Annotated in this window: 62 protein-coding genes (1 of these 62 only partly in view); 25 read left to right on the top strand and 37 right to left on the bottom strand. The window is 38.1% G+C overall.

The window, feature by feature from the left end; genetic code table 11:
- Positions 1-5: 5 nt before the first annotated feature.
- From AC1M84_RS04715 to AC1M84_RS04705, 3 genes are all read right to left on the bottom strand, one after another.
- Entirely contained in the window at positions 6-1,373 is a 1,368-nt protein-coding gene (locus tag AC1M84_RS04715; protein ID WP_092766554.1) for an MATE family efflux transporter, read from the bottom strand.
- Positions 1,374-1,477: 104 nt separating this feature from the next.
- Complete coding sequence (locus AC1M84_RS04710) at positions 1,478-2,641, bottom strand: methionine aminotransferase (protein WP_481592794.1); 1,164 nt, start codon at positions 2,639-2,641, stop codon at positions 1,478-1,480.
- Positions 2,642-2,796: 155 nt separating this feature from the next.
- Positions 2,797-3,669 (bottom strand): LysR family transcriptional regulator, encoded by an 873-nt coding sequence (locus tag AC1M84_RS04705; RefSeq protein ID WP_035264791.1) that lies wholly within the window; start codon positions 3,667-3,669, stop codon positions 2,797-2,799.
- Between the two features lie 97 nt (positions 3,670-3,766).
- On the opposite strand from AC1M84_RS04705, the gene AC1M84_RS04700 reads away from it, so the two are divergent.
- From AC1M84_RS04700 to thrH, 3 genes are read left to right on the top strand one after another with little or no spacing between them, the layout of a single operon-like run.
- Entirely contained in the window at positions 3,767-4,537 is a 771-nt protein-coding gene (locus AC1M84_RS04700; RefSeq protein ID WP_481594522.1) for a 2OG-Fe dioxygenase family protein, read from the top strand.
- Positions 4,538-4,540: 3 nt separating this feature from the next.
- On the top strand, positions 4,541-5,149 hold the full coding sequence (locus tag AC1M84_RS04695) for a LysE family translocator (RefSeq protein WP_481594521.1): 609 nt from the start codon (positions 4,541-4,543) through the stop codon (positions 5,147-5,149).
- Between the two features lie 12 nt (positions 5,150-5,161).
- Complete coding sequence (thrH, locus tag AC1M84_RS04690) at positions 5,162-5,794, top strand: bifunctional phosphoserine phosphatase/homoserine phosphotransferase ThrH (protein ID WP_092766549.1); 633 nt, start codon at positions 5,162-5,164, stop codon at positions 5,792-5,794.
- A 187-nt stretch (positions 5,795-5,981) separates the two neighbouring features.
- Here the strand turns inward: thrH and AC1M84_RS04685 are convergent, their stop codons facing one another.
- Genes AC1M84_RS04685 through AC1M84_RS04675 form a run of 3 tightly spaced genes read right to left on the bottom strand, consistent with a single transcriptional unit; the run spans position 5,982 to position 8,456 of the window.
- On the bottom strand, positions 5,982-7,289 hold the full coding sequence (locus AC1M84_RS04685; protein WP_481591972.1) for a DUF445 domain-containing protein: 1,308 nt from the start codon (positions 7,287-7,289) through the stop codon (positions 5,982-5,984).
- Positions 7,290-7,326: 37 nt separating this feature from the next.
- Positions 7,327-7,881: a CC0125/CC1285 family lipoprotein gene (locus AC1M84_RS04680; RefSeq protein WP_481594520.1), complete on the bottom strand. Its 555-nt coding sequence runs from the start codon at positions 7,879-7,881 to the stop codon at positions 7,327-7,329.
- A gap of 35 nt (positions 7,882-7,916) precedes the next feature.
- Complete coding sequence (locus AC1M84_RS04675; RefSeq protein WP_035264779.1) at positions 7,917-8,456, bottom strand: DUF924 family protein; 540 nt, start codon at positions 8,454-8,456, stop codon at positions 7,917-7,919.
- 212 nt (positions 8,457-8,668) lie between these two features.
- On the opposite strand from AC1M84_RS04675, the gene gshA reads away from it, so the two are divergent.
- Together gshA and AC1M84_RS04665 are read left to right on the top strand one after the other, a co-directional pair.
- Positions 8,669-10,246: a glutamate--cysteine ligase gene (gene gshA, locus AC1M84_RS04670; protein WP_481594519.1), complete on the top strand. Its 1,578-nt coding sequence runs from the start codon at positions 8,669-8,671 to the stop codon at positions 10,244-10,246.
- 18 nt (positions 10,247-10,264) lie between these two features.
- The gene (locus AC1M84_RS04665; RefSeq protein WP_481592799.1) at positions 10,265-10,765 is read left to right on the top strand and encodes a disulfide bond formation protein B; all 501 of its coding nucleotides are present in this window, start codon (positions 10,265-10,267) and stop codon (positions 10,763-10,765) included.
- Positions 10,766-10,808: 43 nt separating this feature from the next.
- Here the strand turns inward: AC1M84_RS04665 and AC1M84_RS04660 are convergent, their stop codons facing one another.
- Positions 10,809-12,140: a PGAP1-like alpha/beta domain-containing protein gene (locus AC1M84_RS04660; protein WP_481594518.1), complete on the bottom strand. Its 1,332-nt coding sequence runs from the start codon at positions 12,138-12,140 to the stop codon at positions 10,809-10,811.
- Positions 12,141-12,388: 248 nt separating this feature from the next.
- Between AC1M84_RS04660 and AC1M84_RS04655 the strand changes: the two genes are divergently transcribed.
- Entirely contained in the window at positions 12,389-12,973 is a 585-nt protein-coding gene (locus AC1M84_RS04655) for a YqiA/YcfP family alpha/beta fold hydrolase (protein WP_481592801.1), read from the top strand.
- A gap of 14 nt (positions 12,974-12,987) precedes the next feature.
- On the top strand, positions 12,988-14,868 hold the full coding sequence (parE, locus tag AC1M84_RS04650) for a DNA topoisomerase IV subunit B (protein ID WP_481590164.1): 1,881 nt from the start codon (positions 12,988-12,990) through the stop codon (positions 14,866-14,868).
- A 44-nt stretch (positions 14,869-14,912) separates the two neighbouring features.
- On the opposite strand, the gene AC1M84_RS04645 is transcribed toward parE, so the two are convergent.
- The 9 genes from AC1M84_RS04645 to urtA form a co-directional block, all read right to left on the bottom strand.
- Positions 14,913-15,209: an FmdB family zinc ribbon protein gene (locus AC1M84_RS04645; protein ID WP_481594517.1), complete on the bottom strand. Its 297-nt coding sequence runs from the start codon at positions 15,207-15,209 to the stop codon at positions 14,913-14,915.
- 121 nt (positions 15,210-15,330) lie between these two features.
- Positions 15,331-16,509, bottom strand: coding sequence for a formamidase (fmdA, locus tag AC1M84_RS04640; protein ID WP_092766540.1), 1,179 nt, complete (start codon positions 16,507-16,509; stop codon positions 15,331-15,333).
- A 39-nt stretch (positions 16,510-16,548) separates the two neighbouring features.
- Entirely contained in the window at positions 16,549-17,664 is a 1,116-nt protein-coding gene (locus AC1M84_RS04635) for an AAA family ATPase (protein WP_051586508.1), read from the bottom strand.
- Between the two features lie 38 nt (positions 17,665-17,702).
- Positions 17,703-18,746, bottom strand: coding sequence for an aliphatic amidase (locus AC1M84_RS04630; protein ID WP_035264753.1), 1,044 nt, complete (start codon positions 18,744-18,746; stop codon positions 17,703-17,705).
- Positions 18,747-18,959: 213 nt separating this feature from the next.
- Positions 18,960-19,658 carry an urea ABC transporter ATP-binding subunit UrtE gene (gene urtE, locus AC1M84_RS04625; protein WP_035264750.1) on the bottom strand — a complete coding sequence of 233 codons (699 nt, stop codon included), beginning with the start codon at positions 19,656-19,658 and terminating at the stop codon, positions 18,960-18,962.
- Positions 19,659-19,667: 9 nt separating this feature from the next.
- Positions 19,668-20,426: an urea ABC transporter ATP-binding protein UrtD gene (urtD, locus tag AC1M84_RS04620; RefSeq protein ID WP_092766538.1), complete on the bottom strand. Its 759-nt coding sequence runs from the start codon at positions 20,424-20,426 to the stop codon at positions 19,668-19,670.
- A complete protein-coding gene (gene urtC, locus AC1M84_RS04615; RefSeq protein ID WP_481590162.1) occupies positions 20,423-21,589 on the bottom strand; it encodes an urea ABC transporter permease subunit UrtC in 1,167 nt (388 codons plus the stop codon). Before urtC ends, urtD begins: the two co-directional genes overlap by 4 nt.
- A 19-nt stretch (positions 21,590-21,608) precedes the next feature.
- Positions 21,609-22,529, bottom strand: a complete 921-nt coding sequence (gene urtB, locus AC1M84_RS04610) for an urea ABC transporter permease subunit UrtB (RefSeq protein WP_035264743.1) — start codon at positions 22,527-22,529, stop codon at positions 21,609-21,611.
- A 79-nt stretch (positions 22,530-22,608) separates the two neighbouring features.
- On the bottom strand, positions 22,609-23,847 hold the full coding sequence (gene urtA / locus AC1M84_RS04605; protein ID WP_179999684.1) for an urea ABC transporter substrate-binding protein: 1,239 nt from the start codon (positions 23,845-23,847) through the stop codon (positions 22,609-22,611).
- A 202-nt stretch (positions 23,848-24,049) separates the two neighbouring features.
- On the opposite strand from urtA, the gene AC1M84_RS04600 reads away from it, so the two are divergent.
- A complete protein-coding gene (locus AC1M84_RS04600) occupies positions 24,050-27,526 on the top strand; it encodes a hybrid sensor histidine kinase/response regulator (protein ID WP_481594553.1) in 3,477 nt (1,158 codons plus the stop codon).
- Positions 27,527-27,529: 3 nt separating this feature from the next.
- Positions 27,530-28,438: a response regulator transcription factor gene (locus AC1M84_RS04595; protein WP_092766534.1), complete on the top strand. Its 909-nt coding sequence runs from the start codon at positions 27,530-27,532 to the stop codon at positions 28,436-28,438.
- 88 nt (positions 28,439-28,526) lie between these two features.
- On the opposite strand, the gene AC1M84_RS04590 is transcribed toward AC1M84_RS04595, so the two are convergent.
- The 3 genes from AC1M84_RS04590 to alc form a co-directional block, all read right to left on the bottom strand.
- Positions 28,527-29,234, bottom strand: coding sequence for a phospholipase D family protein (locus AC1M84_RS04590; RefSeq protein ID WP_481594516.1), 708 nt, complete (start codon positions 29,232-29,234; stop codon positions 28,527-28,529).
- Between the two features lie 69 nt (positions 29,235-29,303).
- Positions 29,304-29,804 carry an ureidoglycolate lyase gene (locus AC1M84_RS04585; protein WP_481594515.1) on the bottom strand — a complete coding sequence of 167 codons (501 nt, stop codon included), beginning with the start codon at positions 29,802-29,804 and terminating at the stop codon, positions 29,304-29,306.
- A gap of 93 nt (positions 29,805-29,897) precedes the next feature.
- Positions 29,898-30,905, bottom strand: coding sequence for an allantoicase (alc, locus tag AC1M84_RS04580; protein WP_481588783.1), 1,008 nt, complete (start codon positions 30,903-30,905; stop codon positions 29,898-29,900).
- A 212-nt stretch (positions 30,906-31,117) separates the two neighbouring features.
- Here alc and hpxO point away from each other — a divergent pair, with 212 nt between their 5' ends.
- Complete coding sequence (gene hpxO, locus AC1M84_RS04575) at positions 31,118-32,275, top strand: FAD-dependent urate hydroxylase HpxO (RefSeq protein WP_035264930.1); 1,158 nt, start codon at positions 31,118-31,120, stop codon at positions 32,273-32,275.
- Positions 32,276-32,306: 31 nt separating this feature from the next.
- Here hpxO and AC1M84_RS04570 read toward each other — a convergent pair whose 3' ends face one another.
- The 6 genes from AC1M84_RS04570 to puuE form a co-directional block, all read right to left on the bottom strand.
- Complete coding sequence (locus AC1M84_RS04570) at positions 32,307-32,813, bottom strand: GNAT family N-acetyltransferase (protein WP_092766530.1); 507 nt, start codon at positions 32,811-32,813, stop codon at positions 32,307-32,309.
- Between the two features lie 95 nt (positions 32,814-32,908).
- Entirely contained in the window at positions 32,909-33,658 is a 750-nt protein-coding gene (locus AC1M84_RS04565; RefSeq protein ID WP_035264928.1) for an outer membrane protein OmpK, read from the bottom strand.
- Positions 33,659-33,780: 122 nt separating this feature from the next.
- Entirely contained in the window at positions 33,781-35,139 is a 1,359-nt protein-coding gene (locus AC1M84_RS04560) for a nucleobase:cation symporter-2 family protein (protein ID WP_481591961.1), read from the bottom strand.
- A gap of 34 nt (positions 35,140-35,173) precedes the next feature.
- Complete coding sequence (gene uraH / locus AC1M84_RS04555; protein ID WP_481588786.1) at positions 35,174-35,500, bottom strand: hydroxyisourate hydrolase; 327 nt, start codon at positions 35,498-35,500, stop codon at positions 35,174-35,176.
- Entirely contained in the window at positions 35,497-36,000 is a 504-nt protein-coding gene (gene uraD, locus AC1M84_RS04550; RefSeq protein WP_035264722.1) for a 2-oxo-4-hydroxy-4-carboxy-5-ureidoimidazoline decarboxylase, read from the bottom strand. The genes uraH and uraD overlap by 4 nt, the downstream gene beginning before the upstream one ends.
- Before the next feature lie 133 nt (positions 36,001-36,133).
- The gene (gene puuE / locus AC1M84_RS04545) at positions 36,134-37,096 is read right to left on the bottom strand and encodes an allantoinase PuuE (protein ID WP_481594514.1); all 963 of its coding nucleotides are present in this window, start codon (positions 37,094-37,096) and stop codon (positions 36,134-36,136) included.
- Between the two features lie 241 nt (positions 37,097-37,337).
- On the opposite strand from puuE, the gene AC1M84_RS04540 reads away from it, so the two are divergent.
- From AC1M84_RS04540 to AC1M84_RS04530, 3 genes are all read left to right on the top strand, one after another.
- The gene (locus AC1M84_RS04540) at positions 37,338-37,697 is read left to right on the top strand and encodes an HPF/RaiA family ribosome-associated protein (RefSeq protein WP_035264715.1); all 360 of its coding nucleotides are present in this window, start codon (positions 37,338-37,340) and stop codon (positions 37,695-37,697) included.
- A gap of 125 nt (positions 37,698-37,822) precedes the next feature.
- On the top strand, positions 37,823-38,365 hold the full coding sequence (locus AC1M84_RS04535) for an ankyrin repeat domain-containing protein (protein WP_035264700.1): 543 nt from the start codon (positions 37,823-37,825) through the stop codon (positions 38,363-38,365).
- Between the two features lie 12 nt (positions 38,366-38,377).
- Positions 38,378-39,145: a transporter gene (locus tag AC1M84_RS04530; protein ID WP_035264697.1), complete on the top strand. Its 768-nt coding sequence runs from the start codon at positions 38,378-38,380 to the stop codon at positions 39,143-39,145.
- Positions 39,146-39,206: 61 nt separating this feature from the next.
- Here the strand turns inward: AC1M84_RS04530 and AC1M84_RS04525 are convergent, their stop codons facing one another.
- A complete protein-coding gene (locus tag AC1M84_RS04525; protein WP_035264694.1) occupies positions 39,207-40,121 on the bottom strand; it encodes an alpha/beta hydrolase in 915 nt (304 codons plus the stop codon).
- A gap of 143 nt (positions 40,122-40,264) precedes the next feature.
- Between AC1M84_RS04525 and AC1M84_RS04520 the strand changes: the two genes are divergently transcribed.
- Positions 40,265-40,702, top strand: a complete 438-nt coding sequence (locus AC1M84_RS04520; protein WP_481594513.1) for a DUF2147 domain-containing protein — start codon at positions 40,265-40,267, stop codon at positions 40,700-40,702.
- A gap of 48 nt (positions 40,703-40,750) precedes the next feature.
- Here AC1M84_RS04520 and AC1M84_RS04515 read toward each other — a convergent pair whose 3' ends face one another.
- Together AC1M84_RS04515 and AC1M84_RS04510 are read right to left on the bottom strand one after the other, a co-directional pair.
- Positions 40,751-41,101 carry a Spx/MgsR family RNA polymerase-binding regulatory protein gene (locus AC1M84_RS04515; RefSeq protein WP_481586888.1) on the bottom strand — a complete coding sequence of 117 codons (351 nt, stop codon included), beginning with the start codon at positions 41,099-41,101 and terminating at the stop codon, positions 40,751-40,753.
- A gap of 431 nt (positions 41,102-41,532) precedes the next feature.
- A complete protein-coding gene (locus AC1M84_RS04510) occupies positions 41,533-42,351 on the bottom strand; it encodes an exodeoxyribonuclease III (protein ID WP_092766525.1) in 819 nt (272 codons plus the stop codon).
- Positions 42,352-42,389: 38 nt separating this feature from the next.
- Here AC1M84_RS04510 and pyrE point away from each other — a divergent pair, with 38 nt between their 5' ends.
- Complete coding sequence (pyrE, locus tag AC1M84_RS04505) at positions 42,390-43,040, top strand: orotate phosphoribosyltransferase (RefSeq protein WP_481594512.1); 651 nt, start codon at positions 42,390-42,392, stop codon at positions 43,038-43,040.
- Between the two features lie 183 nt (positions 43,041-43,223).
- Here pyrE and arsH read toward each other — a convergent pair whose 3' ends face one another.
- Genes arsH through AC1M84_RS04490 form a run of 3 tightly spaced genes read right to left on the bottom strand, consistent with a single transcriptional unit; the run spans position 43,224 to position 45,293 of the window.
- Entirely contained in the window at positions 43,224-43,928 is a 705-nt protein-coding gene (arsH, locus tag AC1M84_RS04500) for an arsenical resistance protein ArsH (protein ID WP_481586963.1), read from the bottom strand.
- Between the two features lie 5 nt (positions 43,929-43,933).
- A complete protein-coding gene (gene arsB / locus AC1M84_RS04495) occupies positions 43,934-44,974 on the bottom strand; it encodes an ACR3 family arsenite efflux transporter (protein WP_481590156.1) in 1,041 nt (346 codons plus the stop codon).
- Between the two features lie 4 nt (positions 44,975-44,978).
- Positions 44,979-45,293, bottom strand: coding sequence for an ArsR/SmtB family transcription factor (locus tag AC1M84_RS04490; protein WP_481586962.1), 315 nt, complete (start codon positions 45,291-45,293; stop codon positions 44,979-44,981).
- A gap of 82 nt (positions 45,294-45,375) precedes the next feature.
- Between AC1M84_RS04490 and arsC the strand changes: the two genes are divergently transcribed.
- Positions 45,376-45,804, top strand: a complete 429-nt coding sequence (arsC, locus tag AC1M84_RS04485) for an arsenate reductase (glutaredoxin) (RefSeq protein WP_035264681.1) — start codon at positions 45,376-45,378, stop codon at positions 45,802-45,804.
- A 118-nt stretch (positions 45,805-45,922) separates the two neighbouring features.
- Here the strand turns inward: arsC and AC1M84_RS04480 are convergent, their stop codons facing one another.
- Together AC1M84_RS04480 and AC1M84_RS04475 are read right to left on the bottom strand one after the other, a co-directional pair.
- Positions 45,923-46,405: a GrpB family protein gene (locus AC1M84_RS04480; protein ID WP_092766524.1), complete on the bottom strand. Its 483-nt coding sequence runs from the start codon at positions 46,403-46,405 to the stop codon at positions 45,923-45,925.
- A 384-nt stretch (positions 46,406-46,789) separates the two neighbouring features.
- Entirely contained in the window at positions 46,790-47,074 is a 285-nt protein-coding gene (locus tag AC1M84_RS04475; protein WP_035270248.1) for a hypothetical protein, read from the bottom strand.
- A gap of 82 nt (positions 47,075-47,156) precedes the next feature.
- Here AC1M84_RS04475 and AC1M84_RS04470 point away from each other — a divergent pair, with 82 nt between their 5' ends.
- From AC1M84_RS04470 to AC1M84_RS04445, 6 genes are all read left to right on the top strand, one after another.
- Positions 47,157-47,672, top strand: a complete 516-nt coding sequence (locus tag AC1M84_RS04470; RefSeq protein WP_143047397.1) for a hypothetical protein — start codon at positions 47,157-47,159, stop codon at positions 47,670-47,672.
- 251 nt (positions 47,673-47,923) lie between these two features.
- Positions 47,924-48,397: a hypothetical protein gene (locus AC1M84_RS04465; RefSeq protein WP_092766523.1), complete on the top strand. Its 474-nt coding sequence runs from the start codon at positions 47,924-47,926 to the stop codon at positions 48,395-48,397.
- A 15-nt stretch (positions 48,398-48,412) separates the two neighbouring features.
- The gene (locus AC1M84_RS04460) at positions 48,413-48,793 is read left to right on the top strand and encodes a hypothetical protein (RefSeq protein ID WP_035270939.1); all 381 of its coding nucleotides are present in this window, start codon (positions 48,413-48,415) and stop codon (positions 48,791-48,793) included.
- A gap of 550 nt (positions 48,794-49,343) precedes the next feature.
- Positions 49,344-49,571 (top strand): hypothetical protein, encoded by a 228-nt coding sequence (locus tag AC1M84_RS04455; RefSeq protein WP_035270938.1) that lies wholly within the window; start codon positions 49,344-49,346, stop codon positions 49,569-49,571.
- Between the two features lie 432 nt (positions 49,572-50,003).
- The gene (locus AC1M84_RS04450) at positions 50,004-50,273 is read left to right on the top strand and encodes a hypothetical protein (protein WP_155757006.1); all 270 of its coding nucleotides are present in this window, start codon (positions 50,004-50,006) and stop codon (positions 50,271-50,273) included.
- A 60-nt stretch (positions 50,274-50,333) separates the two neighbouring features.
- A complete protein-coding gene (locus tag AC1M84_RS04445) occupies positions 50,334-50,537 on the top strand; it encodes a hypothetical protein (protein ID WP_035270252.1) in 204 nt (67 codons plus the stop codon).
- A 350-nt stretch (positions 50,538-50,887) separates the two neighbouring features.
- Here AC1M84_RS04445 and AC1M84_RS04440 read toward each other — a convergent pair whose 3' ends face one another.
- The 4 genes from AC1M84_RS04440 to AC1M84_RS04425 all read right to left on the bottom strand — a co-directional run bounded on the left by AC1M84_RS04440 (position 50,888) and on the right by AC1M84_RS04425 (position 54,086).
- Positions 50,888-51,511 (bottom strand): LysE family translocator, encoded by a 624-nt coding sequence (locus AC1M84_RS04440; protein WP_092766522.1) that lies wholly within the window; start codon positions 51,509-51,511, stop codon positions 50,888-50,890.
- 147 nt (positions 51,512-51,658) lie between these two features.
- Entirely contained in the window at positions 51,659-52,270 is a 612-nt protein-coding gene (locus AC1M84_RS04435) for an NAD(P)-dependent oxidoreductase (RefSeq protein ID WP_092766521.1), read from the bottom strand.
- 250 nt (positions 52,271-52,520) lie between these two features.
- Entirely contained in the window at positions 52,521-53,387 is an 867-nt protein-coding gene (locus AC1M84_RS04430) for a hypothetical protein (protein WP_481594511.1), read from the bottom strand.
- A gap of 141 nt (positions 53,388-53,528) precedes the next feature.
- Entirely contained in the window at positions 53,529-54,086 is a 558-nt protein-coding gene (locus tag AC1M84_RS04425; RefSeq protein ID WP_481588798.1) for a hypothetical protein, read from the bottom strand.
- 218 nt (positions 54,087-54,304) lie between these two features.
- Between AC1M84_RS04425 and AC1M84_RS04420 the strand changes: the two genes are divergently transcribed.
- The 3 genes from AC1M84_RS04420 to gshB all read left to right on the top strand — a co-directional run.
- Positions 54,305-55,138, top strand: a complete 834-nt coding sequence (locus AC1M84_RS04420; RefSeq protein ID WP_481594510.1) for a 2OG-Fe dioxygenase family protein — start codon at positions 54,305-54,307, stop codon at positions 55,136-55,138.
- Positions 55,135-56,028, top strand: a complete 894-nt coding sequence (locus tag AC1M84_RS04415) for a LysO family transporter (RefSeq protein ID WP_035270265.1) — start codon at positions 55,135-55,137, stop codon at positions 56,026-56,028. Before AC1M84_RS04420 ends, AC1M84_RS04415 begins: the two co-directional genes overlap by 4 nt.
- A 132-nt stretch (positions 56,029-56,160) precedes the next feature.
- Positions 56,161-56,360, top strand: the 5' end (the start) of a protein-coding gene (gene gshB, locus AC1M84_RS04410; RefSeq protein WP_481592820.1) for a glutathione synthase. Its footprint extends 739 nt past the window's final position; 200 of the gene's 939 nt are visible here — the first part of the coding sequence; the start codon lies at positions 56,161-56,163; the stop codon falls past the right edge of the window.

The following is a 56,360-nucleotide window of genomic DNA, read 5'->3' as shown; positions in this document are numbered from 1 at the left end:
CTAATTTAAATCAGTACTTGAACAGTTTTCTTTTTCCAAACAAATTGATAATACAAACCTTGCATCACACATAAGCAAACGAAGGCCAAAGCATAAGCGTACCAGATTCCCGCCAGCCCCCACCATGCGCTAAATAGATAAGCTGCTGGGAGTTCTATACAGAGTATGGCTACAATATTGATGATCATTGGCATAGTCACAGTGCCACTTGCACGCATAATTGAGGCGAAAATAGCACTCGCGCCAAAAAATAAAATTGACCACAGCACAATAAACAATAATTGTTGCCCGAGTATCACGACTTTTTCATCTGTAATAAATAATGCCATGAGATATTTTGAGAACAAATAAGCCAAGATTACGAGCCCGCCTGTAAAGACAAAATTCATGCCCAGTGCTGTTTTAGTTACACGTGATAAAGAATCCGCTTTACCTGCACCAATCGCTTGAGCCCCAAAAATAGAAGCGGCAATTGCGATAGACAGAGCAGGGAATTGGATATAGTTCAAAACCTGATTGACTGCGCCATAAGCAGCTGTTGCTTCTGAACCATAGCGATTGACCAAGCCGACAATGACTAAACCTGCCACAGAAGTCGTGACCATTTGAATGCCAGTAGGAACGCCAAGCCTGAGAATAATTTTGCTTAGTTCAGGATTGTGGCGTACATGTTTACACATTGCTAAATCTGGACGTAATGGATGATTTTTTTTATTTAAATAAACGTACAGAAAAATAAGCACGGCCAGATAACCCACAATCGTGGCGATGGCAGGTGCAATGATACCCAATTGAGGAAATCCAAAATATCCAGCGATGAGAACAGGGGTAATAAAGAGCCCAATTAAACTGGTCATTCCCAAAGCGATGAGAGGTGTAATGCTATCACCGACACCACGTAAGATAGAGGTATAAATAATATAAATAAAAAGGAGTGGGCTACCTGCTAACATCCATTGAACATAAGGCAAAGATAAATGCATGACACTTGGGTCTGTGCCCAAGGCCTCAAGAATGTGGCGTGCAGATAGAACACCTAAAATGGCAATAATCGTCCCGCCGATCAATGTCATAAAAATAGTAGAGCCGACAACCGCTCTTACTTTTTCTAAATTTTGTGCTCCCCACGCTTGACCAACCAATACCGTCGAGCCAGCCGAAAGCCCAATTACGAAAGCCAAGAGACAGAACAAAATAGGGAAGAAGACGGAAACAGCAGCAATTGCTTGGACGCCCATCATTTGCCCGACGAAGATCGTATTAATTGTGCCTGATAAATTTTGCAGGATATTGGTTGCAATCAGCGGAACTAAAAAAACTAAAAAAACTTTCCAGAAACCAGGTTCATCAATCGGCCGTAAGGTTCTCGCCATATATAAGTCTTATCCATTATTGTTTTCTATATCAACGGATTGACCTTAACACCTTATCATTCAAATTGCTTTAGTAATAAAGTAATCCGTCTCGTCTCTTTTCGTTATTGTGATTGAACCTTCGTTAAAATTTCTCCTGCAAGATGCAAGGTTTCCTCTCGTTTTGCAAAACAGACCCGAACGAGCTTCAGATCTTGAGGTGGCTGTTGATAAAACACTGATATAGGAATCGCTACCAGTTTGTGTTGTTCTGCAAGATATTGGCACATTTCTATATCTGTGAGCTCAGGTCTTAGTGTACTGAAATCTAAGTTTTGAAAATAAGTTCCTGGTGACGGCAGATATTGAAATTTTGAATGTTGAATTCCATGGATGAATAAGTCACGTTTAGCTTGATAAAAATTGGGGAGATCTAAAATATGTTCAGGATGTTGTTCGATGAATTGATTAAGCGCGACTTGAATCGGATGGACACCACAGAAATTGGCAAATTGATAAATTTGACGAAATACTTTCATCAGTGCCTGAGGTGCAACGCAATATCCAGTTTTCCAACCAGTAACATGAAACGTTTTTCCGAATGAACCAATCACAAAACTACGATCTCGAAGTTCAGGAAAACTAAGCGCAGAATAATGTTGTTGACCATCAAACACTAAATGTTCATAGACCTCGTCAGAAAGTACACAAATGTTTTTATCCTGAATCAACTCGATCAGTTGTTGCCAATCTTGCTTGGACCAAATTGCACCTGAGGGATTATGTGGTGTATTTACAATGATTAATCGCGTTCGTTCATTTATTCGATCTTTCACCACATTCCAGTCAACATGGAAGTCTGGATGTACCAAGTTGATATGGATCGCTTGCGCCCCAGCGAGTTTCACTGCAGGTGCATAACTGTCATAAGCAGGATCGAAAATAATTACTTCATCTCCAGCATTTACAACAGCTTGAATCGCACACAAAATTGCAGTCGTTGCACCAGGTGTAATGGTAATTTCGCTGATCGGGTCTAAATGGACTTGGTCTCGTTGGCAGAATTGGGCTGCAATTTTTTGTCTTAAACTCAGCAGACCGTCACCAGGTGGATATTGGTTATAGCCTTGTTGTGTGGCTTGAGCTAAAGCTGCAATTAATTCAGGAGGAGGTGGAAAATCAGGAAAACCTTGAGAAAGATTTAACGCGTTCAACTTTTGGGCGAGTGCTGACATCACGCTAAAAATAGTGACACCTAAGTCTGGTAATTTAGATTCAATTTTAATCATGCTGGATAGTAATATTTAGCCCGTTTCTTCGTAGTTTAGCAGTTGAAATGCCTGCACTAAATACAAATATCTGCGACATATTCGTTTTAATTTTCATAAGATTCTAATGATCTTCAATTAAGTTTAAAACCTTAGATGATCTATGTGATCTCATGTTAAAAATGATTGATCTGACTTTGCTTCATTTCATTTTTTAACCAATTTAAAAAAATAATCTTCCGAGGATCTTCAATAAATCTAGTATGGGACAGTAGATAATAGGCAGAACCATCCTGAAGAATTGGTGTTATTTTTTTTACAGACTTGAGCTCTAATTCTTTTTCAATCATGTAGATAGAAATGATCGTCTTTCCTAAGCCAGCCAAGCAGCCTTCTAAGCATAAGTAAAAATGCTCTAATTCTATTTTGGAATGTTTCTTCAGAATATCTTTGAGTTCATCCAATTGGTGTAATTTTTTTGAAAAATAAGGGCGTGATTTAGAAATTAACAATTCTTTGGTTTTAGGGTGGTGAGATGCTTGGACTGCCACAATATATTCATCGCCAATTTTCTCACTAAACAGATGCGATCCCCATTCAAAATCATTTCTTCGTATTGCGATATCGATATTATCTTTTTCAAAGTCGACTACACCACCACCTGTGAGCAAAACCACTTCAAAATCATGTCCAAGTTTTTTAAATTCAACAAGTCGTGGAATTAACCACTTCATCGAAATGGTTGGTTCACAGGACAGTACCAATTGTTTGTTTTCAGTTTTATTTTGAGTTAGTCCAATTAAACAATCATCCAATTGATTGAAAATATTCTGAGCGCAATGAAAAAGAGTTTCTCCTTCTTTGGTGAGTATCAAGGTTTTATTTCGTCGTTCAAATAATGTGATATTTAATATTTCTTCGAGATTGTAAATTTGCTTACTGACGGCACTTTGCGTAACAAATAATTTCTTTGCTGCAATCGTGACACTGCTGTATTTAGCGACAAAATAAAAAAACTTCAGTGAATTCAAAGATATTTTTTCTATCATTCCAAAAACTCATATATTTTTAGTCGATTTTATTGATTTTATTTTTTTAACTTTTGTTCAAAATGAAGATTACCAAAAGCAAAATAAAGCTAATACAATGGAAAATATATTAAAATTCAGTCCATTTAACAAGCAGCATCTCCATGAATACACATATTCAAAAGAGATAATCAAAAAGGGTTATGCGTTTATTGATTTAAATACATTCCAAGAAATACAGAAAAATAATAATTTTCACGATGTTAATGAGCAAGATGTCAGTGATTTTATAGACAGTTGGAACGCTCTAGATTTAGATCAATTTATGTCGGATAAAGGTAAATATCGAACAAGAAAACATGCAACTTTTACTATTAATGATAAGCATAAAATTTTACTGAAAAATTCTTATATTCCTCATTTTCAGACGATTGAATACAACACTTTGAATGGTGGAATTGCGAGATATTTTTCAGAGATTGATAAAAATACAATTGAAAATCCAATTTTTAGAAATTTACTACAATTCGCATATCTCACCTTTTCAGAAATTGAAACTGAAAATTGGTTTATCGAAGCGCATCAATTTCGCATTGAAGCAAAATTTAACGATAGTGGTAAGCCAACCCCTGAGGGGATACATCGAGATGGGGTGGATTTCGTTTTAATGGCCATGATCAACCGTCAAAATGTTCAGGGTGGAATGACCCGAATTTATGACTTAAATAAGAATTTGAAAGCAGAATTTATGCTTGAAAATTTTTTAGATATCGCACTTGTGGATGATCATCAGGTCTATCACAGCGTAACGGAAATCAAAGTCAATGATTTTACGTTGGGTGATATTGGATTAAGAGATGTATTAGTGATCACGTTTAAAAAGGCATAATGAATGGGTGAGTTTATAGCAGTTATTCTCATCACCATACTCGCTGTTGTGAGTCCTGGTGCTGATTTCGCTATCGTGACAAAAAACAGTTACTTATATGGTAGAAGGATAGGTGTTCTCACTTCACTGGGAATTTCTATAGGTGTGTTGATTCATGTGACTTATACGCTCATTGCTGTCGCATTTGTCATGGCGTATACACCTCAAATTCTAAATATTGTGAAGTATATTGGAGCCATCTATCTCATCTATATCGGTTATAAAACTTTTGTACAAAGTCCGGTTGTCGAGACGTCATCAACTGCTGCAATTAATCCTTTTCAAGCAGTGAAATATGGCTTTTTCACCAATGCACTTAATCCTAAAACGACTTTATTTGTGATTAGTACATACACTCAGATCATCAGTGTGAGTACGCCGAAAGCGATTCTGGTCGGTTATGGGCTATTTATGTCTTTTGCTCATTTTTTATGGTTTGGATTGGTGGCTTTGCTTTTTTCATCGATTGTTTTAAGACAGAAAATGTTAGCTAAGCAAGTACAGATTAACAGAGTGATTGGAACTGTATTATGTCTGCTAGGGATAGCACTTCTGTTTGCTAAATTTCAATAATAGGGTAGCAATATGAAAAAGATGGCTTTTATCGATATGGAAGGTGTTCTTGTCCCTGAAATATGGAAACACTTTTCAAATGTATACAATATCCCAGAGTTGGCGATTACAACTCGAGAAGTCGCAGACTATAAGTCTCTGATGGAATTTAGAATTAATTTACTGAAAGAAAATAAAATTCCTTTAAAACAATTAATCGATGACATTAAAGAACTGGATGTCATTCCAGATGCTAAGGAGTTTTTAGAATATTTGCAAAAGGCTGAAAATTTTGAAGTTAACATTATTTCAGATTGCTTTTATGAGTTTTTATTTCCCTTTTTTGAAAAATTAAATCTTCCTGTTAAAAATACATATTGTCATCACTTAGAAATTGGACCAGATGGATTTATAGAAAATGTTCTGTATACACGAGATAAAGGGAAACATGAAATTATTGTAAAGTTCCAAAAAGAAAACGTTTCAATGACCAATAGTATTGCGATCGGTGATGCATTCAATGATTTTTCGATGTTGCATTTAGTTGATTATGGTTTTTTATTTCAACCCTCAGAAGACGTGAGAAAGAACTCCCCAGCTTATTTTTGTAAAGTAGACTCTTATCAAGATATTATTTCACATTTAAATCGTAAAAAAATTATGTAACCTTATAATATTATTATGGTTTATATAAGATGAAGTAGATAGGAATGACTCTAGTGATAGCTTAGTTCTTTAAATGGATTAAGAATAATAAATACAGCCCATTCATGCAGAAATGGGCTTTTTGATGACGTCAATTCACAATGAATTCAATTTTAGTCAGCGACCAAATTTAAATTTCATTTCTAAGTTAAATCAAAAATTCAACTGCTGCTCGGATGATCCCTAACACTAAACCGATAAATGCACCAACGACAACACCGTTGACGCGAATCATATGTAAGTCACCACCGACTTCATTTTCAATTTTATCGATCATTTCTCGTGAGTCCCATTCGTGAATGCGTTCACTGATAAATAAAATGACTTTTTCGCTGTATTGATCACTGAGATTGACTGCCATTGAACTCATTTTTTCATTTAATAATTGGCGTAATGCAGGATTGGAAATGATGTTTTGACCGACTTGTTGAATCGCAACACGTAAATTTTCAGCTATACCTGAATCTGCTTTCTCCAAATCTTCACGAATGGCATTGCACAGAATGACGACGGCACCAGTAATAAAATTTAAAACTTGAGGACTATCTAACAATGCATTTTTAGTTTCATTTAATTTAAGACTCGCCTGACTTTCAGGATTTGCGAGTTCAGTCATTAAATGCTGTGCAATACTCTCAATTTTTTGACGCCATGGATGCTCTGGATCTGCCAACATTGACTCGACACGCTCTATTAAAGAGTCAATCGTTCTTTGTTGAACATCGATACCGATCCAACTTGCGCCTTTGGCTAAACGCCACACTCCGAGTTCTTTAAATAGGGTGCGGGTTAGCTCCCGAGTTTGTTCAGGATGTGAAGTCACCCAACCGTGCGCAACATCGAGACCACGTTGTAAAACATCTTGGTGGAAGTCATTTTCTAATACGGCACGAATCATTTCACTGGCCAGGGTATTGATTTGAGTGTTCTTTACCCATTGCACACTGTTAGTTTGAATAAACCTACCGACTTGTTCTTGTCCAACAAACTCAAAAACTTTAGGCACTGTCTGTTGAATCACTTGAGTCACTTGACGATTGTTATCTGGATTGGCTAGCCATTGTCCTACTGCCAAACTCACATCTGTTTGACTCAAGCTTTTTGCCACAATCTGTGGCGATAGGAAGTTTTCTTGAACAAAACGTCCCATGGATTCTGCAATACGCGCTTTGTTACGTGGAATAATTTCGGTGTGATCTTTTAAAAACTTAGGAATAGGGATACGGCCGAATGGGTTCCGAAACAAAACCGTAATGGCATACCAATCTGCTAAACCACCAACCACACCTGCTTCAGCAGACAACATTAAAATATGAATAAGCCAAACATATTCTGGAAAAATTTTGGCAGCCACCATGAGCGATATCCAAGCCAATACAGCGACAACCAGTGCGATCATGGCAAACCGTTTGCTTCGATCCAGACTAGGGGTAGTCATTGTTGGTGATACACTCATGCATAACTCCTATGTAAGTTGTTGTATTAATATTATTTTATTGTGATTGAGAAGGCTGTGTTTGTACAGGCAGTATGTCGCCTGTAGCACTTAAACCATATTTAGACCCTAAGGCCTGTAAAATTAAACGTGCATCAAAAGCATCTTGAGGTGCTGTTTTTTGATCTTTAAAACAGGTGATGGTATAGGCTACTTGAACTGGCTCTAAACTGACCACCTGTGGCACATCATAAAAAGGATCAAAGAACATAGGATGTCTACGATATCCATAACCATACGGGTAAGGATTGGAATAAACCACAGCTTGACGAGGTGGTTGTTGTGTGCGATTGCTTGGATCATCTTGGACTTTAAAAAAATGAAAGCTCTGTTTGACTGTTGTTTGTGCAGCTTTAAGTAAGGTTATTTCTTCAGCTGTACCATAGCTCATGTTAGATGAGCCTTGAAAACTAATACGATACGTTGATTGGTTCAAGGGAATAGTTGCGAATTGCCCAAGCTGATCAAATGTACGCGGTTTACTTGGCGTCGTGACACAACCAGACAGCAGGAGCATGCCAGATAATCCCAAAATCATGCATAAGTTTTTCATTTCGCTCTCCTGAAGTCTGTTGTGTCAATATCAATTTAGAAGCTACTGTTTGGCTGTTTTAAGAATTCTATTTCCTCAGGCGTAGAGAGACGATTTAAAATTTCATTACGATGAGGATAGCGGCCGAAACGTTCAATGATGACTTGATGCTTTTTCTCAAAGTCTAAATTTACAGGGTTGCCTAATGCCTCAAACAAACGAAGCGCTTGAGTGTGAATGATTTTTGATTCGCTATGCATGAAAGGCATATATAAGAAGCTACGTTGTTCAGGTTCCAGTTCGAGATCTAAACCAAGACGAACCGCTTCTTGAGCTAGCCCAAGTGCTAATGGATCTTGGGCAAAAGATTCAGCTTTGCCACGATAAACATTACGAGAAAATTGATCCAAGACAATGATTTCTGCTAAGCGTCCTAAAGCAGTTTCCCGCCATGTCCATAGTTCGCCTGCGGCAGCTTGTTGGATGGTGTGACCAAATTGCGCTTGAATAAGTTGATCGAAAGCATCGCTTTTCGCAAACCAATGTGGTTGAGTTTCAGCACTGAACCAAAAATCTATAACGTTGTGATAATTCATATTCTTTACAGTTTGTTAGCATTTATTCTGCAATAAAATCACAAATTTCAGATGTCTTAAAGACTAAGATTGTGTTAAAAATTTGCCAAAATAAAAGGTTTATCCAACTGAAATGTATATGCAAACTGCATTTGGGAATATAAATCACGGTATACTTGATATAAATCAATAATTTTTTATCTCAGTCGTTCTTCTAGATAAGCGAGTAAGTAATGAGTCAACCCGAAGCGCTCTCTGAAACAATTTTACCAAATTGGGTGGATTCGTCGGTGTTTAAAGGTATGTTACGAGGCATTGAGCGCGAAAGCTTAAGGATGCAAAGTGATGGCTTTATCTCCCAGAAAGATCATCCTAAGGGTTTAGGCTCTGCGTTAACTCATCCTCATATTACGACAGATTATTCTGAAGCCTTACTTGAGTTTATTACGCCTCCTCAATCTTCAATTCCTGAAGCATTAAGCTACTTAGAAGATATTCATGCTTTCACTCATCGACATCTAGAAGATGGTGAAAAGCTATGGCCAATGTCGATGCCATGTATGTTGGATGATGAAGAAGAAAGTATTCGTCTTGCGCAATATGGCTCGTCCAATATTGGTAAATTCAAAACCTTATACCGTCGTGGTTTAGGTGTACGTTATGGTCGTCGTATGCAGACGATTTCAGGTGTACATTACAATGTTTCATTGCCTGATGCGTTGTTTGAGCAGTTGCAAGCAAACGAGCAAGATGAAGCTTTAAAACAGCTCAGTTTGCAGGATTATCGCAGCCATCGATATTTCGCTTTAATTCGAAATTTCATTCGTTTAACCCCATTGGTTATGTTCCTGATAGGTGCAAGCCCATCAGTCTGTCGTTGTTTTATGACGGGTCGTGAACATCATTTATTGCCTTTAATTAAGGGAACATTGTATTTGCCATATGCCACTGCATTGCGTATGGGGCGCTTTGGATATCAAAACTCGGCGCAGAAAGAGTTAGGTATTCATTACAATGATTTGAAAGGATATTTAGCAGGTTTACAAAAGGCGGTGAAAACATCTTATGCTGCTTTCAGTCGTTTGGGATTAGATGACGAAGCGGGTGAGCCGATCCAAATTAATGATCACGTACTGCAAATTGAAAACGAGTACTATAGTCTTGTACGTCCTAAACAAGTACCACAGTCTGGTGAAACACCATCTGATGCATTAGCAAACCGTGGGGTAGGGTATGTTGAATTACGCGCAGTAGATGTGAATCCATACAGCCCAATTGGTATCAATGAAGATACTGCAGGCTTCCTAGAGGTATTAGCGCTTTATTGTTTATTAAAAGACAGTCCTGAGCTGCTAGATGATGAACTTGAAGTGATTGAACAAAACCAGCAAGAAGTTGTGAATCGTGGGCGTGCCCCAAATGCTGCCATTGTTGAAAATGGTCAATCAATTGAAATTGAGACATGGGCAAATCAATATCTCAAACAGATGCAGCCTTTAGCAGAAACGTTAGATAAAGCTCACTCAACCTCGTTGTATTCTGATGCAATGCAAATTATGCAATCACGAGTAGATGAAGTGGATGAAACCTTCTCTGCGAAAATAGTAGAAGATACACTAAAACATAGTGGTACTTGGAGCTTAGGTAGTGTGCTCGCGCATCAACATGCTGATCATTATCAAAATTATGTGTTATCTCAGGATAAAGTCACCTATTTTGAACAACTTACAGTGCAATCACTTGAGCAGCAACAACAGTTGGAAGCAGAGTCTAGTTTAAGCTTTAAAGAATATCTAAAAGCATATCGATAAAAATATTGAGGAAAGTATATGCAGTGGCAAAATTACCGCATGGTGAGTGGCCTGTTGTTTATAGCCAGCGTGATTGGAATGGCCTTCGCGTTGTATCTCGAACATGTCCAAGGTCTTGAACCTTGTCCATTGTGTGTATTTCAACGGTTAGGTCTGATCGGATTGGGGCTGATTTCTTTTATTGCGTTTCTACACAATCCCGTCCGTAATGGTTTAAAACGAGTATATGCTTTCCTAGGGACATTATCGATTTTATGGTCAGCGGGTGTTGCTGCACGTCATGTCTGGCTGCAGAGTTTACCTCCAGATAAAGTGCCAAGTTGTGGTCCTGGTTTAGATTATTTGGTAGATGCTTTGCCGCTTAAAACAGTGCTTCAACAAGTGCTGTCAGGATCAGGGGAATGTGCGGTGGTAGACTGGACTTTCCTAGGTCAGTCTTTACCTGTATGGTCTTTGGTATTTTTTAGTATTTTGCTGATCATTTCGATTTGGCAGTTATTCAGAAAGTATCCTGCTTAAAATAAAAAAGCCAACTAATAGTTGGCTTTTTTATTGAAGATGGTCAGGTTTCTACGATTCCTTCCATGCTTTCTAATTTGATTAAATATTTACGGATTTGCTCTTCAGCTAATTCATCGTGATGTGGATAGAACCATTTAACGATTTGCTCAGCAACACTGGAATGGTATTGAATTTCCATATGATTGAGCCCGTAGAACACCGCTTTATGTGATTCTGGCAATTTCAGTTGGAATCGCGGATTTGGATGCTCACCCAAAGCACTTTGCACACTCACTAAGTAATCGCCAATGACTTTGAGTGTGCGATTTTTACGATTTTCAAACTCAATTGTTCCAGCTACTAGGAATGTATTGATATGTGAAGGCAGCGGTGCAGGTTTACGATTATCATCCATCATGCCAATACGAGCGTGATTGTGTTCCCAGTCATCATCACGGACACTACCATGGCGTAAATCCAAAATACCATCACTGCGAATATTCACAATGTGGCTGGCTAACTTGATGATGGGAAAGTGTCCAATTTTTTCTTGAACGGCAAAGCCAATACGTTCTAGAACCGCACCATGATGTGGAGAACCTAAGCAGACCAAATTCTCTGCCATGTGAAACCATTGATGGAGATTTTGTTTACCATAAAACAAAGCACTTCGAGAAACCAAACCACCCATACTGTGACCGATTAAATCAAGGCTGGTGATACGTGGATTGCGCTTTACCAAGTCTTCAAGCATATTGGCCAACGAACGACCATTCGCTGAAATTCTGCGACCAGTGTTGTAATGCAAATAAAGCATGGTGTTGTTGTCGCGTTGTGCAAGCAGTTTTTCACCAATACCGCCATAGTTGCGATTCGTCCAATCAAGATGATTCATGCACAGACCATGGCAAAAGATCACGACACGACCTGACAGGTCACCCTGTTGTAACTCTCCATAGTGATCATACAGATTACTGGTAATCGCCAACGGATTTTGATTTTTGAGTAAATAGTCGCCAATCACACCATTAAGAGCACTGACCAAAAAAATCATTTTTGGCGTGAGGGGCTTATCATGGAGTTTCGGAAATTGATCAATGATTTTGCGCAGGGCTGGTGCGACCAAATAATTTCCGTAATTTAGAAGCGTGTCATATGAAAATTGATATAACTTTCGAACGTAGGTTTTCTTTTGAAATTCTTTTGATGTTTTTTTACTTAAACCAAATACGGTTAAGAGCACTTCACGTTGAAGCGATTGAATGAGATTTTGAACAGCATGGTTGATTGGAGTGCTGACCAGTTGTGCCAAACCTTCAAGCACATCGGCCTGACTCGGAGGAGATCGATCCCATTTACAATAGGTTTCATGTAGTGGCGTTAAACTCGGCATCTAGTCTTATCCTGATAGTGCATGATCATCTAAAGACACTTTATTTTTAGCAATGATCACTGTATAAAATTCCTTGTATTTATCTTATGTTGTTCATCCCGAACAATTTTTAAGATAACTTTGATTTCAGATCGGCTCTAATTTTTTTGTCTGACAATATTTGTTATCGTACAAAAGAGAAACAAATATGTGATATGATTCACAATAAAAATTAGAACAATTTTGAGGAAAATGCAATTAATCAGTTCATGAATATTATCTATCTACATGGATTTCAAAGTAGTCCTTTTTCGATTAAAGGGCAACTGATTCGTCAGTATTTTGAAAGACATGAGCATATACAGGTGCATTTGCCCGATTTAAATATGCCGCCTGATCAGGTCATTACTTCGATTTCGACACTCATCGAGTCTATGTCAAATGTGGTTTTGATTGGGAGCAGTTTAGGTGGATTTTATGCGACGCAGCTTGCCGCAAAACATGGAGTCGCAGCTGTACTGATTAATCCCGCTATGCAACCATGGAAATTATTTAGAAACTTGTTTTCAACGGTGCAGTTTCCTTATCCAGTCACTGCGAATTGGTCGTTAGATGAAGCTCAGCTTGATCAATTGGAGCATATGGCAGTTCCGTTTGTGCAAGATGCAGACAAAATCTTGGTCTTGTTACAACAAGGTGATGAAGTTTTGGATTATCGTGAAGCGGAACGTTATTATAATTGCGATGGTCATCAAGCGTTCCTCATTACAGAAACATATGGCAATCACGCGATGGATGATTTCGCGGATAAAATACCCTTGGTATATCAGTTTTTAGCTGACAGCTTAAAATAAGGAAACAATTTAACGTGTCTCAATATACGGCCCAATCCCTTGAAGTCTTATCGGGTTTAGATCCTGTACGCCGTCGTCCAGGCATGTATACCGATACCACACGTCCAAACCATTTGGCGCAAGAGGTCATTGATAATGCGGTCGATGAAGCATTGGCAGGACACGCGAATAAAATTACAGTGACCGTGTATAAAGATGGTTCATTGTCAGTAGAAGATAACGGGCGTGGTATGCCAGTTGATATTCATCCTGAATATGGTCAAAGCGGCATTGAAATTATTCTGACTAAACTGCATGCAGGTGGGAAATTCAGTACAGATAATTATCAATTCTCTGGTGGTTTGCACGGGGTTGGTATTTCTGTTGTAAATGCGCTTTCCACACGTGTGGAAGTCCAAGTTCAGCGCCAAGGTAATTTATACAAAATGGCCTTTGAGCAAGGTGAAGCAACGGCACCACTTGAAGTTCTGGAAGGTAAAGCACCCAAACGTGCATCGGGTACCTCAGTTCACTTTTGGCCTGAAGCGAAATATTTTGATTCACCTAAATTTGCATTGAAGGCGCTTAAACATAATTTAAAAGCGAAGGCGGTATTAGCTGCTGGCTTACAAATCAATTATGTTGATGAAATTAACGACGAAAAGATCACGTGGCAGTTTGAAAATGGTCTCGTCGATTATTTGATGGATGAGTTGGAAGATCGTGAAATCATCCCTATGCCTGCATTTGTCGCTACAGGTGACGCGGAACGTGCCAGTGCGGAGTTTGCGATTTGCTGGAATGTTGAAGGCGGAGAGAGCATTCAAGAATCTTATGTGAACTTGATTCCAACGGCTCAAGGTGGCACACATGTGAATGGTCTACGTTCAGGTGTGACGGATGCGATCCGTGAGTTCTGTGAGTTACGTAATCTCTTACCACGTAATATGAAGCTTTCAGCAGAAGATGTTTGGGATGGCGTGAACTATATTCTGTCTTTGAAATTTCAAGAGCCACAATTTTCAGGTCAAACCAAAGAGCGTCTTTCAAGTCGTGAAGCCTCTGCGATTGTGCAGAACATCGCAAAAGATGCTTTTGCCTTATGGTTGAATCAAAACTCTGAAATTGCAATGCAATTGGCTGAAATGGCGATTTCAAAAGCGGGACGTCGTTTAAAAGCAGCGAAGAAAGTTGAGCGCAAAAAAATCGTTTCAGGTCCAACTTTACCAGGCAAATTATCTGATTGTGTGGGACATAGTTTGGAAGAGTCAGAACTATTTATTGTGGAAGGTGATTCTGCTGGAGGATCTGCCAAACAGGCGCGTGATAAGAATTTCCAAGCGATTATGCCGATCCGCGGAAAAATTTTAAACACTTGGGAAGTCTCTTCAGATGAAGTACTTGCTTCTCAAGAGGTTCATAATATTGCAATCGCAATAGGAGTTGATCCGGGTTCTGATGATTTGTCTGAACTTCGCTATGGCAAGATCTGTATTCTTGCCGATGCAGACTCAGATGGATTACATATTGCGACTTTGCTATGTGCATTATTTGTGAAGCACTTCCCAAGTCTAGTTGAAGCAGGGCACTTATTTGTTGCGATGCCACCTTTATTCCGTATTGATGACGGTAAAGATGTGCATTACGCGCTTGACGAAGTAGAATTAGAAGGCATATTGAAAAAAGCCAAAACTAAATCCCCACAAATCACACGATTTAAAGGTTTGGGTGAGATGAATGCAAGTCAGCTCCGTGAAACAACATTGGATCCCAATACTCGTCGTTTGGTGCAACTAGATTTGGATGATGTGCATTTTACTTCAGGTTTATTAGATAAATTATTAGCCAAGAAACGCGCAAGTGATCGTAAAGAATGGTTGGAACAAAAAGGCAACTTAGCTGAATTAGTCGTTTAATTTTCTGCAGACACGAGCATTAAAGCCCGCAGATGCGGGCTTGTTTATACTTCACAGAGTGAACAATTCACACCACGACAGTTGTGTAGCACTGAACTGCGTGCACTATTTTTATTGGTACCTGGACCGCCCACTAAAGGTCCTGCAAGTTGTTCTACACCTGATCCTGGGCGCCATTTGGTCTTCATGTTGATTTGTTGTCTGCCAGTAATCATCGGTTTCGCTAAGGTGGGTTGTTGGCAGTATTTGCATTCGATGGTGTCAGTTGCAATCCTAGAAATAGGCACACGTTGTTCAAAAATTCCTTCGCAGTGCTCACAGCGGAAATCGTATAATGGCATGGTCGTGCTCCTACTTATTTTTAAGCATGCGCATGTTTAAAAGTTAAAAAGGAGGTAGCTCGCATGCTTACTCAAGCTACCCCGTAAAATGGTGAAACCTGTAACAACAATAATGCGCTAATTAGCGTTTATGCCCCCAAAATTTATCGTCATTTAAAGCACCTTGCGGCAAGATATTTTGTTCAAAAATGGAGGTTGGGAGTGAGACGGTACATGCACAGTTTGGAATATCTACAATACCTCCGATACGACCTTCAACTGGTGCAGCGGTAAGTAACATGTAGGCTTGTGACCCAGTAAAGCCAAAGTTTTCAAGATACTTGATGGCTTTTAAACATGCTTGGCGGTAAGCCACTGTCGCATCGAGATAGTGATTTACACCATCTTCAACACTGATCCCTTCGAAAGTCAGCCATTGATCATAATTTGGACGTACATTGCTTGGAACAAAGATGGGTGAATCAATATTGTATTTTTCCATCCCACCTTTGATTAAATCGAAACCGACACGTGTAACGCCATCCATTTCAATCGCACCACAGAAACCAATTTCACCATCACCTTGTGAGAAGTGGAGATCGCCCATTGAGAAGCCAGCACCTTTTTGATAAACAGGGAAGTAAATACGGCTTCCTGCAGCAAGGTCTTTAATGTCTGTGTTACCCCCATGTTCACGTGGAGGAACTGTGCGTGCAGCTTCAGCCGCCATACGATCAAATTCGGGACCTTTTACACCACGCAGAACGGCTGTACGTGGATCAGGAGGGTTTGCTTGACCTTTAGGAACGAGCAATGCTTCACGGCGATTCCATTCTTTCAGTAAATCATGTGATGGTAGAGTTCCCATCAAGCCAGGATGTTTTAATCCTGCAATACGTACACCAGGGATATGACGTGAAGTTGCAAATAAACCTTTCAAATCCCAAATGGCTTTATCTGCTTCTGGGAAATAGTCCGCCAAGAAGCCACCACCATTTTCCTTGGCAAAAACACCCGAAAAACCCACATCAGAAATCGGTTGAATGTCTAGTAGATCAATGACCAACAAATCACCTGGTTCTGCACCTTCAACATAGAATGGACCTGTTAAAGGATGAGCACGTGTTAAATCCACATTTTTAACATCAGAAATATCGTCAGTATCTTTAATTTGTGCGTCAAGGAAATCCAAACTTTCAATCAGAATTTCTTCACCAGGTTTTACTGATGTCAGAAAAGGTAAGTCTGGGTGCCAACGGTTGTGACCAATTTCGGCTTGCTCCGCAAGTGGAACTCCTGGTTTGATTTTAATATGTTGCATAATGTATCCCCTGTATTGAGGTCAAATAAAGTTTAGGTCTCAGTGTTGTTGTGATGCTTCGTGTATCAGTAACGGATCAAGTTGTTTCACTGCAGGCTCAATCATCTGAATTTGAAGCTTCGTATTGTCGTAATCGATGATGAATTCACTAATGTGCTTGTTGTTTAGAAAAGCTTTCGCGAGTGCAGGTTCAACTAACACTTTAAAACGACGGCTTAACCCCCGAGCACCAAATCGAACATCATGTCCTGAACTCAGGAATCGAATGGCAGCATCGGTCAAAGCAATGGTTCGACTTTGCTTTTTTAGACGTTGGTTCATTTTGTCAATTTCGAGTTGGACTAAGGTTGCAGCAAAATCAGATTCAACTGGCTGATAATGTAAGATTCGCTCAATTCGATTTAGAAACTCAGGATCAAACTTTTTATCGAGTGCTTTTGTCGTGATTTCACTGTCATCTAATTTCAAATGCTTGGCTAAATTCTGGAGTGGTTTTGGTAATTGACTGAGTTGTTTCAGACGCTTTTGAGCATCTTTGGCACCTACATTACTGGTCATAAAAATCATGCAGTTTTTAAAGTCTAAAACCTTTGTACCCGCAGTTAATTTTAAAGTTCCTGTTTCAAGCACATTGAGTAGCCCTCGAATGACTTCAGTACTGGCTTTTTCAATTTCATCAAAGAGAACAATGCCAGGTTTGGAGAAACTCCCTTGAATCAGGGCTTCATCGAATAAAGTATTTCCTTCTTTAGAGCCGACATAGCCTGGTGGGGCACCTGTCAGGGCGGCTGCATAATGCTCTTGTGCCAATGTATTCATATCAATTCGGCAGAATGCATCAGCTTTACCGTGTATCGCTTCAGCAATGAGGCGGACTGTTTCCGTTTTTCCTACACCGGTAGGACCTAACATCAGTGTGACACTTAAAGGACGATGAGCTGCGTTAAAATCTGCTTTCACTGTGGTGAGCATATTTTCAATTTCATCAAGTGCGGCTTCTTGTCCAATAATATGTTCACGTAGATGGGTCATCACGGCATCTGGTTCAAAACTGAATCGGGAAGTACGTGCTATACATTCCTTGCTTTGCATGTCATAGCGTTGTTTTGCCAAACTTTCCTGATTGGCATGTATACGGTCACTGGCAAATGTCATGTTCGAAACCTCCTGAAATCAAGTCGGACGAAGCTTCTTTAAGAAGCTTCTTTCTCTAACCCTTCGTGAGGTAAGTTGCCAATTGGGCACTCTGCAACGCCAATGGTTGAACGCGTAAACTGCTCAACATTTTCCTGTGCTTTTTGTGCGTCTAAGACCCATGTTTTGTAGAAGTCGAATGGACAATCGGCAACCCCTTTATCACCATCACCATTGTTGTATACGCCTGTGTAACCACGGTGTAGCAGCTTGAACAAGTGGTTTTGTGATTGATCGTATTTACGTGCATCACGTATTTCTGTGAGTGATAACTGTGCGTATTGGATACCATTTTCTTCCGTACCACATTCACCTAATGTACGTCCGTCAAAGCCGACCACTGCCGAATGTCCAAAGTAGGTATATACCCCATCAAAACCAGTACAATTGGCAACAGCCACATAAACGTTATTTGCCCATGCCATACATTTGGCCATATTGATTTGCTGTTCATCAGCCGGGTACATATAACCTTGGCATCGCACCACAAGTTCAGCACCTTTCATCGCACAGTCGCGCCAAATTTCAGGGTAATTGCCGTCGTCACAGATAATGAGTGACATCTTGATGCCTTTAGGGCCCTCTGTCACATAAGTCGTATCTCCAGGGCACCAGCCTTCAATTGGGCACCATGGAATAATCTTGCGATATTTTTGAACGATTTCACCTTTGTTATTGATGAGCACTAAGGTGTTATATGGCACTTTATGCGGGTGTTCTTCGTGCTGTTCTCCAGTAATTGAGAAGACGCCCCAAACATTTGCTTCAATACAAGCTTGAGAGAAAATTGCCGTTTCATCACCTGGGATTGTGGCTGCAGTTGCCATCATTTCATCATGATCATACATAATGCCCATGGTGCTGTATTCAGGGAAAACAATGAGATCCATGCCTGGAATACCTTGTTTAATCCCTTTCAACATTTCAGCAATTTTTTTTGCATTCTCAAGTACTTCTGCTTTGGTGTGCAGGCGTGGAATTTTATAATTCACCACTGCTACACCCACTGTATTAGGACTACTTGAGATATCACCGTGACGCATTCAACTTACTCCCCATATCTTTAAAATTAAAATCTATGTAAGGAGTTTCTCGTGAAATTGATCGATGCAAAATACGGTGAATTGCGTATATGAAGCGATATTTTGAATGAGTCTTTAGATCGAAATAACAATACCACTCCAACAAATGGTCAAAAAAAATCCCCCGAAAAATCGAGGGAGATGCCAAATTAAGAATTGATGAGATGACGTGCTTTAAACTGAAAGATATTTGCTAATGGTTGCTTCATCGACATTCGCTCTGACATCTTCATAAGCAAAACGGCCTTTATCGATGACCAAGAAGCGATCTGCCATCGCCATAGTAAAGCTCAGTACTTGCTCGGAGACCACGATAGTGAGGTCTCGTTGATCGCGAATTTCTTTTAGCGTTTTCGCAATATCTTTAATAATCGAGGGCTGGATTCCCTCGGTAGGTTCATCGAGCAGCAATACTTTGGGATTGGTGGCGAGTGCACGTGCAATTGCCAATTGTTGCTGTTGTCCACCAGATAAATTTCCCCCTTTGCGTTTACGCATATCCCAAAGTACAGGGAAAAGCTCATACAGATCGTCAGGTACTTTGCCATGGGCAGACGCAGGGAGACCTGTTTGAATATTCTCTAGAACAGACATGGTTGAGAAAATCATACGACCTTGAGGAACATAAGCAACACCATTTTCTACACGTTGATACGGGTCAAGCTTTTCTAAGTTTTTACCATCGAGCTTGATTTCGCCTTGAGTATTTTTAATATCACCGATAAGGGTTTTAAACAGTGTGGTTTTTCCCATCCCATTTCGACCCATAATCGCCACAATTTCTTTGGGTTGAATTTTAAGTTCTAGATCATGAATGACTTGGCTTTGTTTATAACCTGAACACAAAGAACTAATTTCTAATAATCCGCTCATAAGGCCTCCTTAGTGTCCGAGATAGACTTCAATGACTTTTGGATCACTTTGCACATCATCCATTTTTCCTGCTGCGAGGATTTTCCCTTGGTGCAATACTGTCACTTTATCTGCAATGGTTTTTACAAACTCCATATCGTGCTCAATCACGAGGACTGAGCGTCCTTTACTGATTTCACGAAGCAGTTGTGCTGTCTGTTCGCGCTCAGAAACACTCATGCCTGCCACAGGTTCATCCAGCATTAACAACTCGGGGTCTTGCATAAGCAACATCCCTATTTCAAGCCATTGTTTTTGTCCATGAGACAATAGGCCTGCGGAGGTGTGTAATAAATCAGTGAGGAAAATTTTTGAAGCGACTTCTTGGATACGCTCTTCGACATCTTTGGTTCGCTTAAAGAACAAAGCCCCAAACACATTACGACCACGTGGGAAAGACATTTCGAGGTTGTCATAGACTGAAAGGTTTTCGTAAATATTGGGATTTTGAAATTTACGACCGACACCTTTACGAACGATTTCGAACTCTTTGAGCTTAGTCAGTTCAATATCATTAAATTTGATCGTGCCAGAAGTTGCTTTAGTTTTACCGCAAATCAAATCTAACACTGTTGTTTTACCTGCACCATTAGGGCCGATCACCACGTGAACTTCGTTTTTATCGAGATAGAAGTTGAGATCGCTGACGGCTTTAAAGCCATCAAACGAGACTGTGAGATCTTCGATAACAAGTACAGGTTTTGCCATTTCTACGCCGACTTTACTCATTTCACACCTCCTTCTACTTCAATATTGCTATCTTTTTTGGACTCCGTGGGTTGATGGGGGATAGGCGAAGCCGTTGTTTTTTTATCTTTGAAGATAAGTGGGCGAACATATTTTTCATATAAGCCAGCTAAACCATTCGGTAAGAACATCACAACGCCTATGAACAATGCACCAAGGAAGTACAACCATACTTCAGGGAATGCTTCAGAGAAGTAAGTTTTACCGAGGTTAACTAAAACTGCACCATATACAGCTCCAATCAGTGATAAACGACCGCCTACTGCAGCCAAGATCACCATTTCAATAGATGGGACGATGCCAATAATCGTAGGTGACATGAAGCCGACTTGCAGCGTAAACATTGCCCCACCGACGGAAGAAACGACTGCCGCAAAGCAGAAGATAAAGACTTTGTACATTGAAACGTCATAACCAGAAAAACGTACACGTTCTTCTTTTTCACGCATTGCAGAAAGTAAGCGACCTAACTTTGAGCTGAGAACAAAGCGACTGATCATGATGACTGCGATGAGTAATAATGCATTGATGTAATACAGAACGTACTTTGCCTCATCCGTACGGATGTCCCACCCATGTAATGTCTTGAGATCAGTAATACCGTTGATACCACCAGTAAAGCCTTGTTGACCAATAATCAAAATTGTCAAAATCGCCACAATCGCTTGCATGATGATAGAGAAATACACGTCTCCTACACGACGAGTAAACATTGCAAAACCAATAATAAAAGCCAATAAAATTGGAATAATTACAATCGCGAATAGGGTAAATGTGAAACTATGGAACGGTTCCCAGAACATTGGTAAACTGGTAATTTGGTTCCAGTCCATAAAGTCAGGAATACCGGGTGTGGTTTGAGCTGCTGTGGATTGCATGTCAGAAGCTTCGAGCTTGAGGAACATGGCCATACAGTAGCCACCGATCCCAAAGAAAATACCCTGACCTAAACTCAAAATGCCGCCGTAACCCCAGCACAGCACTAAACCAATCGCGACAAAGGCAAACGTAAGATATTTACCCATTAAATTGAGACGGAAAACATCTAAAAACATGGGCATTACAAATAGGATCAGTACTGCCAATATAGCCAGTCCAATCGCACCTTCTTTACCGCCTAACAAGGCATTCATTGGATTACTCATATCAATCTCTCCTGAATACCTATTTACGAACTTTGATTGAGAACAAACCTTGAGGACGTAACATCAAAATGATGATGACCGTCGCTAAGGTAATGACTTTGGCAACAGAGCCTGACAGGAAGAACTCTAGGATTGATTGGGCTTGTGCAATACTGAAAGCCGAAGCGATAGTGCCTAATAGACTTGCAGCTCCACCAAACACCACAACCAAGAACGTGTCTACGATATAGAGAGAGCCTGCAGTTGGACCAGTTGAGCCAATTGTCGTAAACGCCGCACCAGCAATACCGGCCAAACCACAACCTAATGCGAATGTTAGACTGTCCACACGCTTTGTATTAATACCAACGGCACCACTCATGAAACGGTTTTGGTTTGTCGCACGAAGCTGTAAGCCCCAGCGAGAACGATAGATGAGGAAATAGACGAAAGCGGTCACGGTGAGTGTGACACCGACAAGGAATAAGCCATTAATAGGAATATCAATCGTCTCTGTCGGTTGATAAGAGCCCATAAGCCAATCAGGTAGTGTTGGACTCACTTCTTTGGGACCAAATGTAGAGCGAAACACTTGTTGCATGATTAAGCTCAAGCCCCAAGTTGCAAGCAAAGTATCGAGTGGCCGCTGATAAAGCCGACTAATCATGAGCCGTTCGACCATATAGCCGATAATGCCTGCTGTCAGAAAAGCTGCCACAATCGCTACAATAAAATAATAGGGAAGCAATTGAGGAAAATAGCTTTCAGTCAGGGTTGAAATGACAAATGTGGTATACGCGCCTATTGTGAGGAATTCACCATGTGCCATATTGATGACACCCATTTGCCCAAAAATAATTGCAAGGCCCAGTGCCATTAACAACAGCACACAGAAAACAGAAAGACCATTAAAGCCTTGCATCGCAAATATTGCACCGAAGTCAGCTAAAGATAAATCCATCGCCTCATCCTCCAAGCTTTAAATAATAGGTTTGAAATGAAAAGATCAGGAGAGGGCTCTCCTGATCATGTGCTGTCGATTAGTAGCCTTTAGGGAATGGATTAGGCTTGATTAAACCTTTTGATTCGTAGACTACTTTGAATTGACCATTGGTTTGCACTTGTGCAATACGTGATTTGCTCCATAAATGATGATTGGCATCAATTTTCACGTAACCTTCAGGCGCATTTTTCATTTCGATGCCTGGAGAGGCTTTGGTAACTTTAGCAACATCAAAACTACCAGCTTTTTCAACTGCGGCTTTCCATAACCACGGACCAAGATAAGCGGCTTGAGTCACATCACCAATTACTGCTTTAGGACCATATTTCGCTTTAAATGCTTTTACGAAAGCTGCGTTACTTGGATTATTTAGACTTTGGAAATATTTCATTGAAGAGTAGAAGCCCTTCATATTTTCGCCACCAATACCCAGTAATTCATCTTCTGTCACAGAGAAGGTGAGCAGTGTTTGCTTATCGCCAGTCACGCCTGCAGCTTTCATTTGCTTGTAGAATGAAACGTTTGATCCACCTACCACGGCAGCGACAATTGCATCTGGTTTACGAAGTTTGGTTTTGTTAATTAAAGAACCAAATTGCGTATGGCCAAGCGGGTAGTATTCTTCACCGACGACTTTACCTTTCAACACTTTTTCAATGTGTGTACGGGCAATTTTCATGGTGGTACGTGGCCAAATATAGTCAGAACCGATTAAATAGAATGTTTTGGCTTTTTTCTCACGTGCAAGCCAATTCAGAGACTCAAGCACCTGTTGTGTAGCTTCTTGACCGGTATAAATCACATTTTTAGATTGTTCTAGACCTTCATAGAATGTTGGGTAATACAGAAGCGAATTATTTCGTTCAATAATAGGTAATACGGCTTTACGAGAAGCTGAAGTCCAGCAACCAAAAATTGCTGCAACACGATCCTTTTCAGTTAATTTTCGGGCTTTCTCAGCGAAAGTTGGCCAGTCAGATGCACCATCTTCTTGAACAATTTTAATCTGACGACCTAATACACCACCTTGTTTGTTGATCTGCTCAATGGCTAAGCGTTCTGCTTGGATGGCCCCTGTTTCAGAGATTGCCATCGTTCCCGTCGCTGAATGAAGCTGACCGACATAGACGAATTTATCATTTACGTTAAGTTTGGTTGTATTTACTTTTGCTGTCGCTGGAGCACTCGCAGTGGTCAAGACAGGTGCCAGTAAAAAAGGAACAGCGAGTAGTCCTGCGAGTAAGCCAGATGTTTTAACTTTAGATTTTAAGGTCATTGGTGTTCCCCTGATGAAGTGGATAAGGCCATTGCGCGATTTATTGTTTGCGCTTGCTATGGACTTAAGCCTAAGGGGTGTTAAAAAATGAGCATATACGTCACTTTACGTATATCGATGTTCCTCAAAATGTTTTTTGATGAAAGTTAAGCTGGGCATAGATTTTGCTAACTGTAAGGGTCTATTTAAATTGCCTAGCTTTATGGTTTCATCTAGCAATACTCCTCAAGCACCGCAACGGGTGATTCATACTCGCCGTAAATACAATACTTGGGTGGTTGATGAGAGTATTGAAGACTATGCACTACGCTACGCACCGAGGTCAGTAAGACGGTGGTCCCTTTGGACGGTGACCAATACAGCGCTTGCAGCAGTCAGTTTTCTAGCGATGGAAGCGCTTGGTGCAACCATGTTATGGCAATACGGCTTTAGCAATGCATTCTGGGCCTTAGTGGTCGTTTCAATCATTATCTTTTTGACCAGTTGGCCTATTGGATATTACGCGGCCAAATACAATGTTGATATTGACCTACTTACGCGGGGCGCAGGCTTTGGCTATATCGGCTCATCTATAACTTCAGTCATTTACGCCAGTTTTACTTTCATCTTCTTTGCTTTTGAAGCCGCTATCATGGCTTTGGCGCTTGAGCTTGGTTTAGGTGTACCGCTGAGTCTAGGTTATTTAATTTCTGCGCTTATTATTCTGCCCCTAGTGATCAAAGGCATAGGGTTTATTAATAAAGTACAAGCGTTTACCCAACCATTATGGATTTTTTTATTATTACTACCATGGTGCTTTGTTTTGGTGAAGCATCCGACTCTGCTCTCTGAAGTTGCCCTAATAGAAGGCGCGCAAAGTCAAAGTGCAGGATTCAATTTGGCTTTTTTTGGCGCATCTTGCACTGTTTTGTTTGCGCTGATTACGCAGATTGGTGAACAAGCTGATTATTTAAGATTTTTGCCAGACAAAAAAAATGCTCAAAAGAAATGGAATTGGGCGGTATTTTTAGGCGGTCCTGCATGGATATTGGTGGGATTCATTAAAATTTTTATGGGCATGATTTTAATGGTACTCGCCCTTAAATTTATGGTACCGAATCATGAGTTAAGCAATCCGAATTATCTATATTGGATCGCCTACCAACAAGTGATTGAGCATCCTGGTGCTGCATTATTTCTTACAGTCATGTTTGTGTGTATCGCACAGTTAAAGATCAACGTAACCAACGCTTATGCTGGCTCATTGGCATGGTCTAATTTCTTTGCACGCTTAACGCACAGTCATCCCGGACGTGTGGTCTGGTTAGTATTCAATATTTTTATTGCGCTATTGTTGATGGAGCTGGGTGTCATCCATGCGGTGGAGCGTGTATTAGGGCTTTATAGTAATGTGGCCTTGGCATGGGTGGGTGCCATCGTTGCTGATCTCGTCATCTGTAAGCCATTGGGGCTGAGCCCGAAAGGAATTGAGTTTAGGCGTGCTTACCTCTATGACATTAATCCAGTCGGTGTTGGCAGTTTATGTATTGCATCCTTGTTGTCGATTTTATGCTACTGGGGATTATTTGGTGATATCGCAAAATCCTTAGCAGGATTTATTGCTTTAGGTTCAGCTATCGTCTGTGTCCCAATGCTTGCTTATTTTACTCGTGGCAAATACTACATCGCACGTCATGAAGATAAATCATTAAAACCAATAGAGACACAACGATGTGTGGTTTGTGAGCATGATTATGAAATGGCTGACATGGCGACTTGTCCTGCTTATAACAATATTATTTGTTCTTTATGCTGTACCTTAGAAGCTCGTTGCCATGATTTATGTAAGCCTCATGCACGGTGGTCTGCACAACTTAAGCATTTTGCAGTTTGGTTTCTACCGCGCCAATGGTTGAGATACATCAATACTAGATTGAGTCTTTATATTTTGATGATCTTTGTTCTGAGTGTGGTATTGGCAGTCAGTTTAAGTCTGGTTTATTTACAAGAACTGAGTAAATTCGGCACAGTATTTGGATCAACTCAACAGCATGAGTTGCTGATGCTATTTGTGAAAATTTATGCCGTATTATTTTTACTGTTATGTGTTGCAGCATGGTGGTTGGTACTTAATGATGAAAGTCGCCGACAAGCTCAGCTTGAAAGTAATATGCAAACACAACTGCTCATGGACGAAATTGAAGCGCATAAAATTACAGATCGGCAATTACAAGATGCACGAACTCAAGCTGAAAAAGCCAATGAGGCCAAAAGTCGTTATGTTGTTGGGATTAGTCATGAACTGAGAACACCTCTAAATAGTATTTTAGGATATAGCCAGTTACTCAATAAACAAGAACAACTCTCTGAACAAGGAAAAGCTGCGCTGGGCGTGATTCGTCGTAGTGGGCAGCATTTAACGTCCTTGATTGATGGTTTACTTGATCTTGCAAGGATTGAAACAGGTAAAATTTCTTTAGAAATGTCGAATATTGAATTTCCGAAGTTTCTCCAACAAATCGTGAATATGTTTGAGCCACAATTCCAACAAAAACAACTGAAATTTACGGTCGAAATTAGTGAAAAAATACCACAATACGTACGTATAGATAAAAAAAGACTTGAACAGATCCTTATCAATTTAATGGGAAATGCTTTGAAATTTACGCTCGAAGGAGAGGTGAAATTTCGAGTGGATTATCGCTTTCAGACGGCATATTTTGAAATTCATGATACGGGATGCGGAATTGCTGAAGCAGATCTAGAGCGAATATTCCAGCCTTTTGAGCGCGGACAAAATGTCGTACAAGGGAGCTTTGCTGGAACAGGTTTGGGTTTACCAATTGTTAAACTATTGGTGGATATTCTCGGTGGGGAGTTAAAGGTAAGCAGTACGTTAAAAAACGGTTCTATTTTTAAAATAAAACTATATTTACCTTCAAAGTCGGTTATTCATCCGATTGCTGATGTCGCATCGAATACAGTATCTGGCTATACGGGACATCGCCGTAAAATATTGGTCGTAGACAATGAAGCAACTGATCGTGGACTAGTTTTAAATTTCCTTAAACCTCTCGGCTTTATTCTTGAAGAAGCAGAATCGGGATTGCAATGTCTAAGAAAAGTCCCTGAATTTCGACCAGATTTAATTTTAATGGATTTGAGTATGCCTTTGATGGGAGGGTGGGAAACTGCGAAATTATTGAGAAATAATAAAATGACCAATGTTCCCATCATCATTATTTCCGCAGATGCCAATGAACGAATGCAGAACCCTGAAACCGATGTATTGAATGAAGACTTTCTGGTCAAACCAGTGGACTTAAATCTGCTACTGAACAAAATTGGAGATAAATTAGGCTTGAACTGGGTTCATCAGAATGAGCCGAATCAAGCCGCAGAAGAACCTCAAAAACAGGTTGAACCCTTACACTATGATAGTAACGCTTTATCTGTCAGCGTGATTGATGAGGATGATGTAGCATCAGAACAAGCGCTAATCAAACTAGAAGATTATTTGAGTATTGGTTATATCCGTGGAGCCAAAGAGATCCTCGAAATTTGCAAGAAACGCAATGTCTGTGATCCTTCTATATGGCAACACATAGAATTTGATATTCAACGCTTCGATACCCAACGTGCATTACAACGATTACACGAGCACCTATCTGATATCAGATCTGATTTGGAAGGGAGTTAAGCTATGTTAGAAAGCATTTTAATTGTGGATGATATTCCTGAAAATCTAAGTTTATTACATGAGAGTCTTGATCAAGCCGGCTATCAGGTCTTAGTTGCTACCAATGGTTTTACTGCTATTGAAATTGCGCACCGTTCACAGCCAGATATGATTTTATTGGATGGGAGTATGCCTGAGATTGATGGTTTTGAAACCTGTATACAGCTTAAAGCGAGTCCAATGACTGAGCACATCCCTGTCATATTTATGACGGGTTTGACGGAAACCGAACATATTGTAAAAGGCTTTCAAGTCGGGGGCGTAGATTATGTGACAAAGCCACTGAATATCGATGAAGTACAAGCACGTGTCAAAACGCATTTACTGCAAGCCCGTTTAATGCACCAACAGAAACAAATGCTCGATGCAACAGGCAGTGCAATTTTGTCGATGAATATGGATGGGGAAATTATTTGGCAGACACCTGTAGTGCAGGGTTTATTAACGCAACATGGAATTGATATTACTCATTTTAGAAAGAGTATAAATCATTGGTTAAAAGCACTTTTCCAGCAATCGTATCAAGAAGAAATGCTACATGGTCAATATGGTCATGGGCATCAGCAATTACAATTAAATTTATTGACCAAGCTGAAAGAAGGACAATTACCTAAACATGTTTTGGTTCAGATCAAAGAGCAAACACACATGCCAAGTGTTGAAGAGATCGCTCAAGCTTGTCCGAATTTAACACCACGTGAAGCTGAAGTTATGCATTGGGTAACGCTTGGCAAAACCAACCGAGATATTGCAGAAATTTTGGAGTTGAGTCCACGCACCGTCAATAAACATTTAGAGCACGTTTTTGAGAAGCTGTTTGTGGAAACGAGAACTGCTGCGGTGTTACATGTGATGTCAGCTTGTCAAAATTAAACATGGCTTAAAGAAAATCGATATAACTCCTTTAAGCCTAATCAATGCCAAATACTGTTGGAGATTAATTTTTTGATTAACATGATGTTTATATTTCTAAATTTTCATCCCATAAAAAATAAATTCCGAATTGACCTGATCTAAATTCACCCCCAGCTGCTTTGCCTGCATCCGTTAAAAAATGCTTCTCATTTTCAAGTTTGAGATAACCCTTGGAAACTAATTTTTCTAATAAAACAGGTGTTTTTAAACCAACTTTTGCAGCAAGTTTTGCTGAAGTTAATTTGCTAAATTTGCTACTCTCAGATTCGTTATCAGCTATATGCTCAGGTTCTGTATTATCCGATTTAACTTCATCTAAGCTAATTCGAACTTCTTCACTAATACGGATAATCCGCTGCGCTTCTTCATAAGCTTCTTTAAACACTTCATCATCTTCGTATTTACGGACTAAAATACCCATTTCATTATTATTAACTTGGCTAAACTCATATAGGTTGAGGCTTGAAATAATACATTCACCTTCGTTTAGGTAGCATTTAGCGTGTAAGTTTTTACAAAAACTGAGACGGACGTAATCAAGCTTTTGCAGCCATTTAATTTCTTCAGGATGTAAATCACTTTTCCCATACACGATTCGAATATCAATTTTTAGACGATCTTTATCTTCTAATAATTCTTTAATTCGATCATTTAGTCGAAGATAAGGACTGATTAGAATCAAGCGCTCCTTTGCATTTTTTATGAGTTCTTCAAGATAAAAGTTAGTAGCACTGGTATTTAGGAACTTCGCCATTATTCCCTCTAGTATATTTTATATTGTACAGTGCGATATTAGCTCAGAATTTATGCATACCAAATAACATTATCGATCAATTATTTTAAAAAAATCAAACTGAAACTCATCACAATTATTCCCAGCACCAATCCGATCCACCACCGCAAAATCACTCGGGCTTTCCAATGTTAAAAGTGGATGATGCCAAGTCCCCGCCCGATAGTTCACACCTTGAGAGCCATTGGTTATAAAAGCTTGTAGCTTTGAAATATCGGGCTGATCCGCATTTAAGTTTGGTGCAACCACTACTAAAAACTTTTGTCCCTGCATCGGGATGAAAGCTTGTGATCCATGAGGATGACGTTCAAGCATTGAAATTTTGAACGGAATATTGGTACTTTGAATATTTCGAAAAATACTAATCCCGGCTTTGGCATCGCCAATAATTTCAGTGGTCACTAAAGCATGATAGCGCTCTGTATGCGCATCGTTAATATGAAAATAATCATTTCCTTGGCAAGCAATGACGTCACCAAAAGGTGCAAAATTTTCGGAGGTTAAAGGTTGTAGGGTAATGGTATGCATCATAAAAATTCGCTGAAAAGAAACTGCATTTTCAATTTAGAATTGAGTCGAAAATGCAGTCAAAATAAGATCACTTTAAAAGTAACAAATACTCAACTAAGGATTCACTTTACCCCAGAGGCGTATACGACTAATCCCACCATCAGGAATCATATTCACCCGAATATGAGAAATTTTTTCGTGTCGCAATACTTCATTTACAAAGTTATGAATGTGATCCATTTGCATCGGTTGAGGTGCGAGTAAAAAAGGCCAAAACATACTTTGAGGGATCAATTGAGGATCCGTTGCATCTTCTATATAAATGGCTTGAATGGACACTTCAGCAGGATAATTCCCTTTAAAGTGGGCTGTATCAATATCAATCTTTTCAATGTGACCAGCTTGCCCTAAAGCTAAAATACACCAGTCGAAACCGGGTGCACGACGGCGTGCGGTTTCCCAACCATCACCCATATTAACCCCACGTCCTGGATTGATCAGATTACGTGGATGTCCGAAGTGTGCATCACTATAGGCAATAACACGTCCACCATTTTCAAGTGCAAGCAGGTCGAGGGTTTGGTTTTGATCTTGGATTTGAACGCTGACTTCACCATATACGCGGAATCGTGCGATACCTCCATCTGGAAAAATATTTAAACGCAGATGGGTAAAGATCTGATTCATTGAAACTTCAAAGACATGGTGCTGACTTGGTCCCAATATACTATTTGGTAAAATTTGGTGCCATTCAGCATCATCTAAGTTTTCATTTGGTGCATAACACCCTTCTACTGAAGCAGAAGCGGGATAATTACCACTAAAAAAAGTGGTATCAATATCGAGTGCTTTAATTTTACCTGCAACACCTAACTGAACAATCGCCCAATCATAACCACTGTGACGTTTACGACGGGTTTCCCATCCATCCATCCACTTGCCATGATCATCAAATTTACCTTCTACAAAGATAGGCGCATCAAACTGAAGCATACGTTGAGCTTCAGCAAAAAAATCATCAGAACATGTTGTGACTTTTGCACCAATTCGGGCATCTGCAAGGTTAGTAAGTTGCTGTAAAGGAGTAGGGATTTCAAATTCCGGTGCCAATAGTGTTGCCATGTCATCTTCCATTATTGCTTTAAAACTTGATTCTTATCAAAAGAATGCATTCTTAGAATCGTAATGCGTTGTTATGTCGCATCTGCTTAAGGGCTTTAAAAAGAATGCACAGCATGTGCCAACCTTGCACTTATGTAGCGCTCTATTGGTGGAAATGGCACGTTTTTCGCTTTAAGCAGTGGGTTAAAGCAAAAAAAATTGTGGAAGTAAAAATGAATATCACCATTATTGGTGCCGGAATGGCAGGATTAACGACCGGAATTGCGCTGAAGAAATTTGGTCATCAAGTTTCAATATATGAACAAACTGAAAAAATTTTACCCGTGGGTGCTGCGATTTCATTGTGGTCAAATGGTGTGAAATGTTTGAACTATCTAGGACTCACGGATCAAGTCGCTCAACTTGGTGGGAAAATGGATCACCTTGCTTATGTCGATGGGCTCACGGGTGATGTCATGACGCAATTTAATTTATATCCGTTGATTGAAGAAGTTGGGCAGCGACCTTATCCAGTTTCTCGCGCTGAATTACAAAATATGTTGATGGATGAGTTTGGACGTGAAGATATTCATCTTGCAAAAAAAATGATCGGACTTGAGGATCAAGGTGATGACGTCAAAATCCATTTTGCTGACGGAACACAAATAACCACGGATTTATTGGTCGGCGCGGATGGCACTCATTCGATCACGCGTGCCTATGTTTTAGGTGAGCAAGTTGAGCGTCGTTATGCAGGTTATGTGAATTGGAATGGGTTGGTCGAAATTTCTGAGTCGCTGGCACCTGCTGATCAGTGGACCACCTTTGTAGGAGAAGGGAAGCGAGCTTCTTTAATGCCAGTCGCAGGTAATCGTTTTTATTTCTTCTTTGATGTACCACTTGAATTAGGTTTGGAAAATGATCGTACTCAGTATAAAAAATTACTAAAACAATATTTTGACGGTTGGTGTCCGCAAGTACAAACTTTGATTGATGCTATTGATGAACAGCGAACCAATCGTGTTGAAATCCATGATATAGAACCATTTGCAGATTTCTATAAAGGGCGAGTGGTGATTGTTGGCGATGCAGCACATAGTACAACACCTGATATTGGGCAGGGCGGTTGCCAAGCGATGGAAGATGCCATTTATTTGGCTCGGGCATTACAGATTAATACACTGGGAATTCAGGATGCTTTAAGACGTTATCAAAACAAACGTAATGAACGCACGGCTGAAATGGTATTGAGAGCGCGTAAACGTTGTGATGTGACGCATATGAAAGACGAATCGATTACTCGTGAATGGTATGAGGACTTAAGAAAAGAACAAGGACCTCATATTATGAAAGGTATTATCAGTAATATTGTTGGAAATCCTTTGGATTAAAGATTTCAACTAAAAGGGCTAAATGCCCTTTTTAAGTATTTAGATTCAGTTGGAATAAGACGAGATTGCGCCAAGATCCAAATTTTTGTCCGACTTCAGGTAAATAGCCTGTTTGTTTAAATCCAAAGTATTCATGTAATTTGATGGATGCAAAATTTTCATGATCTATAGCAGCGATCATGACATGAATTTTATGTTGGCTTGCGTATTGAATTAAATGTTGGAGTAAAGCTTTGCCTAAACCCAAACGTGTAAAATTGGGATGAATATACACAGAGTGTTCGACAGTTTGTCTAAAACCACTGATCGCTCTAAATGTACTATATTCAGCATAACCTGCAATTTGTTGGGTGAGTTCGTTTTCAACCACAAAAATAGGGAAATGATCTATTAGATGCTGACGATACCAATTCTGATAATAATAAATGTCTTGATCTTGCTCATTCCATGTTGCAAAACCATTCAGAATTTCATCGTTGTAAATATCTTGGATTTGAGTTAAATCCTGTTCAGTTGCGAAACGAATTTTAAAAGACATTTTTTATTCTAATCGTCAGTATTTATAACTTTATTTTGATTATTGAGCATAAAAAAAGCAAGACACTAGTCTTGCTTTTTTATTATAAATATCAATTAGAAATGATATTTAACCAATGCGCTTACATCGTTTTGGTCTTGACCTTTTTGACCGAATTTATTGTTCCAGACAGAGTGTTCAACACCTACATACAATTTGGTTTTTGGAGAGATATGTTTACCAACATTCCATTTATATTGGCTTGTCCAGTTCAATTCACTCGCATGACCAGGACCTTCATTTGTAGACCAATCAAGGAATGCATCTGCCAAGAATTCTTCATTGCCTAGCTTGAATGGAACAGCGTAAGTGATCGTCATTTGGTAGTCATCTTCAGTCAAGTCATTGTCAACTCGATAGAAGTTAATATTTGCATATTGCGTGTAAGGAATATCTAAAGCAAAGCCTACGCCATACAAGAAGTTATTGAACTCAGTATTGTTGTTATAACCAGCGTTGTGTTCCCAAGTCGTTGCAATCAATACATCTTTGATTGGACCAGCGCTTAGTTTTTGGCCAGAAACTTCACTTAAACTTAATCGTGGAGCTAATTCAAGATAAGTTGAATCACCATCTTTTCCGCCCCATTGTTGATCGACGAAAAAGAAAACATCAGAGTACTTAAGCTTTGCAGCATATTCAGCAGTGATGGTATAGCGTTCACCTTCTTGTTGAGAGAAAGGGTTTAGGTAGTTATCGCCATAAAGACCAGTTAGGCTGAAATCTTGCCAAACAATTGGACTTGCTTGAGTAAACGCTGCTGTAGAAGCTAATGCGCAAAGTGCTGCGATTTGATTAAGTTTCATAAAAGAATCCCCAGAGAAAGCGGTAACAGAATAACGATTCTTTTGCAAAAATAAAGCCAAAAGTGGATGAAAGGAAAAATTAATGCCCACGTATGCAGGCATTGATACAAAGATGGTTTAAATTAATGATGAGAATCAATTATTTGTTTACTTTTAATACTAATTTTCGGTCCAAATAATTTTAAGTGATTAAATAATATATTGAGGATTATCGCCATTAAGCAGGTTGAGCTAATACCGGAATGGAACAAGGTTTGGACCCATTTTGGGAAGTCGGAATAGAACGAATGGTCAATAATGGGTACCATTCCTGCAGCAATTGAAGTCGCGACAATAATTAAGTTTTTCTGATCGTTATAATCAATTTTTGCCAGTGTACGGATACCACTCGCGGCTACTGTACCAAATAAAACAAGGCCAGCCCCCCCAAGTACAGGCACAGGAATCGCTGCAATAAAACGCCCCATCACTGGGAGTAATCCAAGTACGACCAGAATTATCCCGCCAGCAGCGACAACATAGCGACTTTTAATCCCTGTTATTGCAACTAAACCAACGTTTTGCGCAAACGCACTTTGCATAAATGAACCAAAGATCGGTGCTGCTGCACTTGATAACATATCTGCGCGTAGACCATCTGAAATACGTTTTGAATCTACATCGGTACCGATAATTTCACCGACTGCAATAATATCAGCTGTAGTCTCAGTCATAATCACGAGGGTAACAATGATCATGGAAAGTATTGCTGTAAACTCAAAGGTCGGCATACCAAATGCAAAGAAGCTAGGAACCTGTAACCAATGACCTTCCCCAACTTTGCTAAAATCACCAAAGCCAAACATAAATGCTAAGACAGTGCCAAGAATAATTGCCAGTAAAATTGAAAGGCGTCGAATTGTGGCACTGCCAGCCATATTCAATATTATGACGATTGCAAGCGTCGCTAACGCTAAACAAATATTTTCAGCACTTCCCCAATCAGGTGCACTTTTATTGCCGCCCATCATCCAACGCACAGCAACTGGCAGGAGTGATAAGCCTATGATTGTAATTACACAGCCTGTAACAACTGGGGGAAAAAATCGAATAATTTTAGAGAAGTAGGGCGCTAAGAAAAACCCTAAAAGTGATGCCACAATGACGGCACCATAGACTGCCTGTAATCCGCCACCTGTGGTGACAATTGCGACCATTGTGGCTACACCAGCAAAAGAGACACCCTGAACCAAGGGCAATTGTGCACCAATATGTTTAACGCCTATGGTTTGTAAAATTGTCGCTAAGCCACCGACAAATAAAGCAGCAGCGATGAGTAGCCCAATTTCCATACCTGATAAGCCTGCAGCCGTACCCACGATCAGAGGAGGCGCTATAATACCACCATACATGGTTAAAACATGTTGTAAGCCATAAGCAGCACTTTTACCAGTACCAAGATATTCATGTTCGGGTGATTGTTGTTGTTCGTGTGCAGTCATAATAAATCCCTCTATATTTTAAATTTGCGAGTGCTCAGCTGCCACGATAGGTGGAGTAGGCATAAGGGCTAATGAGCAAGGGAATGTGATAATGTTGGTGAGCATCGGTTACTGAAAAATGAATGACGGCTTTTGGAAAAAAAGTTGGGATGTTCTGCGCTGAGAAATAAGCTTGCGTCATAAATTCGATGCTGTATTCAGCGACATCAATTTGATCGAGTCCAAAATCTGCTGCTGTCACACGTCCATCAGAATTGGTTTTGGCTATCGCTAATAACTCTCCAGACGCAGAAAAAAGCTTAACTTCAACATTACTTGCAGGACGTCCAAGGTGGGTATCTAAAATATGTGAGCTGATCATGCTTGAATTTCCTGTGAGAGGCGCAGTAAAGCAATTTCTAAAAGTTGGCGATGGACGATTCTTTTTTCAGTCTCAAAATCGTTTAGCAAGCGGTATTCCAATGCAGTCAGAATCTCTTCACTATTCAAACCAGAAGCTTTAATCAGAAAAATAAAACCGAATTTTTTTTCATAGGCCAAGTTGCCTTTATATAACGCATCTAAAACTTCTTGATCATGTGTGATGCGTGCTTGTTCACGCCTTGAAAAAGTTTGTTCTTGTTCTGATAATTCAATTTTTGCTTTTCTTTCGCCAATCCTTGGGTGTGTATTTAGGGCTGCTAAAATTTCATCCCATGTCCATGTAATGGCATGTTGTTCAGCATACTTTAATAGTCCTTCTCGTGTGTCAAAAGGACCGTAATGAATGATTTCCTCGCCCCATCGTGGGATATGAACACATTGCAATAAAAATGCTTTCTGATGTTCAACAGATGTTTGATTAAATTCTGAAAGCAACACAATTCAAACCTATACATTGAAACTTTAGGCTTAAATTGCAATAACAATGCCAACGTAGATTTGGTGGAAAAAGTGACTGAAAAAAGATCAAAAGAGCACCTTATAAAGCACTCTTTTTCTCGTGAATGTGAAATTATGGTGCGAAATGATCGATCCAATGTTGCGCAATATCTCCACGACGACAAATCCAAACATGTTCATGAGATTGAACATAGTCTAAGAACTGTTGTAGTGCCTTGAAGCGTCCTGGGCGTCCTAAAAGACGGCAGTGCATCCCAATAGACATCATTTTTGGTGCAGTTTCCCCTTCGGCATACAAGACATCAAAGGCATCCTTTAGATATTGATAAAACTGTTCACCATGATTGAAGCCACCTGCTGAACTAAACTTCATGTCGTTGGTGTCTAGGGTATAAGGAATAATTAAATGCGGATGCTGCTCCCCATTGGGATGGGTGAGCTGTGTCCAAAAAGGTAAATCATCGCCGTAATAATCACAGTCGTATTTGATTTGAGGAAATTCAGTCAAAAGTTGACGTGTGTTGGGACTATCTCGACCTGTGTACCAACCGATTGGGGCTTGTCCGAATAGCGTTTCAAGTACACTAATGGCTTGATCCATATGCTGCCTTTCGGTCTCAATATCCATATTCTGATAATGCAACCAACGTTGACCATGCGATACCACATCGTAATCCGCAGATTTAATTGCTTCGACCACATCTGGAAGACGTGCCAAAGCCATTCCCACACCAAAAATAGTCATGGGTAATTGACGTTTCTTGAACTCATTGTGAATACGCCAAAAACCGACTCTTGACCCATACTCATACATTGAATCCATTGACATATGCTTAGCAATAAAACTGGCAGCACCAACGATTTCAGATAAAAATTGCTCTGAACCTTGATCACCGTGCTCAATGTGGTTTTCACCACCTTCTTCATAATTTAAGACAAATTGCACTGCGATACGCGCTTGATTAGGCCAATGAGGATGAGGTGGATTCGCCCCATAACCTCTTAAGTCTCTGGAATAAGGTGCATTTTGAATCGAATCAATAAGCGCCTGTCCGCGTAAGTAAGTACTTGTCACAATGAGTAATCCTTTTATTAATTTTTTAAAATACCACTTGCATATTTTTGAGTTAGGCCCGATATTCAAAGTATAAGGACACGGTTCTGCAGACTCAAAAAGTGTTCATCATTCAATGTGGAGGGACGTATTCCAAACAGCAATTGAAGATGTTCGATGCAATTAGATTGCAAGCTACAAACGTGCCAAGATAAAAAGTTTTGCACAAAAATGATTCAGAAGAAGAGTGAGGATGATATTTATGAACATAGAAATCCGTACAGATAAGAATATTCAAAACAGTGAGCGATTAATTGATTATGTACGTGCAGAACTAAATACAGAGTTTCAACGCCATAGTGAAAGAATTACCCATTTTTCGGTTCATTTAAGTGATGAAAATGCCCATAAAGGCGGTGCAGACGATATTCAATGTATGATCGAAGCTCGCCCAGCTGGACTAAAACCAGTTGTGGTCAATCACAGAGGTCATAATATCGACACAGCGATTCATGGTGCGATTGACCGATTAAAGCGTAGTCTTGAACATGTATTCGAGAAAAAAGAGAACCCTCGTGGAGCGCCCATCCAACTGAAAGAAGATGAAGTGGATGTGGAATAGCAAAAAGCCCTTCGGGGCTTTTTTTTTGAATAAAATTTTGAATGAACAGTTTTGATTTATTTAATTGAATAATGATCTGCATTATTAGGCATAATGTCGTTATAGATAAATAGTAGAGAAAGTAAATGCTAACAGCACATCAACAAGTGTTTTTACAGGCCTTAGAAGAATTAGACCTAGCACAGGTACAGCGCCTGTTAGCAGAAGGTTTAGATCCAAACTTTATCGCAGGAGAGAAAGGCCCTGCGGTTTCTGTGTGGTCAGACACTTTATTTCAATGGTGGGAAGAAATTTGTGAAGCGTATGAGCAAGGAAATGCGCTTTCAACAGAAGAAAAACAACAGAAATTACAAGTACATCTTGATATTCTAGATGCACTGATTGCAGCGAAAGCTAATTTCCATTTATGGGATGCAGAGGAATGTTACGGCCCACTTTGGGATGCTGCGAGTGCTGCATGTGTGCCTGCAGTTCAACGCTTACTTGATCATCAAGTTGATCCTAATACCAAAGATGAAGAGGGGAATACCATTCTGAGTTCAATTAGTGATTTATTTTTCGACTGCGATTTTGATACCATTGATTGGTCACAGGCTTTACCGGAAGAACGTGAGACACTCGAGTTATTACGTAGCCGTGGCGCAAAAATGACGAAAGAATTAAATTAATTTGGGTGCCCCATGACAAAATTAAAACAACTGAGCTTGATACTTTGCTCAACTGCGAGTGTAAGTGCGATGGCTGCAGATTTTGCCTTCGATCGACCTGGTACGAGTTTCAGCACAGGCATTACGCCCGTAGGTCAATTGGCATGGGAGCAGGGACTTCCAACTGCACAGTATGTTGAAAGTACTGAAAATGGTTTTAAAAATAAATCATTGCGACTCAATGCTGATGTCCTGTTGCGTACGGGATTGAGTAAGAATACTGAGCTTCAATTGGGTTGGGATGGCCCAGCGTGGGAGCGGACCCGAATCCAAAATCGAACTGATGACCATGATGGTTTAGGTGATGTTTCTGTTGGGATTAAGCATCACGTTGACTTACAAGATGATCAACTGAAAATGGCTATTTTGGCGCAAGCTAAAATCGCAACAGGAAATGATCGTTTTACTTATGTTGATGATATTTACACTTTGGGCTCATCTGTTGAGTATCAATATAACGATACTGTAACGACAGGAATAGGAATGTTCTATTCAGCTCAAAATAGTGATTGGTCTGTGACTGCTGTCCCGACAATTGGCTATAAAATCGTAGGTAATTTATCGGGCTATTCTGAAGCAGTATTTACCAAGAAAGAAAGCCAAGAGCGAGAGTATGGACTGGCATCTGGTTTAATCTATGCCTTGAATGATCGTGCGCAGTTAGATGCAAGCATCGGTGTAGACCTAAGTGGATCCGATCGAAGTTATCATGGTGGATTTGGTGTCTCATACTTATTCTAAATGAATAAAAAAGGAGTAGCTTACGCTACTCTTTTTTATGTTTACTTCAGTTTTGATTCAATCAGTCTTTATCCAAACGATGGGCAAACTCTGCGATATCGGTCAAAGCTTGCTTTGCTTCATCAAACCAAGCGCTAAACATTTGGAAGTTATGCCACATACCGGTGTATAACTTAAACTCAACATCTACTCCAGCTGCTTTAGCCTTTTCTTCAAATCGCGTAGAGTCGTCTAACAAAATTTCTTTTGAACCCACCTGAACCAATGTCGGTGGCAATCCTTTGAGATCTCCAAAAATTGGGGAAATTTCGGGAATTGAGACATCTACACCTTTAGGAACATAATGATTTATGCCTGCTTCTAAAGCTTCAATTGACAATAAAGCATCATGCTTTTGATTGTAGCGTAGAGATTCACTGGTCAAAGTTAAGTCAAGAAAGGGTGACATTAAAATCAAGCCACTTGGAAGAAGTTTTGGATTTTCTTCTTTTAAACGTAAAGCCAGTGCAAGTGCTAAATTGGCACCACAAGAATCGCCAGATAAAATAATATCTTTCGGTTGAGCACCTTGCTCTACCAATAATTGGTACACATCATAGATTGCTTCTCCGAGATCGGGGAAACGTTGTTCAGGTGAAAGAGGGTAATCGATATGTAGCACTTGCATTTGAGTCCGAAGTGCCATTTCAGTCATCAATGCGCGATGTGTATTTAACGATCCTAAAAAGAATGCGCCACCATGAATGTGAAAAATGAGCTGAGTCGTTTCAGGTTGAGGCAAAATTTCTTCGGCACGAATACCTGCGATTCTTAGTTTTCGAATACTGACATCTTTGGACTGTGGAAAAACACGCGTCATCTGCTCTAAGGCAACACGAAGTACGGTGGGGGGAAGATTAAAGCGACTCGGAAAGCGAAGACTCGTTTTTAAAAAAGACTCTGTTATGTATTGTTTCAAAACCGGATTGATCTTCATTGTTTTTCCATATTAATGAAATTATGTTTATTATCAGCACACAGCATTACAATGGTACACTAAATAGTCACATTCAAAAATTGCTTAAATGTTATCAATTTTTAATAATATTAAAGTCAATTCAGCAAGGGAAACAAAAAACAATGAAAAAAATTGCACTAACGTTAGGATTACTCGCTTCAGCAGTATTTGCAAATGCTGCAGATCCACTCAATGGTACCGTGTGGAATACGATTGATGAGAAAACTAAAAAAGCTAAAGCTTTTGTAAAATTCACTGAACAGCCAAACGGAACATTGAATGCAACGATTCAGAGTGTTGTCACACCGGGTCAAGAAAATTCATGTACGAACTGTGAAGGTCCCTATCACAAGAAATCTTTAAAAGGTTTAACCATTGTGAAGGGTCTTAAAAATGTAGGTGGAGCGAATTACGATGGTGGTTCAATCTTAGACCCACAATCTGGAAAAACTTACAAATTGAAGGGTTCATTGAAAGACGGTGGTCAAAAGCTCGAACTTCGTGGTTTCATCGGCGTATCAGCGCTTGGTCGTAACCAAACTTGGGTACGCGTGAACTAATTTAAGATTCATAAAAAAGCCGAGTAGTTGCTCGGCTTTTTTTATTTCTTATTTCTTTAATGCTTTTATCGCATTCTCATCAAAACCTACTACATAACCTGATTCAGTAGTGATCACTGGTCTTTTAATAAGGCTCGTATGTGTAGTCAGTGCTTCAATCAAACCCTGTTCAGATGCAAGGGCAATTTCTTGATCTTCCTCAGACAATTTACGCCAAGTCGTTCCCTTTTTATTGAGGACAAGTTCAGCACCAAGATCATTTAGCCATTTTTGTACTGTTTCAGCGTCAATACCTTGTTTCTTATAATCGTGGAACTCATAACTAAGCCCCAACTCATTGAGTAAATCGAATGCTTTTTTCATCGAGTTGCAATTTTTAATGCCGTAAACTTTAATCATCTCTAACAGTCTTATTCATTGTGATCAGTCTAGAGCTTAGCAAAATTTACGCAAAAACATAAATGTGATCAGAATATTTTAAATAGGTTTGAAATCTACAGTGTGGCTTCATGGTGGTTATCAATAAAATGGTGGAAAATTTCTTATCTTAAAATTTGTATTGATCTTTTAAATAGAGAAAACCCGCATTAAATCATCCTGATCATGCGGGTCTCAATTCAACGTCCAATGTCTTCATCCTTGGAAAATAAACCGAAATTTATTTTCTTTTCATCCTACGGCTTCCAATCCCTATTGTCATCCTGACATGTCCCTGTGCCGTGCGACAATAATGCACTGAATTAGTCGGAATAAAAATACGTTAACACGACAAGATTTGTGAGCAATTAGCGTGCATTTAGTAAACAGTTGTTCACTCAGTTTGCACGGCACTAAATTTTATAATCGATAATGACAGGGGCATGATCGCTAAACCACGTTTCTTTATATACCCATGCATTCACAGTACGATCTTTCCAATCTGGTGAGCAAGCTTGATAGTCAATCCGCCAACCCACGTTCTTGGCACGGGCTTGTCCTCGGTTTGACCACCATGAATAAAGTTCTGCTTCTTTACGCACTTCACGGAAGGTATCGACATAGCCTAAATCATCATAAATATGATCGAGCCATGCACGTTCATGTGGTAAACAACCTGAAGCTTTTTGATTGCCTGACCAGTTCTTAATATCAATGCGTTTATGTACGATATTGTAGTCACCGCAAACAATCACAGATTTACCTTCATCACGCCATTGTTTCAAGATCTGCTTGTATTCATTTAGAAAGTGATCTTTACGGGCTTGTGCTTCTTCACCAGAAGAACCTGATGGTAAATAGAGTGAGCAAATATGAGCTGTTTTCTCTAAGCCTAGATCAAATTCTGCTGAGATAAAACGACCTTGTGAATCAGCCAATTCAAAACCCAGACCATCGGTAACTGAGATAAACGGCAAACGACTATAGATTGCGGTACCAGCATAGCCAGGACGCTCAGCTGGGAATAGGTGTGTATACCAACCTTCGGGCTTAAATTTATCTGTCCATTGTTCGTGTGTAATACGGGATTCTTGCATGCAAATGACATCGGCATCTGAAGTTGCCATCCAGTCAAAAATTCCTTTTTTTTCTGCAGAACGAAGACCATTTACGTTGATTGATACGACACGTAAAATTTTTTGATCACTAGGATAGCTACTCTTTGGTATCATGCTCGAGTTTAACCTCAATTTAATAAATGGAGCACCTCATGACAGCGCAAGCGGCATTTAATCCACAAGCTTTTATCGAACTGGCATTATCACGTGGTGTGCTTAAATTTGGTGAGTTTACTTTAAAATCAGGTCGTGTGAGTCCTTATTTTTTCAACGCCGGTTTGTTAAATGACGGTGAAGCCTTAACTGGCTTGGCTTCTGGCTATGCAGCAAAATTAACTGAATGTGATAATGTTGAAGTGATTTTTGGCCCTGCGTATAAAGGTATTCCATTTGTCGCTGCAACGGCTGTGGCATTGTCACAAAACCACGGTGTAAGTGTAACTTGGGGCTTCAACCGTAAAGAAGTTAAAGATCACGGTGAGGGGGGGGGTTTAGTTGGTGCTTCAGTTGAAGGTAAAAAGGTATGGATCATTGATGATGTAATCACTGCGGGTACAGCCATTCGTGAAGTTGTGACCATTTTAAAAAATGCAGGCGCGCAAATAGCGGGTGTATTGGTTGCGCTTGACCGTCAAGAAAAAGGTCAGGGTGAATTGTCTGCGATTCAAGAAGTTCAAAAAGAGCTTGAAATTCCTGTGCATGCGCTTATCACAATGAAAGATTTAATGGATTACTTAGATGCTAAAGGCGACAAAGATGCTTTAGCGAAAATGGAAGCGTACCGTGTGAAGTACGGAATCTAAGTCTTATAAAGTTCTACTTAATATTAATGTGAAACATTGCTTAATAAATAAGCGTGGAACTTGAAGAATCTATAAAAAAGCCCAGATCTATAGGTCTGGGTTTTTTATATTGATATAAGTTATTGATTTTTATTTAATAAAAAATCATTTCGCATAAGGTGTATTATGTTAATTTTAGGAAATCTAGATACTCTTTTGATTCACACGCTTTGAAAGCTCTTCTGCACTTTCTACACGTTCAGAGTAACGGTCAGTGAGATATGAGGACTGTCCCCTGGTTAAAAGCGTAAATTTATAAAGTTCTTCCATCACATCGACAATCCTCATGTAATAAGAAGAAGGCTTCATACGACCATCCTCTTCAAACTCTAGAAATGCTTTAGGGACTGAGGACTGATTTGGTATCGTGATCATACGCATCCAACGCCCTAAAATACGTAATTGATTTACAGCATTAAAGGATTGCGAACCTCCACAAACTTGCATTACAGCTAAGGTTTTACCTTGCGTTGCACGGATTGCACCCGCTGCTAATGGAATCCAATCAATTTGAGCTTTCAATATCGAACTCATTGAGCCATGACGCTCAGGAGAGCACCACACCATGCCTTCTGACCATGCTAAGAGTTCATGGAGTTCCTTAACCTTTGGATGTTGCATATCACCATCTTCAGGGAGGGGTAGCCCTTTTGGATGGAAGATTTTCACTTCCGCACCAAAATATTCAAGGATTCGACCAGCTTCCTGAACAGCTAAACGGCTATATGATCTATCACGATTTGAGCCATACAAAAGCAGTATTCTTGGTGGATGTTTAAGGTTCTTTGCCTGAACTTTTTCTAAAGTCGGTTTTTCTAAAAGACTAGGATCAATATTTGGTAGGTTCATTCGACTCATGCCTCTTTAAACACTTTTTTTCTCAGCCATAGCGAAACTGTCACTAAGGCAATCAATACAGGAACTTCAACAAGCGGACCAATCACGGTTGTGAAAGCCACAGGTGAAGCTAATCCAAAAGTGGCAATCGCTACAGCCAGTGCTAATTCAAAATTGTTGCCTGCCGCAGTAAAGGAAATAGCAGTTGTTTTAGGATAATCGTTACCCATCCACTTACTCATAAAGAAGCTGATGAAGAACATCGCAACAAAGTAAATTGTCAAAGGAATAGCGATCCTAAGTACATCTAGAGGAAGGCTAACCACTTCACCACCTTTAAGACTGAACATGGCTACAATCGTGAATAAAAGGGCAATAAGGCTGATTGGGCTAATCTTTGGGATAAATTTATCCTGATACCAAGCCAAACCATTCTTTTTAACCAAAATCAGTCGGGTTAAAAACCCAAGTAAGAACGGAATACCTAGATAAATAAGAACAGCATGGGTAATTGTCCAAAAGCTCACATTAATGATTTGTGCTTCTACCCCAAAGAATGGTGGTAAGAAGGTTAAGAATAACCAGGCATAAGTACTAAAGAATAAGATCTGGAAGATACTGTTAAACGCGACTAAGGCAGCGACATATTGATTATCCCCACATGCCAGATCGTTCCAGACGAGGACCATCGCAATACATCGGGCTAAGCCTATGAGAATTAGGCCAGTCATGTATTCAGGATAGGCATGTAAAAAAATGATTGCCAAACCAAACATTAAGCAAGGTGCTATTAGCCAGTTTTGAACGAGAGATAATGTAAGGGTTCGCTTGTCCTCAAAGACTTTAGGCAAAGTCGCATAGTCTACTTTGGCAAGTGGTGGATACATCATCAAAATAAGCCCTATTGCGATAGGGATATTCACTGAATTAATGCTTAATTGATCGAGTACCACAGATGCTTGAGGAAAAAATACACCAATACCTACTCCTAATGCCATGGCAATGAAAATCCATAGCGTTAGATTTCGATCTAAGAATGAGAGCTTTGATCCGGACATTGAATTACTCGCATTGCATAGAGATAGATAAGTTGCTTGCAGGTTTATTCAGTATTTCATCATTTAAGACATTGAGCACTGCATTTACCCATTCTGGTAAATCAGGATTTAATCGGTAATACACCCATTGTCCCTTGCGCTCATCTAGCAAAATTGAGAGGTTACGGAGTAAAGCCAAGTGACGAGAAATTTTGGGTTGGCTCAGTTGTAATATCTCTGTGATTTCACAAACACATACATTTTGTCTTGCTAAAATAATTTTTAAAATATCTAGACGTGTCGGGTCAGATAGGCATTTAAAGAAATCTGCTTGATCCATCATCTACACTCCAATATATGCTATTGCGAATATACGCATATCCATATATAAATGCAATATTACTAAGCTTTGAGTTAATCCAATGTCATCAAAAGTTAAGATCTATCACAACCCTGCTTGCGGAACATCAAGAAATACACTGGCTTTAATTCGAAATACCGGAGAGGAACCTGAAATTATTGAGTATCTTCTCAATCCTCCGAGCAAGAGAGAACTGATTAATTTAATTGAAAAATCAGGTCTTTCTGTACATGAAGCTATTCGTAAAAATGTAGAACCTTTTGAAACTCATAAATTGGATCAGCCACACTGGACAGATGAACAGCTCATTAATTTTATGCTTGAGTATCCAATTTTGATTAATCGTCCATTCGTAGTAACTGAGATCGGTGTAAAACTTTGTAGACCATCTGAACTCGTTTTAGATATTTTATCTGCACCTCAAATAGGTGCTTTTACTAAAGAAGATGGTGAAATAATCATCGATAAAAATGGTAAGCGGATTAAATAAATCCGCCTCATTTAACATAATAGGCGTTATGCGAAATCAAAAATAGTAGATAAGGATCCTATTTTGACCTTAATACAAAACGTAACATTTTGATTTAAATTAAGAAAATATAAATATTTTAAGAAATATTTTTATATAATATCTCTTCAATGAAAGAAGCTTTTACCTTTCTATAATCATCTTCTTCAAATCCAATACAGTCGATTTTTAACTGATTATATTGATCTACTAAATGTGGTGAAGAAATTAAGATATCTCTAAAAGTTAGAAAATTTAAGTACAAAGAATCTTCAGTAATAACTTGAAATGCTATATCTTTCTCAGAGTTAATAGCTTCTAGCATGCAAAGATCATTTGTTCTTAACGTATTGCTTTTCTCTCTAAAATTTAATTTTTTTAATAAATTTATAGATTTTTTAAACTCTTTTTCAGGGATACAAACTAAAATATCGAGATCACCCTTAGAATATGCATTAGGTATTGCTGAAGATCCTATATGCTCAACTCTAGCATTTGGAAGTAATCTTATAATTTTCTTTTCATATTCATTAAAAAGAATTTTCAATTCATCTTGATAAGCACTTGCAGGAAAAAATTTCATTATTCTAAAAACTAACTATTAATTCAGAAATACTTTATCAAACATAAAAAATCTAATAATTTTTTTATGTTTGATTTATTTAACATAAAATCTCTTATGTGAAATATATTAAAACAATAACTAAAGAAATTAGGTGTTCTTTTAAGGAAAAATGAGTAATCAAATTAAATGAGTATTTTTTAATCAACCATGTAATCCATGGTGTACATTGTTTCTAGTATTTGTCATCTTGGATGTAATTATTCGTTCTTTTATTATAAATAAATATAGAGCAGGAAGTTCTAGAAAATAAGATATGGATAAACAGGGAATGTTAAACGTCCAGCACCATTAAGCCTCTTATTAAAAAGCCCGACATGATGTCGGGCTTTTTAATAGAAATAATTACCAACGGCTCAATCTACCATTGTACAACATATCATTGATCTCACTTTGAGTTCTCCATGAACATTGGACAGTCGGATATTGATCCCCTCGATTAGAATGATAATCTCTATGGCGATCAGCAACTCTGTCACAATCAGCGATTTTATTATAAGGTCCACCTATTAGATGCCAAGTCTCTCCATGAGAATTATGTTTACATAATAGGAACAAGGGCTTATTAGCAAATACCAGAGTAGCTAATGAAGCTAATAATCCCCCAATAATAATTTTTTTTAATTTCATAATTAATTTCCTTTTTTAATCTACTCTTAATTATAATATAATAATATTTTTTAAAACACAAAAGGTATTTTCAGGTGATATTATGAGAAATATATTATATTTATTCTTATGTATGTCTTTTACACTAATAGCTAATGCTGCTTATGCATCAGATATTAATGATAAAAGTGAAATAATTAAGAAAATTAATTCTTGGTTAACTGAACATGTCGTAGATGAATTTGTAGAAGATAAAAAAGTTCCACAAGAAACATTTTATAGTAGTGCTGCTATAAACGTTGATGTGATGATGGTTGGACAAAGACTGAAGTATGATTATGATCGTCCAGTTTATGTTGAAGCCTATGATAATATTAAATGGTCAGACATGAAAAAAAATAATAATGGTAAATATTTAACAATTAATAAGGAAAATGTTAACGGGTTCTTGTTTTTTAAGAAACCTAACATAAAGTTGATAAAAGTAAATACTTATAAATCACCCCGTCCAACAAGAGAAGTTACAGATACAATAGAATTCCCTTTAACGAAAAAAGTTAGTAAAAGTGAGATTAATAAACTTGAACTACTGTTAAGTCAGTTAGCTAATAGTAAATAAAAAAAATGATGTGATTATTCAATTACCACTATTTCTATAGACTTTCTTTTAATTAGATAGAATGAGAATTAAAGAAAGATATTTCATAATAGAGTAGTAAGGCGTATGATCCTCGTGAAAATCATTTTTATATTATTTGGTTACTAAAAAATTCTGTTTTAACTCATTTCTATTAGTCACCAATCTAACTACTAGAAAGCTTATATTTTTAAGAAATAAATATTGTTAAACCTTTAGATAAGGCTCAGATCATGAAAATTTATAGCTTAGCTTTAATTGCTATTTTTTGTTCATCTACTTACGCAAAAAAAGTTGATAGTTTTTCTTCATTACAAGATGCTCATGAGGTTATAGACGAAGCAGGGCTCTATACCCAAGAAATAGTAGGTAATAATATCCGAGCTGATCTTTTTTCATTTGAGAGTTCAGGATGTTCAACTAGTTATTCAATAATGTTTACTGATAAAGATCGTAGTGGCAATAATGGAAAATATCTGCGAGAAATTTCTATAGATTGGACAAGAGCTAGTGTGAGAGGAGATGGATATACGATTAATAAGCTTTATGTTGGTCCTGTAAAATATTCACAATATACTTTATTAAATGGATGGAAGTTAGATCCTACAAGAACAGGCGGTGCTGCTATATGGTACGTAAAAGATAGTCATGCTAAAAAGATGAATGCAGCTCTTGATTACTTACATGAAAAGTGTAAATACAAATAAACTACCGGTGATGCTATGAGTTTTTACAAAAAATTATCTTCTACATTCCTAGGGATAACCTTAATCTGTGGTGCAGCATATACAAATGCACAAGATACTAGATATACATTTTGTCGTTCTCTAATTACAGAAAGTGCTATATCTTGGGATAAATCATTTTGGGTTGTATCTTCAGTTTTCCGTAATAACTTGAGTATATCTCGCTCAGATATTGGAATAAAAAATAGTTTTAATTCTTTTATTGAAGCTGAATTTGGTGGTCAAGCCCGTATGGCTATTTGTTTTCATGAAGATGATTATCAAGATGCATTAGATGAACGAAATGATCTCATTAGTGAATATAGAAATAGTGATGAAGATTATAAAACTGTACATTGGTCATATCGTGGTGATTAAAAGAGATTATCTAAATAACTATCACTTTCTTAAATATTTTTAATTAGATTTTGATCGAAAATACTAGGTATCCACCAAAATTTTAGACATACATAACTATCTTCTTCAGGGGTTTTTCATAATCTAATGAAAAACCCTTTAAAATCATAAAATTAGAGCAAGTTGTATCCAGTTTGGATGAACCGCCAACTTTTAATGATTTGATTAGGCGCATAATTACGTTAACTATCTGCAATATTTTATCTATTCTTTAATTAGACGACTTTATCAAAAATTGATAAGTGGATTTACTTAATCCTCTTGATTTAATATCAAACCTTATTCGAATTTTTATACATGAAAAAAAGCTCAGCCATAGGGTTACTGAGCAAAAGAGAAAATTTTAATAATCTTTTCATATTAGATTCATCATTTTTAAGTAAGAATAATACTTCCTGAACAGGATGCAGACGAGTCATTAAAAACTAGATAAATAATAGATGAAGATATTATATATTATCTAAAAATATGAGTTTATTTTATCATCACCTAGAGGTCAATTAGAATAGAAATGAAAAATTTTAGCGTTAATGATTTAGATTTATTGATTGAAAAATATCGAAAAGCAGACAAAGAAGTAAAGAAAATCCTAATCGGTTATAAATTATTTGGTGAATTAATGAATGATTCTAAATTTCATGAAGAAGTTATCAATTCAGCATTAAGTACTACGAAAAGAAAATATAAGAAAATAAAAATAAGAATCACAACAGATGAATATCAGCTGGATTTTGAATAAAGGTAAGCTAAGTATCCAATACTCAAATTCTCTTAAATTATCCAAAAATTTGTCCGCAGAAATTGGGGATGGATTTGATCTTAAAAGGCATATATCTTATAGGGAATTGCGGTTTTTGATCACTTTTTAACCAATTTTATTGGCAAAAAATGACAAATTTGCTCAAAAAGAAACCGACATGTTTCCAAGTCGATTTTTTGCTGTTTTTCAGGGTGGTTGAAAATTTTTAAGTTATTGATTTTAAATAATTATTTTTATTTCATTTCGCATAAGCTCTATTATGTTAAATAGAAGTAAATTTATTTAAAAATATGTTTGATTTAAGTAATTTTAATAATGCTTAACTTTTAATAAACTATATTTTAATATCAAATTAACAATAAAGTTGGTTTTCTTATGTTATTAAAAAAAATAGTTTTAATTAGTACAATAATGACTAGTAGTCTTGCTCTTGCATATGATCCTACAACGCCTTCATATTATTTAACTAAAGAATTGTGTGCAGAATATTATGCAGACTGTATTGATGTCTATGGGTCTGCTGGTAGCGGTGGAATGTCAGAGTGTGGAAACTCTTTAAATACATGCATCACTACAGGTGACTGGAATCCACCAAATCTTCCTGTGCCATCATCGAATAGATTATTAAACCTTTTTAGTTCAGAAACTAGAGAAGCTAAAACAATATATACCACGGTCTAATAAATCAGGATCTCAATGTAATATGATTGGGATCCTTACCAACATCTATAGAAGAGAAAAATGGATCAATTAAAAAAAATAAATGATGATTTATATCAAGCCGCAATATTATTAGACAGTATTCCTAGTAAGATTCAATCGGATCCATCACTAGAAAATAGAGAGAATATTTTACTGATAGGAAAAGCTCTCAGTCATATTTTTGAACTCCAAAATAATATTTATAAAATTCGGCCTGATTTAAAAAATAATAATCAGCAATAACAGTTCTTTATAGATTTTTTAAGAAATATAACGGCTTATTTGAGAATGCAAAAGTAATATTATATTTGTAATAGTTTCTCCAAAATTAACATAATACACGTTATGCGAAATTCTTATCTGCATCACACAAATTACATTTTTACGTTATGCCCAACTTTTCATTCAGTTCTTGTAACCTCATCACTCAAGGACGATTTTGCCACGGTGGGGTATATCAAATGCATAACCTGATCGCAGGCAAGAATCATCTAATCAATGATTTTTATCTTCTGAATAAAAGACGATCATGGCGGGTTGCATCATTAGAAACCCCGGGAATAAATTCATTCATAAATTGTAGTTTAAATAAGTTAAAGAGACTCATAAAAGAGCGCTGTGCTGAATATCCCATACCCAGCGATGGTCATGAGGATCGCGCCACACAAGGCTAAGATTTTTGAATAAATACGTTGTTGAGAAATAGCGTTAAAACCTAAATAGACCAAAGATAGTACGACAAAATCTAGAAGAATCCATGTGATGATTAACAGCGACAAACTTAAATCTATATTTGGTGTAATTTGAATAAACTGCGGAAAAAAAGCAGTGAAGAAAATAATATCTTTTGGATTGGAAATTCCAACTAAAAACCCTTTGGAAAAACCGCTATCCATCGGCTTGATCTTTGAAGAGGCAGTTTGATTGTGCTGAAAAGTTTCTCTAAGAATTTCAAAACCTAAATAGCCAATATAAAGACATCCTAGGACTTTGATGATGTTGAAAATATGCTCATTAAAATGAAGAACACCCTTAAGTGCAAGAATTGAAAGCGCAATTAAACATAGTGAGGCGACATTAGTGCCTAAAATGGTTTGTAATGCTTTTCGATAACCACCTTTTGCACCTGCACTGGCCACCAAAATCATAACAGGGCCTGGAGTGGCAATCATAATAATGACAGTGAAAATATATAAAAAATACTCAAGATAATTCATGAAAATACTACTTTTTAAATTTTATTTATATAAATATTATAACCTCTTTAGATTTCATTCATCTCATTTATTTAAAATATCTCATAGAGCGAAATAAATAATAAAAAAGGAAGCCTAAGCTTCCTTTTTTAATAATATCATTGAATATTAATAACCTACGCTAAAGCGCTCTTGAATATGGTTATTATTTTCAAGCTCATCACTGAGCGCTACTGCGAAATCTTCTGCAGAGATTTTACTGCCTTCTTCACCAACGATAAGTTCATCTTTACCAGAGCGATATTCACCAGTTCGCTTACCAGGACCGAATTCCGCTGCAGGAGCAATAAAGGTCCAGTCAATGTCGTCCACTTGTTTTAACTTATCAAAGAACTGAATGCCTGCTTCCGCCTCAGCTTTATATGCATCAGGGAAGTCTTCTGTATCGATTACACGCACATTTTGATTTGGTACAGTTAAACCGCCAGCGCCACCAACAACAATATAACGTTTAACTTTTGATTCACGAATAGCATTAAGAAGTGAATTGATATCAAGACCTTGGAAACGTACTGCACTAATTACAGCATCTTGACCTTTCAGCTCATTTACAAGTGCTTCTTGATCATTTAAATCTAAATCTACAGTTAAAACACGCTCTGTATCTGAAACTTTGCTTGTATTACGCGCAATCGCTTTGACGTAGTGTCCACGTGAAACAAGCTCTTCAAGAATACGAGAACCTGCCATGCCTGTTGCACCAATTAAAACTATTTTCATAATGCCCTCATTAAATTTATAACTATGATTATTGGAGTGCTAAATATTTAGTCATCACGATTAAAAAAATAAAATCATGAATGATTAAAATGTAATATTAATTTAGCTTAAAATAAAAAAGATTAATGTATTAAATCTATGTTGATTTATAGTTAAAATAGGAGTGAGAAGTTATTTAATTATTTTAAATGTAAATTTTATGTAATTATAAGCTTGAAAAATATTCATATAAAACCAGTCTAACTTTTATTTATTGTTGAAGTTGGTTTAAAGAAAATCGCCATATATCATTTTTATATCCATAGCTTTCATCTTTCGAGCTTGGTGGATGCTGTAAGATAAAATTATATAGTTGCTTTTTTTGATCATTATTCAGAACTTCAACAATAGCTGGTTGGTCGACAATTTGATTATTTAAATTCGCAATAATGTCTTCAATCATCTTCGGATTTTTATGCGTAAGTTGTTCTAAAGTCGTATTATTTCCCTGACCATTTAGCAGATATTTAGAAAGAAATTGTGCTTCGTTTGGTGAGATAGAATTTTGTTGAAGAAGTTCTTGTACAAGATTGTGCTGAGTTTGGACAGATGCGGTATGCGGTAGGCTAGAAATAAGAACTTGTTTAACCTTTGGATCTAAATTTGGATCCTGAAAACGTTGCTCTAAAGCGTGACTAATTTTCTGTCGAATCAAATCATTTTCAGGTAGGGATTTTTTGAGTTCATGTTCTCGATCAGTCAGCAACATCGCATTATTCAGTGCACCTATCGCTAAGCTTTGAATTTTAGGATTCTGATGTGTTAGAAATGGCAAAATTTGTTCAGCTGCTTCTAAAGGATTGAGAGAAGTAAGTTGAGTCAGGATTTCTTCTATTGCATTTTCATCATGCTGGTTTTGTTCAAGGAGCTGAAGTAAATCATGTATTTTTTCTTCTCGATTCGCAGCAGATTGATCCAGTTGAAGTAACTTTTTTGCCCATACGGGTAGGTTAGTGTTGAGTTTCATATCTGCACTATTTTCAGACAAGCTAGTCGCGCGATCTTCATTGCTTTTTAGCGTTGAAGTATTATTATTTTGATTTGATATACTTTGAGTCGTATCTGCTGTCGATTTCAAATACACCCATAAAATTACTGCACAGATCACGAAGATCAAAATAACCAAAAAAATATTTTTCTTATTCATAATATTAAAATATTAAGCTGTCGTTGCCTTCAACATCAGAGATGTGAAGGCAATATAATGGGAATGATTTATTTACACTCGTGTAATTGTGAGTAAGCTACTGTTGAAAGTTCCACGCGGTGTGCTTCCTCCTAGATTACCATTACCTGTCTGAGTGTAGAGCCATTTCGTAAAGCTGTCACATCGGAATGTTCCCTTTTGCCATGTATATTTGCTACAAGCACCGTTGGAGTTATATTGTGAACAGACTTGTACAGCTGGGTTCGGTGTTGCTGAATACAGCGTGTAAGCGACATGAGGTCGTTGCTGATTTGAAATCGCAGTGATTTGATTAGCAGCAGATGAGTAAGGAGATTTATATCCGAAACTTGTTTTGGCCTTTGCTCCCCAATATTTTGTAGTTTTAAATCCACTTAAGCTGACATATTCAATCACATCTACATATGCCGTTTTGTTCATGACTTGAACAATATTGTTTGAACTTACATATACACCTGTATGCCCTAATGCACCAACAATTGGAACGTTGAGGTCTCGACCGAGTACATCACCGACTCGTGTAGGATTGCCTGCTGCTAAAGTAACTGAACTGATAGTGAGTAAACAGAGTGTAGAAATTATTTTAATCATGGACTTGTACCTATTGTTGGAATATTAAGTCCTGTTAGTTTTATTCAACGATGTTAACGTTTGATGTAATTCGTATTTGAAGTTGTAACAATAATTTTGTAATTTTTCTTAATAATTTAATTTGAAATAGTAATATTATTTTGTGAGTAAACCTTAATAAAAACGTAATAATTTTAGCGTAACTATTATATTTATTTAGTTATTCTTAAGGATTAATTGTGCTTGATCAATTAGACGCTAATACTGAATCGTATAGCAATTTGACTGCTATAAAACATCAAGAAATTGATTTGAAGAATACCTTCAAAGCAAAAGGGTATCTACATTATAAATCTATAGAGGTGGATCATTTTTCTAAACTATTACTAGCTAAAGAGTTTGAAAAACTTGAAAAAGATCCTTTTGCACCTACACATACTCAAAGGTTTAGAAGATACGGAAATGCCTTAATTTTACCTTGGGAAAAAGATCTTAAGCCTATTTGGTTGCCGACAGTGCGTGATAATATAGGGCAGGAGTTATCTGGATATGATCAGGGAGGGAACAATCCCGAGCATCAGTCGATTCGTTATTTTAACGCGTTGAGCCAAGAAGCTAAATCTACGCAATATCTTAATGATTTGATTGTAGATGATTATCAACTTACTTTTGGTTTGGAAAATGCCTATCTGCCAATTTACGTGGGTGTCCATTTTGTCAAACTGCGTTCAACTCATGCCGATCAGCTAGGAATTAGTTCGCCTAATTGTTTTCATCAGGATGGTGAGCCATTCACATTTGCTCATTTGTTTTATAGGAGCAATAACATTGAAGGAGGTGAAAACTTTATTGCATCACCTCAGGAAAGAAATAAGCATTTAGATGAGGTAAATAATTATAATATTTATCAAAAATTTACGTTGAGACAAGCTTCTGAAAGTTTTGCTGTACACGATCCAGCAGTTTCACATTATGTATCACCTATTAGAAAAATAGATCAAGGCACAAATGCTGAGGCTGGTGAGCGCTGGATGATTTTGATTGATTTCTCTCTTACAAAGCAAAAAATATGATTCAAAATTTAATAATTTCGCTTTTACCTATTCTCATTTCTCTTATATTGGGTTGGGGCATAGGTAAAGCTGCAAACGTTCAAGTTCGCAATATATTGGTTGGTCAAATTACGTTTTTGGTGTGGTTGCTCCTCATCTCTATAGGCTTTCAATTTGGCAGTGTCTTGTTTGATAAAGATCTTGGTTCAAAAATATTAATTGAAGCTTTTATTTATTCTACAGTGTTAAGTGTGATTACCTTTGGACTTTTATTTAATCGTAGCCACTTTAAGGCTGAGCACCAAAAATCATTCAAGGATATGCTCAAACCTATTACCGAATGCTTGATTGCGATTGGAATGGTGTTGATCGGGATGGGGCTATATTGGCTATTACCCAAGACTTTATCAGGGGAAATGTTAAGCGCGATACTATTGTATGTGTTGATTTTTTTAATCGGAGTGGATTTGTCTACGATTAAAATTCAAGCCCTCACTATGAATCATATTAAAGTGCCATTTTTTTCAATCATTGCACTATTTATTGCGGCTTATTTGACGAGTCATATCATGACTCAATCTTTTGTCGAACTCGTTGTGATGGGGAGTGGATTTGGTTGGTTCTCTCTTTCTGGTCCTTTAGTTGCTAAAGTTTTAGGACCTGAGCAGGGAACTTTTGCTTTGATCACAGATCTTGTACGAGAGTTTTATGCGATTGCATTGTTGTATTTATTAGGTCAGCGTTATCCAAAGCCAATCATTGGTGTATGTGGTGCCACGGCGATGGACTCGACTTTACCCTTTGTAAAAAACAATTGTTCACCATTAGATGTACAAATTGCAATTCTCAGTGGATTTTTCCTGACGCTCATTGCGCCGTTTTTTATTATTTTTTTTAGTAGTTTGATATGAATATAAATTCTAATGCTCAGCAGAAATAGGAAAGAGCTTCTCTCAATTTATACAATTGATCCTTTGATAGATCAGTAGATCGTTCACTAAACTTCGTTATAATCGCTTCATTGATAAAATAGAGAACAGATCATGCGCGTACTTGTGGTGATGGATCCCATCGAAAATGTAAACCTCAAAAAAGATTCGACCATGGCAATGCTTTGGGCTGCTGCACGTCGCGGTCATGAGTTAGGGTATGCACTTCAGGAAGATTTATATATCGATCAAGGCAAAGCTTTTGGTTTGATCTCACCACTTAAAGTGTTTGAGGATTATAATCATTATTATGA

Source organism: Acinetobacter sp. 24-47-66, from assembly GCF_056779755.1.
This window is presented reverse-complemented; position numbering and strand designations above follow the sequence as displayed.

Excerpts from the sequence above, each read along its gene's own strand:
- AC1M84_RS04715 (WP_092766554.1), bottom strand. The coding sequence starts at position 1,373 with ATGGCGAGAACCTTACGGCCGATTGATGAACCTGGTTTCTGGAAAGTT.
- AC1M84_RS04710 (WP_481592794.1), bottom strand. The coding sequence starts at position 2,641 with ATGATTAAAATTGAATCTAAATTACCAGACTTAGGTGTCACTATTTTT.
- AC1M84_RS04705 (WP_035264791.1), bottom strand. The coding sequence starts at position 3,669 with ATGATAGAAAAAATATCTTTGAATTCACTGAAGTTTTTTTATTTTGTC.
- AC1M84_RS04700 (WP_481594522.1), top strand. The coding sequence starts at position 3,767 with ATGGAAAATATATTAAAATTCAGTCCATTTAACAAGCAGCATCTCCAT.
- AC1M84_RS04695 (WP_481594521.1), top strand. The coding sequence starts at position 4,541 with ATGGGTGAGTTTATAGCAGTTATTCTCATCACCATACTCGCTGTTGTG.
- thrH (WP_092766549.1), top strand. The coding sequence starts at position 5,162 with ATGAAAAAGATGGCTTTTATCGATATGGAAGGTGTTCTTGTCCCTGAA.
- AC1M84_RS04685 (WP_481591972.1), bottom strand. The coding sequence starts at position 7,289 with ATGAGTGTATCACCAACAATGACTACCCCTAGTCTGGATCGAAGCAAA.
- AC1M84_RS04680 (WP_481594520.1), bottom strand. The coding sequence starts at position 7,881 with ATGAAAAACTTATGCATGATTTTGGGATTATCTGGCATGCTCCTGCTG.
- AC1M84_RS04675 (WP_035264779.1), bottom strand. The coding sequence starts at position 8,456 with ATGAATTATCACAACGTTATAGATTTTTGGTTCAGTGCTGAAACTCAA.
- gshA (WP_481594519.1), top strand. The coding sequence starts at position 8,669 with ATGAGTCAACCCGAAGCGCTCTCTGAAACAATTTTACCAAATTGGGTG.
- AC1M84_RS04665 (WP_481592799.1), top strand. The coding sequence starts at position 10,265 with ATGCAGTGGCAAAATTACCGCATGGTGAGTGGCCTGTTGTTTATAGCC.
- AC1M84_RS04660 (WP_481594518.1), bottom strand. The coding sequence starts at position 12,140 with ATGCCGAGTTTAACGCCACTACATGAAACCTATTGTAAATGGGATCGA.
- AC1M84_RS04655 (WP_481592801.1), top strand. The coding sequence starts at position 12,389 with ATGAATATTATCTATCTACATGGATTTCAAAGTAGTCCTTTTTCGATT.
- AC1M84_RS04645 (WP_481594517.1), bottom strand. The coding sequence starts at position 15,209 with ATGCCATTATACGATTTCCGCTGTGAGCACTGCGAAGGAATTTTTGAA.
- fmdA (WP_092766540.1), bottom strand. The coding sequence starts at position 16,509 with ATGCAACATATTAAAATCAAACCAGGAGTTCCACTTGCGGAGCAAGCC.
- AC1M84_RS04635 (WP_051586508.1), bottom strand. The coding sequence starts at position 17,664 with ATGACATTTGCCAGTGACCGTATACATGCCAATCAGGAAAGTTTGGCA.
- AC1M84_RS04630 (WP_035264753.1), bottom strand. The coding sequence starts at position 18,746 with ATGCGTCACGGTGATATCTCAAGTAGTCCTAATACAGTGGGTGTAGCA.
- urtE (WP_035264750.1), bottom strand. The coding sequence starts at position 19,658 with ATGAGCGGATTATTAGAAATTAGTTCTTTGTGTTCAGGTTATAAACAA.
- urtD (WP_092766538.1), bottom strand. The coding sequence starts at position 20,426 with ATGAGTAAAGTCGGCGTAGAAATGGCAAAACCTGTACTTGTTATCGAA.
- urtC (WP_481590162.1), bottom strand. The coding sequence starts at position 21,589 with ATGAGTAATCCAATGAATGCCTTGTTAGGCGGTAAAGAAGGTGCGATT.
- urtB (WP_035264743.1), bottom strand. The coding sequence starts at position 22,529 with ATGGATTTATCTTTAGCTGACTTCGGTGCAATATTTGCGATGCAAGGC.
- urtA (WP_179999684.1), bottom strand. The coding sequence starts at position 23,847 with ATGACCTTAAAATCTAAAGTTAAAACATCTGGCTTACTCGCAGGACTA.
- AC1M84_RS04600 (WP_481594553.1), top strand. The coding sequence starts at position 24,050 with ATGGTTTCATCTAGCAATACTCCTCAAGCACCGCAACGGGTGATTCAT.
- AC1M84_RS04595 (WP_092766534.1), top strand. The coding sequence starts at position 27,530 with ATGTTAGAAAGCATTTTAATTGTGGATGATATTCCTGAAAATCTAAGT.
- AC1M84_RS04590 (WP_481594516.1), bottom strand. The coding sequence starts at position 29,234 with ATGGCGAAGTTCCTAAATACCAGTGCTACTAACTTTTATCTTGAAGAA.
- AC1M84_RS04585 (WP_481594515.1), bottom strand. The coding sequence starts at position 29,804 with ATGATGCATACCATTACCCTACAACCTTTAACCTCCGAAAATTTTGCA.
- alc (WP_481588783.1), bottom strand. The coding sequence starts at position 30,905 with ATGGCAACACTATTGGCACCGGAATTTGAAATCCCTACTCCTTTACAG.
- hpxO (WP_035264930.1), top strand. The coding sequence starts at position 31,118 with ATGAATATCACCATTATTGGTGCCGGAATGGCAGGATTAACGACCGGA.
- AC1M84_RS04570 (WP_092766530.1), bottom strand. The coding sequence starts at position 32,813 with ATGTCTTTTAAAATTCGTTTCGCAACTGAACAGGATTTAACTCAAATC.
- AC1M84_RS04565 (WP_035264928.1), bottom strand. The coding sequence starts at position 33,658 with ATGAAACTTAATCAAATCGCAGCACTTTGCGCATTAGCTTCTACAGCA.
- AC1M84_RS04560 (WP_481591961.1), bottom strand. The coding sequence starts at position 35,139 with ATGACTGCACACGAACAACAACAATCACCCGAACATGAATATCTTGGT.
- uraH (WP_481588786.1), bottom strand. The coding sequence starts at position 35,500 with ATGATCAGCTCACATATTTTAGATACCCACCTTGGACGTCCTGCAAGT.
- AC1M84_RS04540 (WP_035264715.1), top strand. The coding sequence starts at position 37,338 with ATGAACATAGAAATCCGTACAGATAAGAATATTCAAAACAGTGAGCGA.
- AC1M84_RS04535 (WP_035264700.1), top strand. The coding sequence starts at position 37,823 with ATGCTAACAGCACATCAACAAGTGTTTTTACAGGCCTTAGAAGAATTA.
- AC1M84_RS04530 (WP_035264697.1), top strand. The coding sequence starts at position 38,378 with ATGACAAAATTAAAACAACTGAGCTTGATACTTTGCTCAACTGCGAGT.
- AC1M84_RS04525 (WP_035264694.1), bottom strand. The coding sequence starts at position 40,121 with ATGAAGATCAATCCGGTTTTGAAACAATACATAACAGAGTCTTTTTTA.
- AC1M84_RS04520 (WP_481594513.1), top strand. The coding sequence starts at position 40,265 with ATGAAAAAAATTGCACTAACGTTAGGATTACTCGCTTCAGCAGTATTT.
- AC1M84_RS04515 (WP_481586888.1), bottom strand. The coding sequence starts at position 41,101 with ATGATTAAAGTTTACGGCATTAAAAATTGCAACTCGATGAAAAAAGCA.
- AC1M84_RS04510 (WP_092766525.1), bottom strand. The coding sequence starts at position 42,351 with ATGATACCAAAGAGTAGCTATCCTAGTGATCAAAAAATTTTACGTGTC.
- pyrE (WP_481594512.1), top strand. The coding sequence starts at position 42,390 with ATGACAGCGCAAGCGGCATTTAATCCACAAGCTTTTATCGAACTGGCA.
- arsH (WP_481586963.1), bottom strand. The coding sequence starts at position 43,928 with ATGAACCTACCAAATATTGATCCTAGTCTTTTAGAAAAACCGACTTTA.
- arsB (WP_481590156.1), bottom strand. The coding sequence starts at position 44,974 with ATGTCCGGATCAAAGCTCTCATTCTTAGATCGAAATCTAACGCTATGG.
- AC1M84_RS04490 (WP_481586962.1), bottom strand. The coding sequence starts at position 45,293 with ATGGATCAAGCAGATTTCTTTAAATGCCTATCTGACCCGACACGTCTA.
- arsC (WP_035264681.1), top strand. The coding sequence starts at position 45,376 with ATGTCATCAAAAGTTAAGATCTATCACAACCCTGCTTGCGGAACATCA.
- AC1M84_RS04480 (WP_092766524.1), bottom strand. The coding sequence starts at position 46,405 with ATGAAATTTTTTCCTGCAAGTGCTTATCAAGATGAATTGAAAATTCTT.
- AC1M84_RS04475 (WP_035270248.1), bottom strand. The coding sequence starts at position 47,074 with ATGAAATTAAAAAAAATTATTATTGGGGGATTATTAGCTTCATTAGCT.
- AC1M84_RS04470 (WP_143047397.1), top strand. The coding sequence starts at position 47,157 with ATGAGAAATATATTATATTTATTCTTATGTATGTCTTTTACACTAATA.
- AC1M84_RS04465 (WP_092766523.1), top strand. The coding sequence starts at position 47,924 with ATGAAAATTTATAGCTTAGCTTTAATTGCTATTTTTTGTTCATCTACT.
- AC1M84_RS04460 (WP_035270939.1), top strand. The coding sequence starts at position 48,413 with ATGAGTTTTTACAAAAAATTATCTTCTACATTCCTAGGGATAACCTTA.
- AC1M84_RS04455 (WP_035270938.1), top strand. The coding sequence starts at position 49,344 with ATGAAAAATTTTAGCGTTAATGATTTAGATTTATTGATTGAAAAATAT.
- AC1M84_RS04450 (WP_155757006.1), top strand. The coding sequence starts at position 50,004 with ATGACTAGTAGTCTTGCTCTTGCATATGATCCTACAACGCCTTCATAT.
- AC1M84_RS04445 (WP_035270252.1), top strand. The coding sequence starts at position 50,334 with ATGGATCAATTAAAAAAAATAAATGATGATTTATATCAAGCCGCAATA.
- AC1M84_RS04440 (WP_092766522.1), bottom strand. The coding sequence starts at position 51,511 with ATGAATTATCTTGAGTATTTTTTATATATTTTCACTGTCATTATTATG.
- AC1M84_RS04435 (WP_092766521.1), bottom strand. The coding sequence starts at position 52,270 with ATGAAAATAGTTTTAATTGGTGCAACAGGCATGGCAGGTTCTCGTATT.
- AC1M84_RS04425 (WP_481588798.1), bottom strand. The coding sequence starts at position 54,086 with ATGATTAAAATAATTTCTACACTCTGTTTACTCACTATCAGTTCAGTT.
- AC1M84_RS04415 (WP_035270265.1), top strand. The coding sequence starts at position 55,135 with ATGATTCAAAATTTAATAATTTCGCTTTTACCTATTCTCATTTCTCTT.